54 protein-coding genes and 4 tRNA genes (1 of these 58 cut by a window edge) are annotated in these 56644 nt (G+C 62.1%); 46 read left to right on the top strand and 12 right to left on the bottom strand.

Going from position 1 to position 56644, the window contains the following annotated elements:
• The 6 genes in view from mnmG to YH64_RS02440 are tightly spaced (at most 44 nt apart) and all read left to right on the top strand, a layout consistent with a single transcriptional unit that may run on beyond the window.
• Positions 1-756 carry the end of a tRNA uridine-5-carboxymethylaminomethyl(34) synthesis enzyme MnmG gene (gene mnmG / locus YH64_RS02465; RefSeq protein WP_046806065.1) on the top strand. Its footprint begins 1164 nt before the window's first position, so only the last 756 of its 1920 coding nucleotides appear in the window; its start codon lies beyond the left edge, outside the window; it ends in the stop codon at positions 754-756.
• Entirely contained in the window at positions 753-1466 is a 714-nt protein-coding gene (rsmG, locus tag YH64_RS02460) for a 16S rRNA (guanine(527)-N(7))-methyltransferase RsmG (RefSeq protein WP_046806064.1), read from the top strand. The genes mnmG and rsmG overlap by 4 nt, the downstream gene beginning before the upstream one ends.
• Positions 1463-2263, top strand: coding sequence for a ParA family protein (locus YH64_RS02455; RefSeq protein ID WP_046806063.1), 801 nt, complete (start codon positions 1463-1465; stop codon positions 2261-2263). The genes rsmG and YH64_RS02455 overlap by 4 nt, the downstream gene beginning before the upstream one ends.
• Positions 2264-2273: 10 nt before the next feature.
• Positions 2274-3098: an N-acetyltransferase gene (locus YH64_RS02450; RefSeq protein WP_052946064.1), complete on the top strand. Its 825-nt coding sequence runs from the start codon at positions 2274-2276 to the stop codon at positions 3096-3098.
• A 44-nt stretch (positions 3099-3142) separates the two neighbouring features.
• A complete protein-coding gene (locus YH64_RS02445) occupies positions 3143-4066 on the top strand; it encodes a ParB/RepB/Spo0J family partition protein (RefSeq protein WP_046806062.1) in 924 nt (307 codons plus the stop codon).
• Positions 4059-5063, top strand: a complete 1005-nt coding sequence (locus YH64_RS02440; protein ID WP_046806061.1) for an asparaginase — start codon at positions 4059-4061, stop codon at positions 5061-5063. Before YH64_RS02445 ends, YH64_RS02440 begins: the two co-directional genes overlap by 8 nt.
• Before the next feature lie 11 nt (positions 5064-5074).
• Here YH64_RS02440 and YH64_RS02435 read toward each other — a convergent pair whose 3' ends face one another.
• Positions 5075-5968 carry a LysR substrate-binding domain-containing protein gene (locus YH64_RS02435; protein ID WP_046806060.1) on the bottom strand — a complete coding sequence of 298 codons (894 nt, stop codon included), beginning with the start codon at positions 5966-5968 and terminating at the stop codon, positions 5075-5077.
• 116 nt (positions 5969-6084) lie between these two features.
• Between YH64_RS02435 and YH64_RS02430 the strand changes: the two genes are divergently transcribed.
• From YH64_RS02430 to rpoC, 20 genes are all read left to right on the top strand, one after another.
• Positions 6085-6672, top strand: a complete 588-nt coding sequence (locus tag YH64_RS02430) for a cysteine dioxygenase family protein (protein ID WP_046806059.1) — start codon at positions 6085-6087, stop codon at positions 6670-6672.
• A gap of 2 nt (positions 6673-6674) precedes the next feature.
• The gene (metC, locus tag YH64_RS02425; protein ID WP_046806058.1) at positions 6675-7856 is read left to right on the top strand and encodes a cystathionine beta-lyase; all 1182 of its coding nucleotides are present in this window, start codon (positions 6675-6677) and stop codon (positions 7854-7856) included.
• 8 nt (positions 7857-7864) lie between these two features.
• Complete coding sequence (locus YH64_RS02420; RefSeq protein ID WP_046806057.1) at positions 7865-9460, top strand: rhodanese-like domain-containing protein; 1596 nt, start codon at positions 7865-7867, stop codon at positions 9458-9460.
• Between the two features lie 290 nt (positions 9461-9750).
• Positions 9751-10725: a tripartite tricarboxylate transporter substrate binding protein gene (locus YH64_RS02415; RefSeq protein WP_319307185.1), complete on the top strand. Its 975-nt coding sequence runs from the start codon at positions 9751-9753 to the stop codon at positions 10723-10725.
• Positions 10726-10919: 194 nt separating this feature from the next.
• Positions 10920-12305, top strand: a complete 1386-nt coding sequence (locus YH64_RS02410; RefSeq protein WP_046806055.1) for a glutamine synthetase family protein — start codon at positions 10920-10922, stop codon at positions 12303-12305.
• A 37-nt stretch (positions 12306-12342) separates the two neighbouring features.
• A complete protein-coding gene (locus YH64_RS02405; protein WP_046806054.1) occupies positions 12343-13731 on the top strand; it encodes an aldehyde dehydrogenase family protein in 1389 nt (462 codons plus the stop codon).
• A 55-nt stretch (positions 13732-13786) separates the two neighbouring features.
• Positions 13787-14950 (top strand): iron-containing alcohol dehydrogenase, encoded by a 1164-nt coding sequence (locus YH64_RS02400; RefSeq protein WP_046806053.1) that lies wholly within the window; start codon positions 13787-13789, stop codon positions 14948-14950.
• A 112-nt stretch (positions 14951-15062) separates the two neighbouring features.
• Positions 15063-15149, top strand: a tRNA-Tyr gene (locus YH64_RS02395).
• A 149-nt stretch (positions 15150-15298) separates the two neighbouring features.
• A tRNA-Gly gene (locus YH64_RS02390) sits at positions 15299-15372 on the top strand.
• Between the two features lie 12 nt (positions 15373-15384).
• Positions 15385-15459, top strand: a tRNA-Thr gene (locus YH64_RS02385).
• Between the two features lie 56 nt (positions 15460-15515).
• On the top strand, positions 15516-16706 hold the full coding sequence (gene tuf, locus YH64_RS02380; protein WP_006221899.1) for an elongation factor Tu: 1191 nt from the start codon (positions 15516-15518) through the stop codon (positions 16704-16706).
• Positions 16707-16848: 142 nt separating this feature from the next.
• Positions 16849-16924, top strand: a tRNA-Trp gene (locus YH64_RS02375).
• A 64-nt stretch (positions 16925-16988) separates the two neighbouring features.
• Entirely contained in the window at positions 16989-17369 is a 381-nt protein-coding gene (gene secE, locus YH64_RS02370; protein WP_046806052.1) for a preprotein translocase subunit SecE, read from the top strand.
• Between the two features lie 9 nt (positions 17370-17378).
• On the top strand, positions 17379-17912 hold the full coding sequence (gene nusG / locus YH64_RS02365) for a transcription termination/antitermination protein NusG (RefSeq protein ID WP_046806051.1): 534 nt from the start codon (positions 17379-17381) through the stop codon (positions 17910-17912).
• Positions 17913-17975: 63 nt separating this feature from the next.
• Positions 17976-18407: a 50S ribosomal protein L11 gene (gene rplK, locus YH64_RS02360; RefSeq protein WP_046806050.1), complete on the top strand. Its 432-nt coding sequence runs from the start codon at positions 17976-17978 to the stop codon at positions 18405-18407.
• Positions 18408-18409: 2 nt separating this feature from the next.
• Positions 18410-19111, top strand: a complete 702-nt coding sequence (gene rplA, locus YH64_RS02355; RefSeq protein ID WP_006392088.1) for a 50S ribosomal protein L1 — start codon at positions 18410-18412, stop codon at positions 19109-19111.
• Between the two features lie 255 nt (positions 19112-19366).
• Positions 19367-19891 (top strand): 50S ribosomal protein L10, encoded by a 525-nt coding sequence (gene rplJ / locus YH64_RS02350; RefSeq protein ID WP_006216572.1) that lies wholly within the window; start codon positions 19367-19369, stop codon positions 19889-19891.
• An 81-nt stretch (positions 19892-19972) separates the two neighbouring features.
• The gene (gene rplL / locus YH64_RS02345; RefSeq protein WP_006216571.1) at positions 19973-20353 is read left to right on the top strand and encodes a 50S ribosomal protein L7/L12; all 381 of its coding nucleotides are present in this window, start codon (positions 19973-19975) and stop codon (positions 20351-20353) included.
• A 161-nt stretch (positions 20354-20514) separates the two neighbouring features.
• Complete coding sequence (rpoB, locus tag YH64_RS02340; protein WP_046806049.1) at positions 20515-24627, top strand: DNA-directed RNA polymerase subunit beta; 4113 nt, start codon at positions 20515-20517, stop codon at positions 24625-24627.
• A complete protein-coding gene (gene rpoC, locus YH64_RS02335) occupies positions 24627-28871 on the top strand; it encodes a DNA-directed RNA polymerase subunit beta' (RefSeq protein WP_046806048.1) in 4245 nt (1414 codons plus the stop codon). Before rpoB ends, rpoC begins: the two co-directional genes overlap by 1 nt.
• 109 nt (positions 28872-28980) lie before the next feature.
• Here the strand turns inward: rpoC and YH64_RS02330 are convergent, their stop codons facing one another.
• Complete coding sequence (locus tag YH64_RS02330; RefSeq protein ID WP_046806047.1) at positions 28981-29376, bottom strand: TssQ family T6SS-associated lipoprotein; 396 nt, start codon at positions 29374-29376, stop codon at positions 28981-28983.
• 154 nt (positions 29377-29530) lie between these two features.
• Between YH64_RS02330 and YH64_RS02325 the strand changes: the two genes are divergently transcribed.
• Positions 29531-30829, top strand: coding sequence for a serine/threonine protein kinase (locus YH64_RS02325; RefSeq protein WP_046806046.1), 1299 nt, complete (start codon positions 29531-29533; stop codon positions 30827-30829).
• 30 nt (positions 30830-30859) lie between these two features.
• Here YH64_RS02325 and YH64_RS02320 read toward each other — a convergent pair whose 3' ends face one another.
• From YH64_RS02320 to YH64_RS02310, 3 genes are read right to left on the bottom strand one after another with little or no spacing between them, the layout of a single operon-like run.
• Entirely contained in the window at positions 30860-33208 is a 2349-nt protein-coding gene (locus YH64_RS02320) for a CHASE2 domain-containing protein (RefSeq protein ID WP_046806045.1), read from the bottom strand.
• 10 nt (positions 33209-33218) lie between these two features.
• The gene (locus YH64_RS02315; protein ID WP_046806044.1) at positions 33219-34328 is read right to left on the bottom strand and encodes a FecR domain-containing protein; all 1110 of its coding nucleotides are present in this window, start codon (positions 34326-34328) and stop codon (positions 33219-33221) included.
• Positions 34329-34361: 33 nt separating this feature from the next.
• The gene (locus YH64_RS02310) at positions 34362-35078 is read right to left on the bottom strand and encodes a response regulator transcription factor (protein ID WP_046806043.1); all 717 of its coding nucleotides are present in this window, start codon (positions 35076-35078) and stop codon (positions 34362-34364) included.
• A gap of 259 nt (positions 35079-35337) precedes the next feature.
• On the opposite strand from YH64_RS02310, the gene YH64_RS02305 reads away from it, so the two are divergent.
• The 18 genes from YH64_RS02305 (at position 35338) to YH64_RS02220 (ending at position 47681) form a co-directional block, all read left to right on the top strand.
• Positions 35338-36039, top strand: coding sequence for a response regulator transcription factor (locus tag YH64_RS02305; RefSeq protein WP_046806042.1), 702 nt, complete (start codon positions 35338-35340; stop codon positions 36037-36039).
• Between the two features lie 543 nt (positions 36040-36582).
• The gene (gene rpsL / locus YH64_RS02300) at positions 36583-36960 is read left to right on the top strand and encodes a 30S ribosomal protein S12 (protein WP_005017264.1); all 378 of its coding nucleotides are present in this window, start codon (positions 36583-36585) and stop codon (positions 36958-36960) included.
• Positions 36961-37126: 166 nt separating this feature from the next.
• Complete coding sequence (gene rpsG / locus YH64_RS02295; RefSeq protein WP_006216561.1) at positions 37127-37597, top strand: 30S ribosomal protein S7; 471 nt, start codon at positions 37127-37129, stop codon at positions 37595-37597.
• Positions 37598-37615: 18 nt separating this feature from the next.
• Positions 37616-39718 carry an elongation factor G gene (gene fusA / locus YH64_RS02290; RefSeq protein WP_046806041.1) on the top strand — a complete coding sequence of 701 codons (2103 nt, stop codon included), beginning with the start codon at positions 37616-37618 and terminating at the stop codon, positions 39716-39718.
• A gap of 75 nt (positions 39719-39793) precedes the next feature.
• Entirely contained in the window at positions 39794-40984 is a 1191-nt protein-coding gene (gene tuf, locus YH64_RS02285; protein WP_006221899.1) for an elongation factor Tu, read from the top strand.
• A 74-nt stretch (positions 40985-41058) separates the two neighbouring features.
• Positions 41059-41370 (top strand): 30S ribosomal protein S10, encoded by a 312-nt coding sequence (gene rpsJ / locus YH64_RS02280; RefSeq protein WP_003806903.1) that lies wholly within the window; start codon positions 41059-41061, stop codon positions 41368-41370.
• A gap of 357 nt (positions 41371-41727) precedes the next feature.
• Entirely contained in the window at positions 41728-42417 is a 690-nt protein-coding gene (gene rplC / locus YH64_RS02275) for a 50S ribosomal protein L3 (RefSeq protein ID WP_052946063.1), read from the top strand.
• A 4-nt stretch (positions 42418-42421) separates the two neighbouring features.
• Positions 42422-43042: a 50S ribosomal protein L4 gene (gene rplD / locus YH64_RS02270; RefSeq protein ID WP_006216558.1), complete on the top strand. Its 621-nt coding sequence runs from the start codon at positions 42422-42424 to the stop codon at positions 43040-43042.
• The gene (rplW, locus tag YH64_RS02265; protein ID WP_006216557.1) at positions 43039-43335 is read left to right on the top strand and encodes a 50S ribosomal protein L23; all 297 of its coding nucleotides are present in this window, start codon (positions 43039-43041) and stop codon (positions 43333-43335) included. Before rplD ends, rplW begins: the two co-directional genes overlap by 4 nt.
• Positions 43336-44163 (top strand): 50S ribosomal protein L2, encoded by an 828-nt coding sequence (gene rplB / locus YH64_RS02260; protein ID WP_006216556.1) that lies wholly within the window; start codon positions 43336-43338, stop codon positions 44161-44163. It abuts the gene before it with no gap.
• 12 nt (positions 44164-44175) lie between these two features.
• Positions 44176-44451: a 30S ribosomal protein S19 gene (rpsS, locus tag YH64_RS02255; protein ID WP_006216555.1), complete on the top strand. Its 276-nt coding sequence runs from the start codon at positions 44176-44178 to the stop codon at positions 44449-44451.
• 3 nt (positions 44452-44454) lie between these two features.
• Positions 44455-44784, top strand: coding sequence for a 50S ribosomal protein L22 (gene rplV / locus YH64_RS02250; RefSeq protein WP_006227021.1), 330 nt, complete (start codon positions 44455-44457; stop codon positions 44782-44784).
• A 9-nt stretch (positions 44785-44793) separates the two neighbouring features.
• Positions 44794-45588 carry a 30S ribosomal protein S3 gene (rpsC, locus tag YH64_RS02245; RefSeq protein ID WP_006216553.1) on the top strand — a complete coding sequence of 265 codons (795 nt, stop codon included), beginning with the start codon at positions 44794-44796 and terminating at the stop codon, positions 45586-45588.
• Positions 45589-45590: 2 nt separating this feature from the next.
• Entirely contained in the window at positions 45591-46007 is a 417-nt protein-coding gene (gene rplP, locus YH64_RS02240; RefSeq protein ID WP_006216552.1) for a 50S ribosomal protein L16, read from the top strand.
• Between the two features lie 11 nt (positions 46008-46018).
• Complete coding sequence (gene rpmC, locus YH64_RS02235; RefSeq protein WP_003806912.1) at positions 46019-46210, top strand: 50S ribosomal protein L29; 192 nt, start codon at positions 46019-46021, stop codon at positions 46208-46210.
• Positions 46211-46212: 2 nt separating this feature from the next.
• Positions 46213-46494 (top strand): 30S ribosomal protein S17, encoded by a 282-nt coding sequence (gene rpsQ, locus YH64_RS02230; RefSeq protein ID WP_006216549.1) that lies wholly within the window; start codon positions 46213-46215, stop codon positions 46492-46494.
• 87 nt (positions 46495-46581) lie between these two features.
• Entirely contained in the window at positions 46582-47091 is a 510-nt protein-coding gene (locus YH64_RS02225; protein ID WP_046806039.1) for a hypothetical protein, read from the top strand.
• A gap of 143 nt (positions 47092-47234) precedes the next feature.
• A complete protein-coding gene (locus tag YH64_RS02220; protein WP_046806038.1) occupies positions 47235-47681 on the top strand; it encodes a hypothetical protein in 447 nt (148 codons plus the stop codon).
• 52 nt (positions 47682-47733) lie between these two features.
• Here YH64_RS02220 and YH64_RS02215 read toward each other — a convergent pair whose 3' ends face one another.
• The 6 genes from YH64_RS02215 to YH64_RS02190 are packed head-to-tail and all read right to left on the bottom strand — an operon-like array spanning position 47734 to position 53445.
• Entirely contained in the window at positions 47734-48801 is a 1068-nt protein-coding gene (locus YH64_RS02215; protein ID WP_046806037.1) for a branched-chain amino acid ABC transporter permease, read from the bottom strand.
• Positions 48802-48811: 10 nt separating this feature from the next.
• Complete coding sequence (locus YH64_RS02210) at positions 48812-49822, bottom strand: branched-chain amino acid ABC transporter permease (RefSeq protein ID WP_046806036.1); 1011 nt, start codon at positions 49820-49822, stop codon at positions 48812-48814.
• The gene (locus tag YH64_RS02205; RefSeq protein ID WP_046806035.1) at positions 49819-50571 is read right to left on the bottom strand and encodes an ABC transporter ATP-binding protein; all 753 of its coding nucleotides are present in this window, start codon (positions 50569-50571) and stop codon (positions 49819-49821) included. The genes YH64_RS02210 and YH64_RS02205 overlap by 4 nt, the downstream gene beginning before the upstream one ends.
• Positions 50568-51338 (bottom strand): ABC transporter ATP-binding protein, encoded by a 771-nt coding sequence (locus YH64_RS02200; RefSeq protein WP_046806034.1) that lies wholly within the window; start codon positions 51336-51338, stop codon positions 50568-50570. Before YH64_RS02200 ends, YH64_RS02205 begins: the two co-directional genes overlap by 4 nt.
• A 15-nt stretch (positions 51339-51353) precedes the next feature.
• Positions 51354-52526: a substrate-binding domain-containing protein gene (locus YH64_RS02195; RefSeq protein ID WP_046806033.1), complete on the bottom strand. Its 1173-nt coding sequence runs from the start codon at positions 52524-52526 to the stop codon at positions 51354-51356.
• A 22-nt stretch (positions 52527-52548) separates the two neighbouring features.
• Positions 52549-53445: an alpha/beta fold hydrolase gene (locus YH64_RS02190; protein WP_046806032.1), complete on the bottom strand. Its 897-nt coding sequence runs from the start codon at positions 53443-53445 to the stop codon at positions 52549-52551.
• Between the two features lie 159 nt (positions 53446-53604).
• Here YH64_RS02190 and YH64_RS02185 point away from each other — a divergent pair, with 159 nt between their 5' ends.
• Positions 53605-54564 (top strand): helix-turn-helix domain-containing protein, encoded by a 960-nt coding sequence (locus YH64_RS02185; RefSeq protein WP_046806031.1) that lies wholly within the window; start codon positions 53605-53607, stop codon positions 54562-54564.
• 63 nt (positions 54565-54627) lie between these two features.
• Here YH64_RS02185 and YH64_RS02180 read toward each other — a convergent pair.
• A partial coding sequence (locus YH64_RS02180; protein ID WP_143215223.1) for a metallophosphoesterase occupies positions 54628-56644 on the bottom strand: 2017 nt, incomplete at its 5' end.

The raw sequence follows: 56644 nt of genomic DNA, 5'->3' as shown, positions 1-56644 counted from the left end.
GGCGTCAACGCCGCGCTGCTTTCCCTTGGCCGGGACCAGTGGACGCCGCGCCGCGACGAAGCCTATCTGGGTGTGCTGGTGGATGACCTGGTCACGCGCGGCGTGACCGAGCCTTATCGCATGTTCACCTCGCGTGCGGAATACCGGCTAAGCCTGCGCGAAGACAACGCCGACCTGCGTCTGACCGAAATCGGCCGACAGCTGGGTATTGTTGACGACGCCCGTTGGGACGCCTTCAACCGCAAGCGGGACGCTGTGGCGGCGGAAGTGGAACGGCTAAAGTCCTCGTGGGTAAATCCGCGAGTCATGCCGGTAGAGATTGCCGAGCCGTTGTTGGGCAAGGCAATTGAACGTGAGTACTCACTAGCTGATCTGTTGAAGCGCCCGAATGTTTCCTATGAAGCATTGATGGCCGTGCAAAACGCCGACGGCTCATTGTTGGCCGGCCCCGGCGTGGTCGCTGACGACATCCTGGCCGAACAGGTCGAAATCCAGGTGAAGTACGCCGGCTACATCGCGCGGCAGCAAGATGAAGTCCAGAAGCAGATCTCGCACGAGCTGCAGCCCATTCCGGCGGACGTCGATTACGACGCCGTGACCAGCCTGTCGTTCGAAGTGCGCCAGAAGCTCAAGACGCATCGCCCCGAAACCGTCGGCCAGGCCGCGCGTATCTCGGGCGTGACCCCGGCCGCGATCTCGCTGCTGCTCATACACCTGAAGCGCCTGCACTACGGCTCGCGCAAGCAAGCCGCATGACCGCCCACACCGATCAGGCCGGCGCTGACATGGCCGGCCGCCTGTCTCGTGCGTGCGAGCAGCTGGGGCTGCCTGCCGATGCAGATCAGCAAGCCAAGCTGCTGAACTACATGGCGCAGATGCAGCGCTGGAACCGCACGTACAACCTCACCGCCATCCGCGATCCGCAACAGATGTTGATCCAGCATCTGTTCGATAGCTTGTCGGCCGTGGCGCCGTTCCACAAGGCGCTGGGCGACGCGGGCATATCGGCCAAGGTCTACGACGTGGGATCGGGCGGCGGCTTGCCAGGCGTCGTTCTGGCCATCATGCAGCCGGCATGGTCGGTGACCTGCATCGACGCCGTTGAAAAGAAAACCGCATTCGTGCGTCAGATGAGCGGCGCGCTCAGCCTGCCGAATCTGCACGCACTGCATGCACGCATCGAAACGCTGGAGCCCGCCGAGTGTCACATCGTGACCTCGCGGGCCTTTGCGTCGCTGGACGATTTTGCGCAGCTTGCAGGTCGCCACGTGCGCAACGATGGTACCCTCGTCGCGATGAAGGGCAAGGTCCCCGAAGAAGAAATTCTTGCGCTGCACGCGCGCGGGGACTGGCAGGTCGATCACATTGAGCCGCTTCGCGTGCCGGAGCTGCAAGCAGAACGCTGCCTGATCTGGATGCGCCGCAATGAAGGGCGCGGCGAAGGACGCAGTCAAGGAACCCTATGAAGAACTTACCCCCCAGCACAGCCGCCCGCGTCTTCTGCATCGCCAATCAAAAGGGCGGTGTGGGCAAGACGACGACCGCCATCAATCTGGCGGCGGGCCTTGCCACGCACAATCAGCGCGTGCTGCTGGTGGACCTGGACCCGCAGGGCAATGCCACGATGGGCAGCGGCATCGATAAGAATGCGCTGGAATCGAATCTGTACCAAGTGCTGATTGGCGAGGCCACCATTGAACAGGCCCGCGTGAAGTCCGAATCCGGCGGCTATGACGTGCTGCCGGCCAATCGCGAACTTTCCGGCGCCGAGATCGACCTGGTTCAGATGGAAGAGCGCGAGCGCCAGCTGAAAAGGGCGATCGATACTGTTTCGGGCCAGTACGATTTTGTATTGATCGATTGCCCGCCCACGTTGTCGCTGCTGACACTTAACGGCCTGGCCGCGGCGCACGGCGTCATCATCCCGATGCAGTGCGAATACTTCGCCCTTGAAGGCTTGTCCGATCTGGTCAACACCATCAAGCGCGTTCACCGCAACATCAACGATGATTTGCGCGTGATCGGATTGTTGCGCGTCATGTTCGATCCGCGCATGACGTTGCAACAGCAAGTGTCCGCGCAACTTGAAGCGCACTTTGGAGACAAGGTGTTCAAGACGGTCGTGCCCCGCAACGTGCGCTTGGCCGAAGCACCCAGTTACGGCATGCCGGGTGTCGTGTATGACCGCGCGTCACGCGGCGCGCAAGCCTATATCTCGTTCGGCGCCGAAATGATCGAGCGCGTCAGAAAGGATCTGGATTAAGCCTTTCGCCATGTCCGTCACCGCGCTCTTTTCCCGCCCCGTATCGCCCACGTTTCGCCCGCCGCCTGCCGACGAGCGCGACCGCCTGCGCGTGCGCCTGGAAGAGGCCGCGTTGAATGCCACGGCGGTGCGCGCGCAGCTGCTCTATGATGGCTGGCTCGTGCGTTTTGCAGCGTCGCCCGCCAAGCGGGTGCGCAGCGTCAACGTGCTGGGGTTATCCACACGTCCGCTGGACGAGCGGCTGGCGTATTGTTCTTCGTTGTATGCGCGCCAGGGCTTGCCCATGGTGCTGCGCATAACCTCCATCGGCCCCGATTTCTCGCTGGATGCCGAGCTGGAGGCCCGAGGCTATACCTACACCGGTGAGACCCGAGTCATGAGCATGTCGCTCGCCCCCAGACTCAGCGCCCGGGGCGGCCTGTCTTTCAGGAACGTCGACACCGATCGCTTCGCGCAAGCGGTCGGCGCCATGCGTGGGTCTACGCCGGAGCACATCGTCGAACACCAGGCGCGGCTGCAAGGACTGGCTGTGGATAAGCTGCCCGTGCTGGCATTCGATGCCGCCGGGCAATGCGTCGCCGCAGGCCTGGCAGTCCGCGACGACGACTTGGTGGGTCTGTTCGACATCGTCACCGATCCCGCGCAACGGCGTAAAGGCTATGCCGATGCCTTGATGGATCACCTACTGAGCCAGGGCGCCTGCGGCGGCGCCACGACGGCATATTTGCAAGTCGAGCCGGACAATACCGCCGCGCGCGCCCTGTATGGCCGCTACGGTTTCAAAGACTGTTACGCGTATTGGTACCGCTTGCCCGCCGAGCAGCGGCACGCCTGAGCTTCGGCCCAGGATACAAAAACAGAAGGAAAGAGGATTTAACTATGGCCACCAAGAAACCCAAGGGATTGGGTCGCGGACTGGACGCCTTGCTTGGCGCGGACGCGCCTGCGATCGACAACATCGGCAAGGCCGCCGCGGCCAAGCCCGAGGGTCCGCCATCCACCTTGCCCATCTCGAAGATGCGCGCCGGCAAGTATCAGCCGCGTACGCGCATGGACGAGGGCGCCCTGGGTGAGCTGGCCGAATCGATCCGCACGCAAGGCATCATGCAGCCCATTCTGGTACGCGGGCTGGGCGATTCCGCGCCTGGCCATTACGAGATCATCGCGGGCGAACGCCGTTTTCGCGCCGCGCAGCTGGCCGGCTTGAAGGAAGTGCCTGTGCTGGTGCGCGAGGTGGCCGACGAAAATGCGGCCGTCATGGCGCTGATCGAAAACATCCAGCGCGAAGACCTGAATCCGCTTGAAGAGGCGCATGGCGTGCGCCGTCTGCTGGACGAATTTGGTCTGACGCACGAGCAGGCCGCGCAGGCAATCGGGCGTTCGCGTTCGGCCACCAGCAACCTGCTGCGCCTGTTGAACCTGGCGGCGCCGGTGCAAACGATGCTGCTGGCCGGCGACGTAGACATGGGCCACGCGCGTGCGCTGCTGGCGGTGGATGCGGCCACGCAGATCCAGTTGGCCAACCAGATCATCGCGCGCCGCCTGTCGGTGCGCGAGGCCGAAAAGTTGGTCGCCAAGACCGCCAAGGACGCCGAGTCTGCCTCGTCGCCGCGCAAGAAGGCCAACGGCGCCTCGCGCGACCTGACGCGTCTTGAAGAAGCGCTGTCCGACCATCTGGGCACGCGCGTTGCCTTGAAGGTGGGCGCCAAGGAAAAAGGCCAGATCGTCATCGACTTCCATGGTTGGGAACACCTGAATTCGCTGCTGGAACGCCAGGGCTTGTCCGGGGTCGTGGATGCCTGAGCACGCGTTGCCGGTCATTGCCGTATTGGCCACGGGCGGCACCATCGCGGGCGCTCAATCCGACGCGACGTCGGCCGGCTACAAGGCCGGTTCGTTTTCGGTCAATGACCTGCTGGGCGCGGTGCCGCAGCTGGCCCGCATTGCGGATATCCGCGCGGAACAAATCGCCAACGTAGGCAGCCAGAACATGACGCACGCGGTCTGGCATGCGCTCGCTGCGCGCGTTGACGCGCTTTGCCAGGATGCCTCGGTGGCCGGCATCGTCATTACGCACGGCACCGATACGCTTGAAGAAACGGCTTACTTTCTCAGCCTGATCATTCAACACGACAAGCCCGTGGTGCTGGTCGGCGCCATGCGCCCGGCCACGGCCCTGGGCGCCGAAGGCCCGGCCAATCTCTACAACGCAGTGGCGCTGGCGCGCCACCCCGATGCGCGCGGCCGTGGGCCGCTGGTCGTCATGAATGAAGACGTGCATTACGCACGTGAAATCCAGAAGACCGCCAGTGCGGGACTGTGCGCCTTTGCGTCGCCCAATCGTGGTCTTGCCGGCGTGATGCATGGTGGCGAGCCATGTTTTTATTCTCGCAACACCACCGTTCATTCCGCACAAAGCGAGTTTTCACTCGCATTACTGGAAAAGTCCGGCTGGCCGCGCGTGGACGTGGTTTACGCCCATGCCGATATGCAAGGCGACGTGATCGACTTTGTTGCGCGAGCCGCCGACGGCATCGTGCTGGCCGGCGTGGGCGATGGCAATGCGACTGATCTGGCCATCGGTGCGCTGGGTCGTGCCGTGGCCGACGGCGTGGCGGTGGTGCGGTCCAGCCGCACCGGCAGCGGTTTCGTGGCCCGCGATGTCGAATTGGACGACGGGCTGCTGGGCTTCATCGCTGCACGCGACTTGAACCCGCAAAAGGCGCGCATCCTGTTGATGCTGGCCTTGTCCGTCACGCGCGACGCGACGCAGATCCAGACCATCTTCGACCGCTACTAAAAGCGCGATAGCTACGACGCGCGCGGCACTTGCGCCGCCGCGTCGGGCTGCTGCGCCAACCCCAGGTTGCTGCGCAACATGTCGTAGACCTGCCGCGTCAGCGGATTGATCAGATCGCGTCTTATCCACAGGAAATAGGTCACGTCCGGCAAGGGCGGCAAGCCTTCCTTTTCGCCCAGCACGCGCATTTCAGGCCCCAACAGCTCTACGCTGCGTGCCGTCACGCCCAGCCCGGCACGCAACGCCGCCTTGATCCCCACCAGATTCGGCGCCACGTAATTGGTATGCCAGCGTACGCGCGCCTGTTCCAACGCGTTCAAGGCCAAGCGGCGAAAAATGCTGGGCTCATCGGCCAGCACCAGCGGGACGGGCGCGTGCGGGTCATGCACATAGTCGGCGGACGCCAACCATACCGTGGGAGATGTACGCAGTGCGACGCCTTCGAAGTCCTGATCAAACCGCGTCGAAATCGTCAGGTCGATCTCGCCGGCGCGCAGTGCGTCCATCAGGAAAGGGCTGCGATCCACCCGAATCTCCAGCTTCACCCGCGGCGCCGACCGGGCGATGTGCGTCAACAGCGTCGGCAGGATGGTGTCCGCCACATCCAGCGGCGCCCCCAGGCGCAGGTCTCCTTCCAGTGGGCCGTCCTGCAACGCGCGCAGAGCCTCATCGTTGATGGCCAGCATGTGGCGCGCGTATTCCACCAGCCGCCGCCCATGCGATGACAGCACCTTGTTGCGCCCCTGCTTTTCAAACAACGGCAGCCCGATGGTGGATTCCAGCCGCTGCATCTGCTGTGTGATGGCCGACTGCGTCTTGTGCAGCCGGTTGGCCGCCTCAGAAAAGGTGCTGTGCTGGGCGATAGCAGTCAGTGTGCGAAGCAGATCCAGATCCAGATTGCGCATGGTGCCCTCAACGTATTAGCGATGCTAATGAGATGTTAAGGCAAGTTAAATTGTTGGTGCCCGTTCCCGACGATACAGTAATCCCAATAACTCATGCACCAAGAGGGAAAAGCAAGGTGAACAACGCACATCCAAATCAGGCGGGCATTGAGGCCGCTATTGAAAATATTAAAAAAACTGTAGGAAATAAAGGGCTGAACCGAGACAGCCTGGACGCGGTCCTGCAAGAGTTGATTGGCCTTGCCGCGCACACCGACTGGTGGACGGGTGAACGGTACGCGCCGCCCGAGGACGGCGAACGGCAGGCCCGCTACCTGATCGCCGAAGACGACGACAAAAGCTACGCGCTGTACCTGAACGTCATGCGCCCGGGCAACAAGATCGTGCCGCACAACCACACCACCTGGGCCTGTATCGCCGCCGTGGAAGGGGTGGAATACAACTACGTCTACGACCGCCTGGATGATGGATCCGTGCCGGGCGTGGGCCGCCTGGAAAAGAAGGGCACCGTGGTGGTGGGCCCGGGCGCCGGCATTGCGTTGATGCCCGACGATATCCACGCCGTGGAAATCCAGGGCGACAGCGTCATCCGCCACCTGCACATGTACGGCCGCGCGCTCGAAACCCTGGACCAGCGCCTGGGCTTCGACCTGGAGGCCGGCACCTGCAAGGTCATGCCGATCGGCGTGAAGACGCGCCGCTGATCATGAAAAAGCCCTACCAGTCGGCGACGCGGCTGTTGCGTGCCGGGCGCCCGCATCAGGGGTGGGTGAACACCCCCGTGACGCGCGCCAGCACTTACGTATTCGACAGCGTTGCCGCGTGGCGCGACACGCGCACGCGCCGCGAACAAGAGCGCTTGCCTTCGTACGGCGCGCGCGGCACCGACAGCACGCACGCGCTGGAAGATGCACTGGTTGAACTGGAGCAGGGCCACCGCGCCGCGCTGTATCCCACCGGGCAGGCTGCCATTGCGATGGTGCTGCTGGCATTTTTGCGCTCGGGCGATCACGTGTTGGTCACCGACGCCGTGTATGAACCCGTGCGCCGCTTCTGCGTCGAACACCTGAGCCGGTTGGGCATCGAGTACACGTTTTATCGGCCCGATGGCGTTGGTGTCGAAGCACTGATCCGGCCGAACACACGCATGATTTACGCCGAGGCCCCGGGTTCGTTGACGTACGACATGCCCGACCTTCGCGACTTATCCACAGCCGCGAAAAAACACGATTGCTGGCTGGCTGTGGATAACACGTGGGCGTCGGGTTTGATATACAAACCGCTGACCTTGGGCGCGGATATTTCCGTGATGGCGGCGACCAAATACCTGGGCGGCCATGCCGACGTGATGATGGGCGCCGTGGTCACGAATGCTCGCGCCTGGCGTGCGCTGGAACGCGCCAATATCGACTTCGGCCAGACCGTGGGCGCCGATGACGCCTTCCTGGTCTTGCGCGGCATGCGCTCTTTGCCGTTGCGCATGGCGCAGCACGCCGCCAATGCGGCGCGAGTCGCTACGTGGCTTCAAGGCCGCCCCGAAATAAAGCGCGTGCTGTGTCCGGCGCTGCCCGGCGACCCTTCGCATGCGATCTGGCGGCGGGACTGCACCGGCGCCAACGGGCTGCTGACCCTTGAACTGGATGGCGCGTATACCGCGGCGGACGCCGACCGCCTGATCGACAGCCTGGAGCTGTTTGGTATCGGTGCGTCGTGGGGCGGTTTTGAAAGCCTGGTGATTCCTGTGCGGCTGGACACGCGTGCGCTGCCCGACGCAACGCCGCGCGGCGCCATGTTGCGCCTGCATATCGGCCTTGAAGACCCCATAGACCTGATCGGCGACCTTGAACAAGGGCTGTCCGCCATGACCAAAATTTCTCGTTCCCTTTGAATTCCATGATGCACGCAACCTCCGCTTCCCCCGCCGCCGACATCGACGCGCATACGCTCAAGCAATGGCTGCACGATGGCCAGGAAATCGCCTTGCTGGACGTGCGCGAACACGGCCAATATGGTGAGTCGCACCTGTTTTACGCCGCGCCCGTGCCGTACAGCCGGCTTGAAGTGGACATCGTGCGTCTGGCCCCCCGACGCAATGCGCGGGTGGTGGTGTACGACGAGGGCGGCGATGACCAGACGGCCGCGCGCGCCGCCCGGGCGCTGAGCGACCTGGGCTATCAGCAGGTGCGTCGGCTGGCCGGCGGCATCGCCCAGTGGCAGCGCGACGGTTACGCCGCCTTCGCGGGCGTGAACGTGCCCAGCAAAACATTCGGCGAACTGGCTGAAGAAGTTTTCCACACCCCCCGTATCAGCGCGCGGGAATTGGCTGCGCGCCAAGAGCGAGGCGATGATCTGATCGTGCTTGACGGTCGGCCGTATGCGGAATACCAGAAGATGAGCATTCCCGGCGGCATCTGCTGCCCCAACGGTGAACTGGCATTGCGCGTACACACGCTGGCCAAGGATCCGAAGACCACGATCGTGATCAATTGCGCGGGCCGCACCCGCAGCATCGTCGGCGCGCAGACGCTGATCAACCTGGGCGTGCCTAACCCCGTCTATGCGTTGGAAAACGGCACGCAGGGTTGGTATCTGGAAGACCTGCAACTGGAACACGGGGCACGCCGCCGTTACGAAGACGGAATCGAAACGGAAGCCTTGCCTGCGCTTGCCGAGCGTTCATCGCGGTTGGCTGCGCGCCACGGCGTGCCGATCGTGGATGCCGCCACCGTGCGGCAATGGCTGCGCGACACGTCCCGCACCAGTTTCCTGTGCGACGTGCGCAGCGCGGAGGAATTCGCGCAGGGGTCGCTGCCTGGCGCGCAGCATGCGCCCGGCGGCCAGCTGGTGCAGGCCACCGACCAGTACCTGGCCGTGCGCGGCGCGCGCATCGTCGTGTTCGACGCCGAAGGCGTGCGCGCGCCCGTGACGGCAAGCTGGTTGCGGCAGATGGGTTGGGACGCCTGCGTGCTGAAAGAGGGCACCAGCGCGGTTCTTGATCCCGTCGAGCCACGGGCGGACACGCCGGCCGTCTCGATGCTGTCCGACGAGGCTCTGGCGGCGGCATTGCGCACCGGTGCACAAGCCATCGATATCCGCCCGGGCATGCGCTATCGCGCCGGGCACATCGCGGGGGCGCGTTGGTCCATTCGGCCGCGTCTTGATCGCCTGGACTTGCATGCCGGCCAACCCGTCATCCTGCTGGCCGAGGATGCCGCGTTGGCCGCATGGGCCGCCAAGGATCTGCGGGCGCTGGGCATCGCCGACATCAAGGTGAACATCGGTACGCCGGCAAGCTGGTCGGCGGCTGGCATCCCGCAGGAATCCACGCCCGACCGGCCCGCCGATAGCGAGTGCATCGACTATCTGTTCTTCGTGCATGACCGCCACGACGGCAACAAGGCGGCGGCGCGGCAATACCTGTCGTGGGAGACCAACCTGGTCAAGCAGATTGATGACCGCGAATTGGCGGGCTATCGCTTCGCGGCGGGCTGAGCCGCCGCGCTGACGCTGCCGTGACGGTCCGCAGAGACCGCGCGGTGCTTACAACGCATCAGATCGATCATTACGCCCCGGCGTTTGCCGCCGGGGTGCGGACGGTTCATGGCGAACCGACATGCAGGGGACGGCCGAGTATCCGGCTGCCGACACAAGGGGAAATCCAGATGAAGCATCAAGCACAACATGCAGGACATGCACAACAAGCAGGACAAGCACAACACGTACAACACGTACAACACGTACAACACGTACAACACGTACAACACGCACGCGGCTGGGCCGCATTGACTGCCGCCGGTTTGCTGCTGGCCGGCGCATTGCAAGTCCAGGTCCAGGCGCAGACGCTGAAGGCGCCGGCCGACTATCCCAAGCAGGCCATCACCGTCGTGTCGCCATTTCCCCCCGGGGGCGGCAACGACAACGTCGCCCGCCTGATTGCGCAGGAGCTGGGCGCCATCACGGGCCAGAGCGTGGTGGTCGAAAATCGTTCGGGCGCCGGCGGCAACGTGGGCACTGCGCAGGTGTCCCGCGCCAAGCCCGACGGCTACACGTTGGTGATGTCGCAAACCAGCGTCATGGCGGTCAACCCGCGCCTGTACAAGAACGTCGGCTTTGACCCGGTCAAGGATTTCACGCCGATCTCGCAGATCACGTCCGCGCCGCTGGTTTTGGTGGCTCGCACCGAAAGCCCCTACAAGACACTTTCCGACTACCTGGACGCCGCGCGCAAGCAACCGGGCATCATCACGTACGCGACACCCGGCAACGGCACCATGAGCCATCTGATGGGAGCGCTGGTGTCCAAGAAGGCGGGCGTGAATCTGGTGCACGTGCCATATCGTGGCGCCGCCCCGGCCATCACGGATCTCATGGGTGGCACGGTCGACATGCTGATTACGTCGCCAGCGTCCGCTGAACCGATGGTGGCCGCCGGCAAGCTGCGCATCCTGGCCCTGAGCCACGAGAACAGCATCGGCATTTTCAAGGGGGCGCCGACCCTCAAGCAAAGCGGCCTGGACGGCATTACGGCGGACGACTGGTATGGCCTGTTCGCACCGGCGGGCACGCCGCCCGAGCGCGTGGCGTACCTGGCGCAGGCCGTGGCGCAGGCAATGAAGTCGCCCAACGTGATTGCCAAGATCAACAGCGGCGGCAGCTGGCCGGTGGGCAGCCAGCCCGACGCCTTCAAGACGCGCCTGCAGGAAGACACCGTGTACTGGGCCGACATGGTGAAAACGGCTGGCGTGTCACTGGACTGAGGCCATGGCCCGGCTGCCCCCGACCCTGCAACCTAGGGAAAATACTGCACGCACAGGGCTGCAAATTCGCGGCAAGGTGTCTAGACTCGGAAAAACCCTGAGAGCACGCCGGTAGGTTTCCCTTGTCCCGCAAGCGGGGGCCGCGGCGTTTGTCCGCAGTCCCACGCAAGGCTTCAGCCACAAGGTGAACAAGCATGCATTCGCTAGGGGTAGCATCGGTGGAAGACGCGGAGCGGCTGGTGCAGGCCAGCGCGCTTTCGCACATCAAAGTGGGCTTGTCCGACGTCGACGGCGTCATGTTGGGCAAGTACCTGCGGCGTGACAAGTTCCTTGGCGCGCTGCGCTCCGGCCTGGCATTTTGCGACGTGGTGCTGGGCTGGGATCTGGACGATCAGCTCTACGACAACACGCAATACACGGGCTGGCACACCGCATACCCCGACGCGCAACTGCGTATCGTGCCGCAAACCGCGCGCCGCCTGCCGCTTGAGCAAGGCCCGAACGGCGAAGACATGTTGTTGTTTCTGGCGGAGTTCGAGGGCGACGCCGCCGCCATCTGCCCGCGTCGCCTGCTGCATCGCACGCTGGACCGTGCGGCGGACATGGGGTTCGACGTCTACGCCGCGCTGGAATATGAATTCTTCATGTTCCGTGAAACGCCGCACTCGGTGCGCGCCAAGCACTATCGCAACATGGAAAACTGGACGCCGGGCAACTTCGGCTATTCGGTGCTGCGCAGTACGGTCGAAGGGGACTTCTACCGCAAGCTGCTTGATTTATGCGAGCGCATGGACATGCCCATCGAAGGCCTGCACACCGAGACGGGGCCGGGCGTGCTGGAGGCGGCGTTGGCGGTGGACCAGGCGGCCCTGGCCGGCGACAAGGCATTTCTGTTCAAGACCTTCGCCAAGGCGCTGGCGCAACAGAACGGCTTGATGGCCACGTTCATGGCCAAGTGGTCGCACGAGCATCCGGGCCAAAGCGGCCACATCCACTTGTCTTTGCGCGACAAGAAAAGCGGGCAGTCGGCGTTCTACGATAAGTCCCAGCCGCATGGAATGAGCGCGACGCAGGTTGCGTTCATGGCGGGTGTGCAGCGTTACCTGCCCGAATTCATGGTGTTATACGCGCAGAACATCAACAGTTATTCGCGGCTGGTGCCCGGCTATTGGGCGCCGCTGGACGCCACGTGGGGCATGGAAAATCGCACCACGGCCCTGCGGCTTATCCCGGGCAGTGATAAATCGCAGCGGGTGGAAGTGCGCATCGGCTCGGCGGACGCCAATCCTTATCTGGCGCTGTCGGCCGCGCTGGCGTCCGGCCTGTACGGCATCGAACAGGGGTTGACCCCGGAACCCATGGTGCAGGGCAACGCCTACACACAACAATTTCCCGCGCATCTGCACCTGCCCACGACGTTGTGGGACGCCGCGCAGCGCCTGCGCGGGTCAGACGCGGCGCGCCATCTGTTCGGTGATGCGTTCGTCGAACATTACGCGGCAACGCGCGAATGGGAAGAACGGCAGTTCCGGCGCCACGTCACCGACTGGGAGCTGGCGCGTTATTTCGAGATCATCTGATATCTGAACGCAAAGCCAACGCTTGCATAGGGCGACCATGACTCAGGAACTCATCACCATCAGTCCCATCGACGGGCGCGAGGTTGTGCGCCGCGCCTACGCCGACGATGCGCAGGTCGCGCGAGCGTTGGAACAGGCCCGGCAGGCTCAGCGCCCGTGGCAAGCGTTGAGCATCGCCGAGCGGGGGCGCATTGTGTCGACGGCGGTCGACAGCTTTGTCGCGGCACGCGAGGAGATCGCACGGGCGATCACCATTCAGATGGGTCGGCCCTTGAGATACACGCCCGGCGAGGTGGGCGGATTCGAATCACGCGCGCGCCACATGATTGCGATCGCCGAGCAAGCGCTGGCGCCGATCCGCGTGCCCGAGCAATCGGGCTTTACCCGCTTCATCAGCCGCGAGCCCCTCGGCGTTGCGCTGACGATAGCCCCGTGGAACTATCCGCTGTTGACCGCCGTGAACAGCATCGTTCCGGCGTTGATGGCGGGTAACACCGTCATCCTTAAACACTCCGACCAGACGCCGCTGTGCGCTGAACTGATCGATCGCGCGTTTCGGGACGCCGGCGCGCCCACGGGCGTGTTCCAGTATCTCCATGCCAACCATGACACCGTGCAGCGGCTGGTTCGCGCACCCGAGATCGGCTATGTGTCGTTCACGGGCTCGGTGCGCGGGGGGCGCAGCATCGAGGAGAGCGCGGCCGGCCGGTTTATCGGCGTGGGGCTCGAATTGGGCGGCAACGACCCCGCCTACGTGCGCGAGGACGCCAAGCTGGATCACGCGGTGGAATCCCTGGTGGACGGTGCGTTCTTCAACTCGGGGCAATCCTGCTGCGGCATTCAGCGGATCTACGTGGCGCGGTCGCGGTACGACGAATTTGTCGAGCGCGCCGTTGTGCTGACGCAAGACTATGTACTGGGCAATCCGCTGCATGCCGACACGACGTTGGGGCCGGTGGTTCGCACGCGCGCGGCGGCAGAAATTCGCGACGTCATTGCAGAAGCAATATCGGCGGGTGCGCAGAACGCGATTGATCCCTCATATTTTCCTAATGCGAATGAAAGCTCGTGTTATGTCGCGCCTGCCATCCTTACGCGAGTAAACCATCGCATGCGCGTGATGAGCGACGAGTGTTTCGGTCCCGTCGTAGGCGTCATGCCGGTCGATGGTGATGACGATGCGGTCGTTCTGATGAATGACAGCCCCTACGGGCTCACGGCCGCCGTCTACACGCAGGATGAAGACGCCGCGTTATCGCTAGGCCGGCAAGTGCAGGCGGGCACGTTCTTCATGAACCGTTGCGACTACCTGGATCCGGCGCTGGCCTGGACCGGCGTGAAGCACTCGGGGCGGGGAGTATCCCTGTCCGTAGTCGGTTACGAGCAGCTGACCCAAGCCAAGTCCTTTCATCTACGCAGCGTCTGAGACAGCGCTCTGACACGACGTTAATCAGGAATCGAACCATGTCAGGAATCGAACCATGACTGTGCCCAGCGTTAACTGGAATTACCCGACCGCGATGAAGGTCGGACCCGGCCGAATCAAGGAGCTGCCCGAGTGGTGCCGGGAACTGGGCATGCGCCGGCCGTTGCTTGTCACGGATCCGGGCTTGGCGCCGTTGCCCATGGTGTCCGACGCCGCGCGCGCCTGCCGCCAGGCGGGGCTGGACTGCGACGTATTTCACGAGATCAAGGGCAATCCAACAGGGCGTAACGTGGAGGACGGCGTTCTCGCCTATCGGCAGGGCGGGCACGACGGCGTCATTGCATTTGGGGGCGGATCGGCATTGGATGCCGCCAAGGCGATTGCGTTGATGGTGGGACAAGACCGCCCGCTGTGGGATTTCGAAGATATCGGCGATAACTATCTGCGGGTGAACGTGGCGGGCATGGCGCCGGTGGTAGCGGTGCCCACCACGGCCGGCACGGGTTCGGAGGTGGGCCGTGCATCGGTCATCACCGACGAGGCCGCGCAGGTCAAGCGCATCATTTTTCACGCGCGCATGTTGCCGGCAGTCGTGATCCTGGACGCCGAACTCACCGTCGGCCTGCCCGCAAGAATCACCGCCGCCACCGGTATGGACGCGCTGTCGCACAACCTGGAAGCGTATTGTTCGCCGGTCTTTCATCCGATGGCGGCCGGCATCGCGGTTGAAGGCATGCGCATCATCAAGGAATACCTGCCGCAAGCGGTGGCCGATGGCACCGACTTGCAGGCACGCCAACAGATGTTGGTGGCCTCGACGATGGGCGCCACGGCATTCCAACGCGGCCTGGGCGCCATGCACGCGCTGGCGCATCCGTTGGGGGCGCTGTACGACGCCCATCACGGCATGCTCAACGCGATCCTGATGCCTTACGTGCTCAAAGCAAACCTGCATGCCGTCGCGCCAAGACTGGAGGCGCTGGCGCGTTATCTGGATTTGCCCGGGGATGGTCCGGGCGCGGTGCTGGACTGGGTGCTGAGGCTGCGCGAGGCGGTGGGCATCCCCCACACGCTGGCCGAGATCGGCATCGACGAAGGGCAGGTCGAGCGGGTAGGGCGCATGGCCAGCGAGGATCCCTCAGGGGGAACCAACCCCGTGAATTTCACCGCCGACGCTTATTCGCAACTTTTGCAAGCAGCAATTCGCGGAAACCTGTAAACTTCGGCCCCTCTGCGCGGAAACGCGAGTGGTTGAACAAAAGTTTTGAATATTTTCATCCGAAGCGTTTGACACCGGATTCGAAAGTGTTCATAATCTCAAGTTCTCCGCTGGAGGGGTGCCCGAGTGGTTAAAGGGGGCAGACTGTAAATCTGTTGGCCTTGCGCCTACATTGGTTCGAATCCAATCTCCTCCACCAGAGACCCAACTCTATAAATCCAGGCGATGTCTGCCTGGATTTTTAAAATTAGGCCTAGGGAACTGGGCGGCCTTCGCAAAGAAGGTTGTAAGGTTCCCCGGGCCTTGATTTTGAGGGTTTGGGATAAAGAGATGGTGAATGGGTATGCCGCGGGTGTAGCTCAATGGTAGAGCAGAAGCCTTCCAAGCTTACGACGAGGGTTCGATTCCCTTCACCCGCTCCAAGATTTTTAAATGCCCATGTGGCTCAGTGGTAGAGCACTCCCTTGGTAAGGGAGAGGTCGCGCGTTCGATCCGCGCCATGGGCACCACAAATTTCCAAGTTCTTTTCTTCAGTCTGAAGCGCAATCCAGGTCAGGAGTCAGCCATGGCAAAAGGCAAGTTTGAACGTACCAAGCCGCACGTGAACGTGGGTACGATTGGTCACGTTGACCACGGCAAAACGACGTTGACGGCAGCTATCACGACCGTTCTGTCGAACAAGTTCGGTGGCGAAGCCAAGGGCTACGACCAGATCGATGCGACTCCTGAAGAAAAGGCTCGCGGCATCACGATCAACACCGCCCACGTCGAGTACGAAACCGAAGCGCGTCACTACGCTCACGTTGACTGCCCGGGCCACGCTGACTATGTGAAGAACATGATCACGGGCGCGGCGCAAATGGACGGCGCGATTCTGGTTGTGTCGGCCGCTGACGGCCCGATGCCGCAAACGCGTGAACACATTCTGCTGAGCCGCCAGGTTGGCGTGCCGTACATCATCGTCTTCCTGAACAAGGCTGACATGGTTGACGACGCCGAGCTGCTCGAGCTGGTGGAAATGGAAGTTCGCGAACTTCTGTCCAAGTACGACTTCCCGGGTGATGACACCCCGATCGTCAAGGGTTCGGCCAAGCTGGCGCTGGAAGGCGACAAGGGCGAACTGGGCGAGCAAGCCATCATGGCTTTGGCCGCTGCACTGGATTCGTACATCCCGACGCCCGAGCGCGCCGTGGACGGCACGTTCCTGATGCCGGTTGAAGACGTGTTCTCGATCTCGGGTCGTGGCACGGTGGTGACCGGCCGTATCGAACGCGGCATCGTCAAGGTCGGCGAAGAAATCGAAATCGTGGGCCTGGTGCCGACGGTCAAGACGACTTGCACGGGCGTTGAAATGTTCCGCAAGCTGCTGGACCAAGGTCAAGCTGGCGACAACGTGGGCATCCTGCTGCGCGGCACCAAGCGTGAAGACGTCCAGCGCGGCCAAGTGTTGGCCAAGCCGGGCTCGATCACCCCGCACACGGACTTCACGTCCGAGGTGTACATCCTGTCCAAGGAAGAAGGCGGCCGTCACACTCCGTTCTTCCAAGGCTATCGTCCCCAGTTCTACTTCCGCACGACGGACGTGACGGGCACGATCGAGCTGCCGGCCGACAAGGAAATGGTTCTGCCGGGCGACAACGTGGCCATGACGGTCAAGCTGTTGGCTCCCATCGCCATGGAAGAAGGTCTGCGTTTCGCTATCCGTGAAGGCGGTCGTACCGTCGGCGCCGGCGTCGTCGCCAAGATCCTGAAGTAAGCAATACCCAGATGGGTAGAGTGGACTCTCAAGTCCCTCTATCCATCTTTGCTGTAAAAGTAGTATGATGTTCGGTTCCGTGACCCTGCGCGTAGGCGCTGAGCGGAAAGTCAGTGAATGTAGTGCAAGCCAGTAGTGTTTTAGGGGCATAGCTCAATTGGCAGAGCGTCGGTCTCCAAAACCGAAGGTTGTAGGTTCGATTCCTACTGCCCCTGCCACCGCCAGGATAAACCCGCGGGAGATCATCGCGAGTTACGCATTCACGGCGGCTCGCGTCGCAATATGTCTAATACCAGCGTAGAAACCGTAACTAGCACCGCCGACCGGGTCAAGCTCGGCCTGGCGGTTCTCGTCGTTATTGCTGGCATCGTCGGGTTTTCCGTGCTTAGCGCACAGCCGATGCCTGCACGTATCGGCGTGTTTGTCGGCGGCCTTGTGATTGCAGCCGCAATTGCCTGGTTCAGCGAGCCCGGCCGCCGCACCCTGAGCTTTGCCAGCGAGTCCTACAACGAAGTCAAGCGTGTCGCATGGCCCACCCGCAAGGAAACGACCCAAATGACGGGTATCGTTTTTGCGTTCGTGGCGGTCATGGGCATTTTCATGTGGGTGCTCGACAAGGGCATCGAATGGATTCTTTACGGCCTGTTGTTGGGCTGGAAATAAGGACGGCGAATGAGTAAGCGTTGGTATGTCGTCCATGTGTACTCCGGCATGGAAAAGAGCGTTCACAAGGCCCTGGTAGAGCGCATCGAGCGCGCGGCCTTGCAAACGTCCTTTGGTCGCATCCTTGTGCCCTCCGAGGAAGTCGTCGAGGTCAAGGGTGGTCAAAAGTCGATCACCGAACGCCGCATTTTCCCCGGTTATGTCCTGGTAGAAATGGACCTGACCGACGAAACGTGGCATCTGGTCAAGAACACGAACCGCGTCACCGGCTTTTTGGGTGGCTCGGGCAACCGTCCGACCCCGATTTCCGAAAAGGAAGTCGAAAAGATCCTCTCCCAGATGGAAGAGGGTGTCGAGAAGCCCCGCCCCAAGATTCTTTTCGAAGTGGGCGAGATGGTTCGGGTCAAGGAAGGTCCGTTTGCAGACTTCAACGGCAACGTCGAAGACGTCAATTACGAAAAGAGCAAGGTGCGCGTGTCGGTCACCATTTTTGGTCGCGCCACACCCGTCGAACTCGATTTCAGCCAGGTCGAAAAGACCTGATTTCAACCCCCGGGGAGCCCAGGCTGTTAACGCCGGGGCGATATAACCCGCAAGGAGCAAAGCATGGCGAAAAAGATCGTCGGCTTTATCAAGCTGCAAGTACCGGCTGGTAAAGCTAACCCCTCCCCCCCGATTGGCCCGGCACTGGGTCAACGCGGCCTGAACATCATGGAATTCTGCAAGGCGTTCAACGCCAAGACCCAAGGCATGGAGCCTGGTCTGCCGATTCCGGTGGTGATCACCGCCTTCGCGGACAAGAGCTTCACCTTCATCATGAAGACCCCGCCCGCGACGGTCCTCATCAAGAAGGCTGCCGGTGTGCAAAAGGGTTCGCCCAAGCCGCATACCGACAAGGTCGGCACGCTGACCCGCGCTCAAGCTGAAGAAATCGCCAAGGCCAAGGGCCCCGATCTGACCGCCGCTGATCTGGACGCCGCTGTGCGTACGATCGCTGGCAGCGCCCGCAGCATGGGCATCACGGTTGAGGGGATCTAATCATGGCAAAACTGTCTAAGCGCGCCGCCGCTATTGCACAAAAGATCGACCGCACCAAGCTGTACCCGGTCGCTGAAGCCCTGACCCTGGTCAAGGAAACCGCCGTCGCCAAGTTCAATGAGTCCATTGACGTGGCCGTGCAGCTCGGCATCGACCCGAAGAAGTCGGACCAACTGGTTCGCGGTTCGGTCGTGCTGCCCGCCGGTACCGGCAAGTCGGTTCGCGTTGCCGTGTTCGCCCAAGGCGACAAGGCTGAAGCCGCCAAGGCCGCCGGCGCCGACATCGTTGGCCTGGACGACCTGGCTGACCAGATCAAGGCCGGTCAAATGGACTTTGACGTGGTCATCGCTTCGCCCGACACGATGCGTGTCGTGGGTGCCCTGGGCCAGATCCTGGGTCCCCGTGGCCTGATGCCGAACCCGAAGGTCGGCACCGTGACGCCTGACGTCGCCACCGCTGTCAAGAACGCCAAGGCCGGTCAGGTTCAGTACCGTACCGACAAGGCTGGCATCATCCACGCAACGATCGGCCGTGCGTCGTTCGGCGTGGAACAGCTGCAAACCAACCTGGCTGCTCTGGTCGACGCCCTGCAAAAGGCCCGTCCCGCAGCTGCCAAGGGCATTTACCTGCGCAAGCTGGCCGTTTCGTCCACGATGGGCGGCGGTGCTCGCGTTGAAATTGCCTCGCTGTCGGCTTCCAACTAAGCCAACAGCAGTAAACGTACTTTGGGCTGCATCCGGATTCCTCCGGATGTTGCTGTCAAAGACCGCTGGAGCAGGGTAGTGGAACGGTGCTCGCACCCCCGCTGCCCCGCTTAATCCCGAAGCTCATCTAGTTCGGATCCAGCGTAGACGGCGTCCCCAGGAAGATTTCTTTACACGAAGAACTCGACCAGGCGCCGCATTCGGTTGACGCGCAAGGCTCCGGCCCCAGGCGTCTTTTGATGGAGTGTTCAAACCGTGAGTCTCAATCGTCAAGAGAAAGCGGTGGTAATCGAGGAAGTCTCGGCTGAAGTCGCCAAGGCACAATCGATTGTTATCGCTGAGTACCGTGGTCTGGACGTCGCCTCTGTCACCGTACTGCGCAAAACTGCGCGTGAATCGGGCGTGTATCTGCGAGTTCTGAAGAACTCGCTGGCCCGTCGTGCTGTTGCCGGCACGGCTTTCGAGCCGTTGGCTGAGCAACTGACCGGTCCGCTGATTTATGGCATCAGCACTGATCCGGTTTCGGCGGCCAAGGTTATCGCTGGTTTCGCGAAAAGCAACGACAAGCTGGTCATCAAGGCGGGCGCATTGCCCAACAGCCTGCTGACTCAAGATGGTGTGAAGGCCTTGGCCACCATGCCGTCCCGCGAAGAGTTGCTGTCGAAACTGCTTGGCACCATGCAAGCCCCGATCGCGCAATTCGTGCGTACGCTCAACGAAGTTCCGACCAAGTTCGCCCGTGGCCTCGCGGCTGTGCGCGACCAAAAGGCAGCGGCCTAATCGCCCTGCTGTCCGGAATTCGCTGAACGACGAAGCGACACCCAAACCCTGGCATTACCAAAATATTTGGAGTTCTTAAAAATGGCACTTAACAAAGCTGAAATCCTTGACGCCATCGCTGGCATGACCGTGCTCGAGCTGTCCGAGCTGATCAAGGAAATGGAAGAGAAGTTCGGCGTGTCGGCTGCTGCCGCCGCTGTCGCTGTTGCTGCTCCCGCCGCTGGTGGCGCTGCTGCCGCTGCTGAAGAGCAAACCGAGTTCAACGTCGTCCTGCTGGAAGCCGGCGCGAACAAGGTCAGCGTCATCAAGGCCGTGCGCGAGCTGACCGGTCTGGGTCTGAAGGAAGCCAAGGACCTGGTTGACGGCGCTCCGAAGCCCGTCAAGGAAGCTGTGGCCAAGGCTGACGCCGAAGCCGCCAAGAAGAAGCTGGAAGAAGCTGGCGCCAAGGTCGAAGTCAAGTAAGACCTGCGTCAACTGCCCGGGGACAGCACAGTTTGCAGTCCCCGGGCTTTTGCGTTTCCAGGAAACCCCTACTGGGGGTATGCCCTTTCAGGGGGGTTTCCTGGAGTCGTATCACCTAGGGCCGTGGTTGACGGCCCATGCAACCTCGAGTCGGAGTGCTCATGCCTTACTCGTACACCGAAAAAAAGCGCATCCGCAAAAGCTTCGCCAAGCGTGAAGACGTTCAAAACGTTCCTTTCCTTTTGGCGACACAGCTTCAATCCTACCTAACTTTCCTGCAGGCGGATACCGCCCCGTCCGATCGCGTAGCCGACGGTTTGCAGGCGGCGTTCTCGTCGATTTTCCCGATCGTTAGTCACAACGGTATGGCGCGCTTGGAGTTCGTGAGCTACGTGCTCGGCGAACCGGTGTTCGATGTCAAGGAATGTCAGCAACGTGGTCTGACCTATGCCTCGCCCCTGCGAGCCAAGGTCCGCCTGGTGCTGCTTGACCGCGAAGTCAGCAAGCCGACCGTGAAAGAAGTGAAGGAACAAGAAGTCTACATGGGCGAAATTCCGCTCATGACCAGCACGGGTTCCTTTGTCATCAATGGCACCGAGCGTGTCATCGTGTCGCAGCTGCACCGTTCGCCTGGCGTGTTCTTCGAACACGACCGCGGCAAAACGCACAGCTCCGGCAAGCTCTTGTTCTCGGCCCGCGTGATTCCTTACCGCGGCTCGTGGCTGGACTTCGAATTCGACCCGAAGGACGTCCTGTTCTTCCGCGTCGACCGTCGTCGCAAGATGCCTGTCACGATCCTGTGCAAGGCCATCGGCATGACGCCGGAATCCATCCTGGCCAACTTCTTTGACTTCGATAACTTCGAACTCAAGAGCGAAGGCGCCATGATGGAATTCGTGCCCGAGCGTTGGAAGGGCGAAATGGCCCGCTTCGACATCTCGGACCGCGATGGCAAGGTCATCGTCGAAAAAGACAAGCGCATCAATGCCAAGCATTTGCGCGACCTGGCTGCCGGCGGCATCCAGCGCATCTCCGTGCCGGAAGACTTCCTGTACGGCCGTGTGCTGGCCAAGAACATCGTTGACGAAGATACCGGCGAAGTCATCGCCAACGCCAACGACGAAATCACGGAAAGCGTGCTGGGCGCCTTGCGCGCCTCGAACGTCTACGACATCCAGACGCTCTACACGAACGATCTGGACCGTGGTCCGTACATTTCGCAAACCCTGCGCACTGATGAAACCGCCGACCAGATGGCCGCGCGTGTTGCCATCTACCGCATGATGCGTCCTGGCGAGCCCCCCACCGAAGAAGCGGTGGAAGCGCTGTTCCAACGTCTGTTCTACAGCGAAGAGACGTACGATCTGTCGCGCGTGGGCCGCATGAAGGTCAACAGCCGTCTGGGCCGTGGTGAAGACATCACCGGTCCGATGACGCTGACCAACGAAGACATCCTTGAAACCATCAAGGTGCTGGTTGAGCTGCGTAACGGCCGTGGCCAGATCGATGACATCGATCACTTGGGCAACCGTCGCGTGCGTTGCGTTGGCGAACTGGCCGAAAACCAGTTCCGCGCCGGCCTGGTGCGTGTCGAGCGTGCCGTCAAGGAACGTCTGGGCCAGGCCGAGACCGAAAACCTGATGCCGCACGACCTGATCAACTCCAAGCCGATCTCGGCTGCCATCAAGGAGTTCTTCGGTTCGAGCCAGTTGTCGCAGTTCATGGACCAAACCAACCCGTTGTCGGAAATCACGCACAAGCGTCGCGTTTCCGCACTGGGCCCGGGCGGTCTGACCCGCGAGCGCGCCGGCTTTGAAGTCCGCGACGTGCACCCGACCCACTACGGCCGCGTCTGCCCGATCGAAACGCCGGAAGGCCCGAACATCGGTCTGATCAACTCCATGGCGCTGTACGCTCGCTTGAACGAGTACGGCTTCCTGGAAACGCCTTACCGCAAGATTATCGACGGCCGCGTCAGCGAGCAGATCGATTACCTGTCGGCCATCGAAGAAAGCCACTACGTCATTGCACAGGCTAACGCCGCGCTGGACGAGCAAGGCGCCTTCGTCGACGACCTGGTCGCTTGCCGTGAAGCAGGCGAAACGATGCTGACCTCGCCGGCCAACGTGCACTACATGGACGTTGCCCCGTCGCAGATCGTGTCGGTTGCCGCTTCGCTGATTCCGTTCCTTGAGCACGACGACGCAAACCGCGCACTGATGGGCGCCAACATGCAACGTCAGGCCGTGCCTTGCCTGCGTCCGGAAAAGCCGGTCGTGGGTACGGGTATCGAACGCACCGTGGCCGTTGACTCGGGCACGACCGTGCAAGCACTGCGTGGCGGCCTGGTCGACCACGTTGATGCCGAGCGCGTCGTGATTCGCGTGAACGACGAAGAAAACGTCGCCGGCGAAGTCGGTGTCGATATCTACAACCTGATCAAGTACACCCGTTCCAACCAGAACACGAACATCAACCAGCGTCCTATCGTCAAGCGTGGCGACAAGGTCGCCAAGGGCGACGTGCTGGCTGACGGCGCATCGACCGACCTGGGCGAACTCGCCCTGGGTCAGAACATGCTGATCGCGTTCATGCCGTGGAACGGCTACAACTTCGAAGACTCGATTTTGATCTCCGAGAAGGTTGTTGCTGATGACCGCTATACCTCGGTGCACATCGAGGAACTGACGGTTGTTGCCCGCGACACGAAGCTGGGTCCGGAAGAAATCACGCGCGACATCAGCAACCTGGCTGAGACGCAACTGAACCGTCTGGACGATTCGGGCATCACGTACATTGGCGCCGAAGTCAGCGCCGACGACGTGCTGGTCGGCAAGGTCACGCCCAAGGGCGAAACCCAGCTGACGCCGGAAGAAAAGCTGCTGCGCGCCATCTTTGGTGAAAAGGCGTCCGACGTTAAGGACACCTCGCTGCGCGTGCCTTCGGGCATGACCGGCACCGTGATCGACGTGCAAGTGTTCACGCGTGAAGGCATCGTGCGCGACAAGCGCGCCCAGTCCATCATCGACGATGAACTGCGCCGCTATCGCCAAGACCTGAACGACCAGCTGCGCATCGTTGAAAACGACCAGTTCGACCGTATCGAAAAGATGCTGGTCAACAAGACCGTCAACGGCGGCCCGCGCAAGCTGGCCAAGGGCGCCACGATCACCAAGGCTTACCTGGCTGATCTGGACCGCTGGCAGTGGTTCGACATCCGTCTGGCCGATGAGCCGCACGCTGTCGTGCTGGAGCAAGCCAAGGAATCGCTGGAGCAGAAGCGTCACCAGTTCGATCTGGCCTTCGAAGAGAAGCGCAAGAAGCTGACGCAGGGCGACGAGCTGCCCCCGGGCGTGCTGAAGATGATCAAGGTCTACCTGGCCGTGAAGCGTCGTCTGCAACCTGGCGACAAGATGGCAGGCCGTCACGGTAACAAGGGCGTGGTCTCGCGTATCACCCCGGTGGAAGACATGCCGCACATGGCTGACGGCACGCCGGCCGACATCGTTCTGAACCCGCTGGGCGTGCCCTCGCGGATGAACGTCGGTCAGGTGCTGGAAGTGCACTTGGGCTGGGCTGCCAAGGGCGTGGGCCACCGCATTGCCGATCTGCTGCGCGACGAGCGCACTGCGCAGGTCAAGAACGTCCGTGCCTACCTGGACAAGGTCTACAACACGACCGGTTCCGGCGCCCGCATCGACGAGCTGACCGACGAAGAAGTCATGGAAATGGCCCAGAACCTCAAGAACGGCGTGCCGTTCGCGACGCCCGTCTTCGACGGCGCGACCGAAGAGGAAATCACCACGATGCTGGAGCTGGCCTATCCGGACGACGTCGCCGAGCGCATGGCACTGACGCCTTCGCGTACGCAGGCATGGCTGTTCGACGGCCGCACGGGCGAGAAATTCGAGCGCCCCGTGACGGTTGGCTACATGCACTACCTGAAGCTGCACCACTTGGTCGACGACAAGATGCACGCGCGTTCGACGGGTCCGTACTCGCTGGTCACGCAGCAGCCGCTGGGTGGTAAGGCGCAGTTCGGTGGTCAGCGTTTCGGGGAAATGGAAGTGTGGGCGCTGGAAGCATACGGCGCCGCGTACACCCTGCAAGAAATGCTGACGGTGAAGTCGGACGACATCACCGGCCGTACGAAGGTATACGAAAACATCGTCAAGGGCGACCACGTCATCGACGCCGGCATGCCGGAATCGTTCAACGTGCTGGTGAAGGAAATCCGCTCGTTGGCCCTGGACATGGATTTGGAGCGTAACTAATGAAAGCGCTACTCGACCTATTTAAGCAAGTCTCGCAAGACGAGCAATTCGATGCCATCAAGATCGGCATCGCCTCGCCCGAGAAGATCCGTTCGTGGTCTTACGGCGAAGTTCGCAAGCCCGAGACCATCAACTACCGCACGTTCAAGCCTGAACGTGACGGTCTGTTCTGCTCCAAGATCTTTGGCCCGATCAAAGACTACGAGTGCTTGTGCGGCAAGTACAAGCGCCTGAAGCATCGTGGCGTGATCTGCGAAAAGTGCGGCGTTGAAGTCACCGTTGCCAAGGTTCGCCGTGAACGCATGGGCCACATCGAGCTGGCCAGCCCCGTCGCGCACATCTGGTTCCTGAAGAGCCTGCCGTCGCGTCTGGGCATGGTGCTCGACATGACCCTGCGCGACATCGAACGCGTTCTGTACTTCGAAGCCTGGTGCGTGATCGAACCTGGCATGACGCCGCTCAAGCGCGGCCAGATCATGTCGGACGACGATTTCCTCGCCAAGACCGAAGAATACGGCGACGATTTCCGTGCCCTGATGGGCGCGGAAGCCGTGCGCGAACTGCTGCGCACCATCGACATCGATCGCGAAGTGGAAACGCTGCGCGGCGAGTTGAAGGCCACCAGCTCTGAAGCCAAGATCAAGAAGATTTCCAAGCGCCTGAAGGTGCTGGAAGGCTTCCAGAAGTCGGGCATCAAGGCCGAGTGGATGGTCATGGAAGTGCTGCCCGTGCTGCCGCCGGACCTGCGTCCGCTGGTGCCGCTGGACGGCGGCCGCTTCGCGACCTCCGACCTGAACGACCTGTACCGCCGCGTCATCAACCGCAACAACCGCTTGAAGCGCCTGCTGGAGCTCAAGGCGCCGGAAATCATCCTGCGCAACGAAAAGCGGATGCTGCAGGAAGCCGTTGACTCGCTGCTGGACAACGGTCGCCGTGGCAAGGCCATGACGGGCGCCAACAAGCGCCAGCTGAAGTCCCTGGCCGACATGATCAAGGGCAAGAGCGGTCGTTTCCGTCAGAACCTGCTGGGCAAGCGCGTCGACTACTCGGGCCGTTCGGTCATTGTGGTGGGCCCGCAGCTCAAGCTGCATCAGTGCGGTCTGCCCAAGCTGATGGCCCTGGAACTGTTCAAGCCGTTCATTTTCAATCGTCTGGAGATGATGGGCCTGGCCACGACCATCAAGGCTGCCAAGAAGCTGGTGGAAAGCCAGGAACCGGTGGTCTGGGACATCCTGGAAGAAGTCATCCGCGAACACCCGGTCATGCTGAACCGTGCGCCCACGCTGCACCGTTTGGGCATCCAGGCGTTCGAACCGGTCCTGATCGAAGGCAAGGCCATCCAGCTGCACCCGCTGGTTTGCGCGGCGTTCAACGCCGACTTCGACGGTGACCAGATGGCTGTCCACGTGCCGCTGTCGCTGGAAGCCCAGCTGGAAGCGCGCACGCTGATGCTGGCGTCCAACAACGTCTTGTTCCCGGCCAACGGCGAACCGTCGATCGTGCCGTCCCAAGACATCGTGTTGGGTCTGTACTACACGACGCGTGAGCGCATCAACGGCCGCGGCGAAGGCATTTTCTTCACCGACGTCGCTGAAGTGCAACGCGCCTATGACAACGGCGAAGTCGAACTGCAATCCCGCGTGACCGTGCGTCTGAAAGAGCACGAGCGCGACGAGGCAGGCGAATGGCAACCCGTGATCCGCCGTCATGAAACGACGGTCGGCCGCGCGCTGCTGTCCGAAATTCTGCCGAAGGGTCTGCCCTTCACGGTCCTGAACAAGGCCCTGAAGAAGAAGGAAATTTCGCGCCTGATCAACCAGTCGTTCCGCCGTTGCGGCTTGCGCGACACGGTGATCTTCGCCGACAAGCTGATGCAGTCCGGCTTCAAGCTGGCCACGCGCGGTGGTATCTCGATCGCCATGGGCGACATGCTGATCCCGACCGCCAAGGAAGGCATCCTGGCCGAAGCCAGCCGCGAAGTGAAGGAAATCGACAAGCAGTACTCGTCGGGTCTGGTCACGTCCCAGGAACGCTACAACAACGTGGTGGACATCTGGGGCAAGGCCGGCGACAAGGTCGGCAAGGCGATGATGGAACAACTGGCCACCGAGCCGGTTGTGAACCGTCACGGCGAAGAAGTGCGCCAGGAATCGTTCAATTCGATCTACATGATGGCTGACTCGGGCGCCCGCGGTTCGGCCGCCCAGATCCGCCAGCTGGCCGGTATGCGCGGCCTGATGGCCAAGCCGGACGGCTCGATTATCGAAACGCCCATTACCGCGAACTTCCGTGAAGGTCTGAACGTGCTTCAGTACTTCATCTCGACTCACGGCGCGCGTAAGGGTCTGGCTGATACGGCACTGAAGACCGCGAACTCGGGTTACCTGACTCGTCGTCTGGTCGACGTGACGCAAGACTTGGTGATCACCGAGGACGATTGCGGTACGTCGCTGGGCTACAACATGAAGGCCCTGGTGGAAGGTGGTGAAGTCATCGAACCGCTGCGCGACCGCATCCTGGGTCGTGTTGCCGCCGTGGACATCATCAACCCGGACACGCAGGAAACGGCCATCGTCGCCGGTACCCTGCTGGACGAAGACCTGGTCGACACCATCGACCGCATCGGCGTGGACGAAGTCAAGGTCCGCACCCCGCTGACGTGCGAAACGCGTCACGGTCTGTGCGCACACTGCTACGGCCGCGATCTGGGTCGCGGTTCGCCGGTCAACCAAGGCGAGGCAGTTGGCGTTATCGCTGCCCAGTCCATCGGTGAACCGGGCACGCAGCTCACGATGCGTACGTTCCACATCGGTGGCGCGGCGTCGCGTTCGGCTCTGGCCAGCGCGGTGGAAACGAAGTCCAGCGGTCTGGTCGGCTTTGCCAGCACGATGCGCTATGTCACGAACGCCAAGGGCGAACGCGTTGCGATTTCGCGCTCGGGCGAACTGGCGATCTTCGACGACAACGGCCGCGAACGCGAACGCCACAAGATCCCGTACGGCGCGACCGTGCTGGTTGGCGATGGCGAAGCTGTGAAGGCTGGCGCACGTCTGGCGACGTGGGACCCGCTGACCCGTCCGATCGTGTCGGAATACGGCGGCGCCGTCCGCTTCGAGAACATCGAAGAAGGCGTGACCGTTGCCAAGCAGGTGGACGAAGTCACCGGCCTGTCGACGCTCGTCGTCATCACGCCGAAGACCCGTGGCGGCAAGATCGTCATGCGTCCGCAGATCAAGCTGGTCAACGAAGCTGGCGAAGACGTCAAGATCGCCGGCACCGATCACTCGGTGAACATCTCGTTCCCGGTGGGCGCGCTGATTACCGTGCGTGACGGCCAGCAGGTTGCCGTGGGTGAAGTTCTGGCGCGTATTCCGCAAGAATCGCAAAAGACCCGCGACATTACCGGCGGTCTGCCGCGTGTGGCCGAACTGTTCGAAGCCCGTTCGCCCAAGGACGCCGGCATGCTCGCCGACGTTACCGGTACGGTGTCGTTCGGTAAGGACACCAAGGGCAAGCAGCGTCTGGTCATCACCGACCTGGAAGGCGTGAGCCACGAGTTCCTGATTCCGAAGGAAAAGCAGGTTCTGGTGCACGACGGCCAAGTGGTGAACAAGGGCGAAATGATTGTGGACGGCCCGGCCGATCCCCACGACATCCTGCGCCTGCAAGGCATCGAGAAGCTGGCGACGTACATCGTCGACGAAGTGCAGGACGTGTACCGTCTGCAAGGCGTGAAGATCAACGACAAGCACATCGAAGTGATTGTTCGTCAGATGCTGCGTCGTGTGAACATCGTTGACGCTGGTGATACCGAGTTCATCCCGGGCGAGCAAGTCGAGCGCTCCGAACTGCTGAACGCCAACGATCGCATGGCTGCCGAAGACCGTATCCCGGCGACCTACGACAACGTGCTGTTGGGTATCACGAAGGCCTCGCTGTCGACCGACTCGTTCATTTCGGCCGCTTCGTTCCAGGAAACCACGCGTGTCCTGACCGAAGCCGCCATCATGGGCAAGCGCGACGACCTGCGTGGCTTGAAGGAAAACGTCATCGTCGGCCGCCTCATCCCGGCGGGTACCGGCCTGGCTTACCACCACGCACGCCGCGACAAGGAAGAGCTGGAGGCAGCGGAACGCGAAGCCGCTCGCCAGCAGGCCAACCCGTTCGAAGACTCGCCGGTTACGGTGGGCGCGGACGATCAGGCCCCGGCTTCCGACGCCGGCACGGACGATTCCGCAGAATAAGCGGAATCCCGGACAGTTCCCCGCGCGCTGGGTTGGCGCGGGGGCTGCAAGCAAAAAGGCCGCTGATGCGAATCAGCGGCCTTTTTTTATTATCCCGACCAGGTAGCGGTTACTTGGCTGCCTGGCTGCGGGCGCGTTGGAAGACGGGCCCCCAGGACGGATGGCCGGCTTCGTTGGGAGCCAGTTCGAATGAGGGGTCCAGCGCCAGGATCCGGGCGAAGCTGTCTTCGCACAGTTGGGTGTAGCGGCTGACGCAATAGCTGAACGCCTGCAACTTGTAAGCTTCGATGCGGACGGCCTTGGTGGACGAGGCCAACGTGTCCGAGGTGGCAACCGTTCGGATGACTTCCCCGTAGCGGCCCGCGCCGTAGGTGTCCCGGACTTGTTGCAATTGCGCCAGGGCGTCGGCGGTGGGGGGGCTTTCCGGTTTCTGGGACGAGATCCCGGCGCAGCCCGCCAGCATCACTGTCGCGCCGAGCAGACTGCTCAGAAGGCGATTTTTCATAGCTTATAAGGGGGGTAGGAAGAATGAGTGAAACGCCATCGTGCCACAGCCTGATGCGCTCGGACATTTTCGGCAATGTCCTGGTGTTGCGAATTGGATAATATTCACGCTATTCCATCTTCGCACCAGTCCGCGCATGAGCGCAATTCCCATCATGTCCACGTCCACCGGCCTGCTGACGCCGCGTGGCCCTTTCTCCGGCGCCGCGCCTCTGGCTTTGCGTCCTCTTAGCGCTATTGCCGCCAGCATGGCGGGCGGTGTGCCGGAATCGCGTATCAAGCGGCTGGTCTCGGACCTGCTGCCGTCCCTGATCTCCTTGCATGCACAGGGTGAAATCTGCGGCGATATCACGCTGGATACGGTAGGCATGGACGAAAACGCGCGGGCGCATCTGTTGCCCGAGCTTGTCGTGGCGCGCTCGCGCCGAGCCAGCCGAAGCCCGACCCCCGGGTTTGCGCCGTTTGAACTCTATACGGATTCGATGGAATGGCCGCGTGGCTCGTGGAGCGACATCTATGCGCTGTGCGCCGTGATGCATGCATTGGTAACAGGCCACCGGCCGCCGCCTGCGCCCGAGCGCCGGGCGACTGATGCATACGAGCCCCTGGCGTCCTTGGGCCTGTCGAAATACAACCCGGATTTTCTGGCCGTGATTGATCGCGGCCTGGCCATGTCGCCGGCCGACCGGCCGCAGACGCTGGCCGAATTCGCAGCCTTGCTGGGCGTGGCCGCTTACATAGAACCGGCGACAAGCGACGACGAGCCCACGGCCGAGGCCGGCCATTCCGCGCCACCGGCCGCCGCCTCGGCGATGCGCAAGCCGGCACGCAACCGTCGTCCGCTGCTTGCCTTGCTTGCCCTTCTGGCGTTGATCGGCCTGGCGGTGTATGGCTGGTTTCATTGGGGGGCAGGCGCGCCGAACGCGCTGATCACAAGTTCGGAAGTTGTCATGCCGAACCCGCCTGCCGTGCATCCCATGCCGCCGCCGGCGGCACCCCCCGCCGCTTCCACCGTGCCACCTGCTGCCGTCCCGCAAGCGGCGTCGACACCGCCGCCCGTTGTGTCGGGCGCTGGGGCAGAGTCCGGCACGCAGCCGTCCACCCAGAACAGCGCCGCGACGGCAAACGCTCCGGCAGAACCGTCCGTTTTGCCTGCCGCTGGCACGCCGGCTTCTACGCAAGGCGCCGCCACTTCAACCGCGGTGACGCCGGCCGAAGACGCGCCCAAGCCGAAGCCGCTGGCAGTACCGGTCACCGTGCGCCTGGATATACGCCCTTGGGGCGAAGTCTGGGTAAATGGAGTGGCACGCGGGATCAGCCCGCCCGTCAAGGAAATCCGCCTGATTCCGGGCAAGTACCAAGTGGTCCTGCGCAACGCAGACCTGCCACCGTATCGCGCAACGATCGAAATCAAGGCCGGCAAGCCCGCAGTGATTTCGCACGTTTTCCAGTAGGCGCGGGTGGGCGCATCTGCGCCGGGCCGGTCAGGCCGATGGCTCGGTCGGTGCGGCGGCGTCTGAAGCCGCGTCCGGCGCGACGGGCAGGCAGAAGGTAAACACCGACCCGACGCCGATCTTGCTGCTGACCTGCACGGAGCCCCCGTGGCGCTCGGCCACGGTACGCACAAACGCCAAGCCCAGGCCGGCGCCGCCCACGTCATTCCGGTTCTCTACTCCCACACGCGAAAACGGTTCGAACAGGCGTGCAAGATCCGACTCGGCGATGCCCTGGCCTTGATCTCGAATGGTCACGCACCAGAACCCCGGCGATGCGTCGATCGCGCACTCGATGCACGTGTGGGGGGCGCTGTATTTGATGGCGTTGTCGATCAAATTGCACAGCGCGCGCATTAACAACGTCTGGTCGCCGCGTATGTAGGCTACGGGCAACGGCGTACGCAGTCGCAGCGTAATGCCGCGCTTGTGCGCCGACGCCCAGAATTCGTCCACGGCGTCTTGGAGCAGGCTGCCCACATCAAGCTCGACGGCGCTGATCGTCATGGATTCCGCCCGCGTCAGGTGCACGAAGTCGTCCACCAGATGCAGCGTGCGGTTGGCTAGTGTGGCGATCCGCGCAAGCGTTTCGCCCTGGCCCTCTTGGACACCGCTTTCCTGCTTCATCTCGACCAGCGCCAGGATGGAACTTTGCGGCGCGCGCATATCGTGCGAAATGAATCGCAGTGTCTCTTCGCGCTGGCGCTCGGCCTGGCGAATGCGCGAAATATCGGTCAGGGTGGCCACCGTGCCCGCAAAATCGCCTTCGGCGGTATGGATGGGGGCGCACTTCAGGATAAGGTCACGACCGGCGTAGTCGCGTACCTCCAGATCGGCGGTCCAGCGAGTCGAATCATCCGTCGGCAGTTGGCCGCGCAAGGCGTCGGCCACGCGCTGTCGCGTCGAGGCGTCGGAAATGGTCTTTTCCAGCAAGTGCGTAGCCGGGTGGCCCACGCGCGGCGGCCGCATGCCAAGCCGCTGGAAATACATGACCGCCGCCTGGTTGCGAAATTGCATGCGCCCGTCCTGGTCGAATACCAGCGTGGCATCGGGCATGCCATCCAGCCCGTCTGCCAGAAAGCGCCGCAGGTTGCGCACGCGTTCCAATGCGCGTTGAAGTTCGCCCACGCGGCTTTCCAACGACGCGTTCGGGCCGGTCAGCTGGGCCCGCGCTTCGTTAAGAACGGGCGGGTACTCACGTTGAAGCCGGCGCAGTTCGTAGTCCATGTAGCGCAAGGCGGCTTCCTGGCTGCGCCAGCTCCACAGCGGATAGCAAAGCGCAACGCCGACGAGCGCGGCGGTAGGCGCGAACCATAGGCTCGCGTACGCCAGCAGCAACCACGACGCGATCAGTATGCAGGCGATCAGTGCAATGCTCACCAGCAGGGCGCGCTTGGGCGACAGGCGCCACAGCGCCAGGCAGGCGAGCAACACCGGAAGGACGGAAAACAGTGCGTTCCAGGCGGCTGCCGGCCGCTGGTAGAACAGCCCGTCGCGCCCCGCCTGCATCAGGTTGGCGATGATTTCCACGCCCGACATTCCGCTAAGGTCGTGCGACACCGGCGTCGGATATGCGTCACCCAGGCCCGTCGCCCAGGCACCCACCAGCACGTACTTGCCTCGTATTTCTTCGGGCGGGATATCGCCGCGCAACACCGCCAGGTACGAGACGGTGCGCATGTGACCCGCCGGGCCAGCGTAGGGAATCAGGATGTCGCTGCTGGGGGCGGCGCGTTGCAGAAGGCGTTCCACCTGATCTGCCTGCCCGCCGATGTCCAGCATGGACAGGGCCATGTGCATGTAGGGCGCGCCGGCGAACTGGGCAGTCAGCGAGGCTTCACGCACCACGCCGTCCGGATCCACGCGCGCGTTGATGAAGCCGCTGGCGGCCGCGGCATTGCCCGCCACCGCAATGGGTGAGGACATGGCCAAAGGATTGTTCAAACGGTCCAGCACCACCGGCAAGACGGTTCGTCCGTTACGCAAGATGCTCTGGGCCAGGATGGCATCGTCGTTGGGATTGACCGTGTCGCTTTCCGCGAAGATCAAGTCCAGACCGACCGCGCGGGCGCCTTGCAGGCGGTCCATCAAGGCGGCGTGGATCGCGCGCCGCCAGGGCCATCGGCCCAGCGTCTCTATGCTGGCGTCGTCAATGGCGACGATCAGAATGTCGGGGTCGGCGGGGCGCCCCGTCAGGGTCAGGGCGCGGTCGTAAAGGATCTGGTCGACGCGGCCCAAGCCATTCAATAAGCCCAGCAGCGCCGCCAGGATCCCCAGAATCACCGTCAGCCACAGCCCTGAGCGCGAGGTCCGGTCGAGGGCGTCGGTGGCATCGGCCATGGATTCGGCCCTAGTACTCGGTCAGCGTGATGAATCCGCCGCTGCCGCTGCTGACCCCAAGGCCGGACGACGTCATCAATTGATTCGCGCCTTCGAACGTTGCAACCGCGTCCTGGCCGCGCAAGCCCAGCTCGTCGACCGCGCGCACGGATACGTAGTACGTACCGGGGCCAGGGGCCCGGAACTGAATGTCGTTTGCGGCGAAACTTTCGGATGACACGGGCAGGGCGCCTTCCGCATCGCGCGAAACACGCACGAGGTAGCTTTGGGCACCCGGCACCGGTGCAAACGCGCTGGTCCATGCACCGCCGCCCCGGCGCGTGGGCTGGCCCAGTTCTGGCGCGGCCAGCAGCTGGCGCACGCCCGACATGCTGCCGTCGTTGCGCACCGCGGCGCCATAGCCGCGTGCCACCGCGACGGGCTTGGTCAGTTCGGTGCCGGGTGCGTGCGCTTGCAAGCGCACGCTGCCTTCCAACACTTCGCTTTGCACGCCACCCGCGCCGCTTTGCACGCGAAACCGCGTGCCGCGCACGCCGGTCACGGCGACCGGCGTCCGGATCTCGAAACGGCCCACGCCTTGTCCGGTGGGGGCGACAGTGGATTCAACACCGCCGCGCTGAACGTTGATGACCGAGTCGGTCAGCGCGGTGCCTTCAAACTGGCGCAGCCGGGACAATTCAACGGCCCCGCCGGCAGGTAACGTCAGCTTGGATCCGTCAGCCAACTCCAACGTGACAAAGCCGTTCGCCGAGGTCACGACCGTGCTGCCTTCGGAGACGCTCGCGCCGGCTTGCAGTGCCTTGCCGTCCATATTCGCTTGGCCGCTAACGTGCACGACGCGCGCCGGCGCGGGCCGCACCGGGATCATCGATAGCGGGATCCGCAGTTCAAGGCCGATCGGCAGTTGCTCGGGCTTGTCGACCTTGTTTACGGTTTGCAGCTGCGTCCAGTTGGCTTGGTTGCGGGTGTATTGCGTAGCCAGCTCGATCAGGGTGTCGCCCTGGCGGATGCGGTAGATGAAGTCGTCGCCCAATGCACCCGCGGGCTGGCTGTGCGCCACGCCGGACACGGTCAGGCAGCAGAGCAGGGCAAGCGAAGAAAGCGCGCGGCAGCGGCTCATAAATCGTGTTCTCCAGGAAAGCGCGCGTAGCGTCTATGACGGGTTGGTGGCGCTGTCGTCAGCGGCGCTTATCAATTCCAACCGGTAGCCAAGCGCGTACGACGAGCTCAGGCGCACGCCGTGCTCGGGGCGGATCTGGAGCTTTTGACGGATGTTGGACAAATGCGTGTCCAACGTGCGGGACGTGGCGGGAATTTCGCGGTTCCAGACGCATTCGGCGAGCACGTCGCGCGACATCAGCCGGCCCAGATTGCGAAAGAAAAGCAGCGCCAGCTCGAATTCCTTGGGCGCCAGTGACACGGGGGCGCCGTGCAACGAAATGACGCGCGCCGCAGGCTCGATGCGGTAATGCGCAACTTCGAACGCATCGTTGGCCGGCTCGGCGATCTGACTGCGCCGCAGCAGCGCGGCCACGCGCGCCAGCAACTCCAGCGGGCGCAGGGGCTTGACGATGTAATCGTCGGCGCCCGCGCGCAGCCCTTCGACCAAATCATCTTCCGACGAGCGATTGGTCAAGAAGATAACCGGTACGCGCGGACCGATATTGGCGCGCAACCAGCGCACCACATCGTCACCGTCAATGTCTGGCAGGTGCCAATCCAGCAGCACTAGATCAAAATTTTCGGTGCGCAACGCGGCCAACAGATCCCGGCTCTGGTGATAACTGAGGCACGTATATCCCGCAGCGGTCAGCACTTGGTGTATGCGCCGGGCTTGGTCAAGATCGTCTTCCAGCGACGCGATTTTCATCGGAATTTCTCGCGGAGTTTTGCCACTTCTGCGCGCTCGTTGGCGGCCTGATGCAAAGGTGAGCGAATTTGTGTAAACGAATGATAACTCGGGCAAGTGAGAGTCTGGCTACGTTGTGGCAAGAACTGTCAAACATTGCAAAGTTAACGAATATTGACTGGAGTTGTTGCGTAACACCACGCCACACTGTCTCAACCGTCCCCTTCGCCGACGTCACAAACGGTCGGCAGCGGGGCTCGGGTCAGAGGTGGAATTAGCTATGAATCAATTGCGCATACTTATGATGTCGCCGGACGAGGTCGCTCGAAACGCCGCCGTGTCCGCGTTGCTGCAAGCCGGAATTTCCGCGCGCGGGTGCTCGACATCCCTTGAGCTGTTCGGATTACTCAATAGCGGCACCTACGATGCCGTGATCCTCGATGTGGGGGCGATGGGCGAAATCGGCTATGCCCTGGTTGCGCGCCTGCACGGATCTTCGTCGATGGGAATCGTGGTTACCGGACGGGGCATGTCGGTGGACAGCCGCCTGCGCTGCCTGCAAAGCGGCGCCGACGCCTGTCTGCCCGAACCGCAGGATCCGCGCGAACTCTCCTGCATCCTGCTGGCGCTGGCGCGCCGCCTGCCCGCGACACCCGACAACAAGGCGGACGAGGAGCCGGTCAACGGCCAATGGGAGTTGCGAGACCAGGGCTGGACGCTGGCTGCCCCATCGGGCGCCACGATCTCGCTGTCGGCCAACGAACGCCTCATCGTCCGTTCATTGCTGGAAGTCGCGGGCAGGGCGGTGGGCCGGTCGGAGCTGGGCGACGAGCTTCGAGTGGAAGGCGGCGGCGTGCGATCTAGCGGATCGCGCAGCATCGACGTGATCGTCAGCCGCTTGCGGCGCAAAGCGGAATTGGCGGGCGTGATGTTGCCCATCCGCACGGTGTACGGCAGCGGTTACTTGTTCGCCGACCATTAACGCCCGCCCGGAGCTACACTGCGCCGTAGGCCAAAAATACTCATGGTTTACCCCAGCACCGCAACGTCCGACGAGTGCGGCGCGGCGCGTTTCAAAGGGTTGGATCCGTCCTGCTACGTGACCCTATTTTGCGCCAGCCGGCGCTAAGTTCCTGCCTTTTTGCCGCCAACGCGCGGCGTCCGGGGGCTTACAAAATACTTTGACAGTACGCCTTGATCTCAGTTATGCTAAAGGGCTTACTGCTTTATTTCGCGCGCAAAATCTGTACGCAAAAGGCAAACAGTTCAAGAACTTAGTCCAGGATCTAAAACCAGGTGCGTCACGAGCCTTCGGTTTTGGGTCCATCTGTTGCGACTTCGTCCTTGAATGCCGGCCGCTATCAGTTTTGTGCGTTTGTCATGGTTTGTTGGCAAGCCCGCTCTTTTACGTATATGAACGTTTGAGGCGGTTTTGCGCGAACTGCCTTCTCCGAGAGAATTCACTGCTTGAGGAGACGAGTACGTAAGTACTTACCAGTGGTACGTAAAAGGGATTTCAAAGGTCATGCCTACCATTAGCCAACTCGTGCGCAAGCCGCGCGAAGTCAGCATCATCAAAAGCAAGAGCCCCGCGCTCGAAAATTGCCCGCAACGCCGCGGCGTGTGCACTCGCGTGTACACCACCACCCCCAAGAAGCCGAACTCCGCTCTGCGCAAGGTTGCCAAAGTGCGTCTGACCAACGGTTACGAAGTCATTTCGTACATCGGCGGTGAAGGCCACAACCTGCAAGAGCACTCGGTGGTTCTGGTGCGTGGCGGTCGTGTGAAGGACTTGCCCGGTGTGCGTTATCACATCGTGCGCGGTTCCCTCGACCTGCAAGGCGTCAAGGATCGTAAGCAAGCCCGCTCGAAGTACGGCGCCAAGCGCCCGAAGAAGGCTTAATAACGAGTCAGCAGTAACCCCGCGTGGCGGAAGCCCGTCACTAGGGAAGTGCGACCGCGCCCTCCGGCTTTTGGGAAGGAGCGCGGCACGTAAGGGGTCGTCCCAATGGGCGGCCATGGCCGTGTAATGAAACACGGTTCAACTGAACAGACACAAGGAAGCAACAATGCCCCGTCGTCGCGAAGTACCCAAGCGCGAGATTCTGCCCGATCCCAAGTTCGGCAGCGTCGAGCTCGCCAAGTTCATGAACGTCGTCATGCTGGACGGTAAGAAGGCCGTCGCCGAGCGCATCGTCTACGGTGCCCTCGAGCAAGTGCAAACCAAGACCGGCAAAGAGCCGATCGAAGTTTTCAGCCTGGCGATCAACAACATCAAGCCGATCGTCGAAGTGAAGAGCCGCCGCGTTGGCGGTGCCAACTACCAAGTGCCGGTTGAAGTGCGCCCCGTGCGCCGCCTGGCCCTGGCTATGCGTTGGCTCCGTGAAGCCGCTAAGAAGCGTGGCGAGAAGTCGATGGATCTGCGTCTTGCTGGCGAACTGATCGACGCCTCCGAAGGTCGTGGCGCCGCGATGAAGAAGCGCGAAGACACGCACAAGATGGCAGAGGCCAACAAGGCCTTCAGCCATTTCCGCTGGTAATTTAAGGACTAATCCACCATGGCCCGCAAAACCCCGATCGAGCGCTATCGCAACATTGGTATCTCTGCGCACATCGATGCAGGGAAAACCACCACGACCGAACGTATCCTGTTCTACACCGGCGTCAATCACAAGATTGGCGAAGTGCATGATGGCGCAGCCACCATGGACTGGATGGAACAAGAGCAAGAGCGTGGCATCACCATTACGTCGGCAGCTACGACGGCGTTTTGGCGTGGCATGGCGAAGAACTATCCCGAACACCGCATCAACATCATCGACACCCCGGGTCACGTGGACTTCACCATTGAGGTGGAACGTTCCATGCGCGTCCTGGACGGTGCTTGCATGGTCTATTGCGCGGTGGGTGGCGTTCAGCCGCAGTCCGAAACCGTGTGGCGCCAAGCCAACAAGTACGGCGTGCCGCGTCTGGCCTTCGTCAACAAGATGGACCGCACCGGCGCCAACTTCTTCAAGGTCTATGACCAGCTGAAGAACCGCCTGCGCGCCAATCCCGTGCCGATCGTGATCCCGATCGGTGCCGAAGACACGTTCCAAGGCGTGGTCGACCTGGTCAAGATGAAGGCGATCATTTGGGACGAAGCCAGCCAAGGCATCAAGTTCGACTACCACGATATTCCCGCCGAGCTGGAAGGCCTGGCCAACGAATGGCGTGAAAAGCTGGTTGAAGCCGCCGCTGAGTCGTCGGAAGAGCTGATGAACAAGTACCTGGAAACGGGTTCCTTGGACGAAGCCGAAATCAACCTGGCCATCCGCCAACGCACCATCGCTGGCGAAATCCAGCCGATGCTGTGCGGCACCGCCTTCAAGAACAAGGGCGTGCAGCGCATGCTGGACGCGGTCATCGACTACCTGCCTTCGCCCGTGGACATTCCCGCGGTTGACGGCCAGGACGACGATGGCAATCCCGTCACGCGTGAAGCGGACGACGGCGAGAAGTTCTCGGCACTGGCATTCAAGCTGATGAGCGATCCGTTCGTGGGTCAATTGACCTTCGTGCGCGTTTACTCGGGCGTCCTGAAGTCGGGCGACACGGTCTACAACCCCATCAAGGGCAAGAAAGAACGTATCGGCCGCATTCTGCAGATGCACGCGAACAACCGCGAAGAAATCAAGGAAGTGTTGGCAGGCGACATCGCCGCCGTGGTGGGTCTGAAAGACGTGACCACCGGCGAAACGCTGTGCGACACCGACTCGCACATCTTGCTCGAACGCATGATTTTCCCCGAGCCCGTGATTTCGCAGGCCGTGGAACCGAAGTCGAAGGCTGACCAGGAAAAGATGGGTCTGGCGCTGTCGCGTCTGGCTCAGGAAGATCCGTCGTTCCGCGTGCGCAGCGACGAAGAATCCGGCCAAACCATCATTTCCGGCATGGGCGAGCTTCACCTGGAAATTCTGGTCGACCGCATGAAGCGTGAGTTCGGCGTTGAAGCCAACGTCGGCAAGCCGCAAGTGGCCTACCGTGAAACCATCCGCAAGACCTGCGACGAAGTTGAAGGCAAGTTCGTCAAGCAGTCGGGCGGCCGTGGCCAGTACGGTCACGTGGTGCTGAAGGTCGAGCCGTTGCCTCCTGGCGGTGGCTACGAATTCGTGGACGCCATCAAGGGCGGTGTGGTTCCTCGCGAATACATCCCCGCGGTGGACAAGGGCATTCAGGAAACGCTGCCTTCGGGCGTGTTGGCTGGCTACCCGATCGTCGACGTCAAGTGCACGCTGTTCTTCGGTTCGTACCACGATGTGGACTCGAACGAAAACGCGTTCAAGATGGCCGGCTCCATGGCATTCAAGGAAGGTCTGCGCAAGGCCAGCCCCGTGCTGCTGGAACCGATGATGGCCGTTGAAGTCGAAACGCCGGAAGACTACGCTGGTACCGTGATGGGCGATCTGTCCTCGCGTCGCGGCATGGTCCAAGGCATGGACGACATGGTCGGTGGCGGCAAGACCATCAAGGCTGAAGTTCCCCTGGCCGAGATGTTCGGTTACGCCACGAACCTGCGTTCGTTGACGCAAGGTCGTGCCACGTACACGATGGAATTCAAGCATTACTCCGAGGCTCCCAAGAACGTCGCTGACGAAGTCATCGCCGCTCGGGCCAAGTAAATAACCCTAGCCAGGTCCGCCCATCCGGGTGGCCTGGCAGATTCAAGTTTCCTTGAAAGTTAAAGGATAGAGATCATGGCAAAAGGCAAGTTTGAACGTACCAAGCCGCACGTGAACGTGGGTACGATTGGTCACGTTGACCACGGCAAAACGACGTTGACGGCAGCTATCACGACCGTTCTGTCGAACAAGTTCGGTGGCGAAGCCAAGGGCTACGACCAGATCGATGCGACTCCTGAAGAAAAGGCTCGCGGCATCACGATCAACACCGCCCACGTCGAGTACGAAACCGAAGCGCGTCACTACGCTCACGTTGACTGCCCGGGCCACGCTGACTATGTGAAGAACATGATCACGGGCGCGGCGCAAATGGACGGCGCGATTCTGGTTGTGTCGGCCGCTGACGGCCCGATGCCGCAAACGCGTGAACACATTCTGCTGAGCCGCCAGGTTGGCGTGCCGTACATCATCGTCTTCCTGAACAAGGCTGACATGGTTGACGACGCCGAGCTGCTCGAGCTGGTGGAGATGGAAGTTCGCGAACTGCTGTCCAAGTACGACTTCCCGGGTGATGACACCCCGATCGTCAAGGGTTCGGCCAAGCTGGCGCTGGAAGGCGACAAGGGCGAACTGGGCGAGCAAGCCATCATGGCTTTGGCCGCTGCACTGGATTCGTACATCCCGACGCCCGAGCGCGCCGTGGACGGCACGTTCCTGATGCCGGTTGAAGACGTGTTCTCGATCTCGGGTCGTGGCACGGTGGTGACTGGCCGTATCGAACGCGGCATCGTCAAGGTCGGCGAAGAAATCGAAATCGTGGGCCTGGTGCCCACGGTCAAGACGACTTGCACGGGCGTTGAAATGTTCCGCAAGCTGCTGGACCAAGGTCAAGCTGGCGACAACGTGGGCATCCTGCTGCGCGGCACCAAGCGTGAAGACGTCCAGCGCGGCCAAGTGTTGGCCAAGCCGGGCTCGATCACCCCGCACACGGACTTCACGTCCGAGGTGTACATCCTGTCCAAGGAAGAAGGCGGCCGTCACACGCCGTTCTTCCAAGGCTATCGTCCCCAGTTCTACTTCCGCACGACGGACGTGACGGGCACGATCGAGCTGCCGGCCGACAAGGAAATGGTTCTGCCGGGCGACAACGTGGCCATGACGGTCAAGCTGTTGGCTCCCATCGCCATGGAAGAAGGCCTGCGTTTCGCTATCCGTGAAGGCGGTCGTACCGTCGGCGCCGGCGTCGTCGCCAAGATCCTGAAGTAATTCGGATCACTTAAGCAGCACACAACCAGCGAGGGCGCCTCGTCGCCTTCGCCTCTCGTTCTTTAGGAAACGCCATGAAAAACCAAAAGATCCGTATCCGCTTGAAAGCATTCGATTACAAGCTGATCGATCAATCGGCCGCTGAAATCGTCGACACCGCCAAGCGTACCGGCGCCGTCGTCCGCGGCCCGGTGCCGCTGCCCACGCGTATCCGTCGCTACGACGTTCTGCGTTCGCCGCACGTCAACAAGACGTCGCGCGACCAGTTCGAAATCCGTACGCACCAGCGCCTGATGGACATCGTTGATCCCACCGACAAGACCGTTGACGCTCTGATGCGTCTGGACCTGCCGGCCGGCGTCGACGTCGAAATCGCGCTGCAGTAAGGCGATTCGGGCCTGCTACCTTCGCCGGTAGGCTCGATAAGAATGGCCGTGTTCCCAAGGGAATGCGGCCATTTTGTTTTGGTCGGGGCAACGCCGTCCAAAGTGTGGCAAATATGCGCGCTTGCGCATGCCTTTAAGCCGCTAAGTGCTTGTGCTGCCTGAAAAAATCATGCTAATATGCCAAGCTTGCCATTTTGTGGCAAGTCTAACTATGGGCGGATTGGCTTGAATCCCTTTGCTGCAAGGCAAGGCGGCCTATAAGGCAATACCAACCAGGTTGAACATAGTCGTAGGGCAAAGGCCGTTACCTTTTGCCTGATTAGCCCTGACCAATCGCAGTCAGGAATGGAGAAAACGATGTCGAATTCGACACCCACGCCCGCCGCTCACCGGCTGGGGCTGGTGGGTCGCAAGGTCGGCATGACCCGCATTTTTACCGAGGAAGGTGAATCCATCCCGGTAACCGTGCTGGACGTGTCTAACAACCGCGTGACCCAAGTTAAGTCGCTGGAAACCGACGGCTACGCCGCGATCCAGGTGGCTTATGGCACTCGTCGTGCCTCGCGTGTGGCTCAGCCGCAAACGGGCCACTACGCCAAAGCCGGCACTGAAGCCGGTAGCATCCTCAAAGAATTCCGCCTTGATCCCGCCCGCGCTGCTGAATTTGCAGCCGGTTCCGTGATCGCCGTGGAATCCGTGTTCGAAGCCGGCCAACAGGTCGACGTGACGGGCACGACCATTGGTAAAGGCTTCGCCGGTACCATCAAGCGTCACCACTTCGGTTCGCAACGCGCGTCGCACGGTAACTCCCGTTCGCACCGCGTCCCGGGCTCGATTGGCCAAGCTCAAGATCCGGGCCGCGTGTTCCCGGGTAAGAAGATGGCTGGTCACCTGGGTGATGTCACCCGCACCGTTCAAAACCTCGACGTCGTTCGCGTTGACGTTGAGCGTGGCCTGCTGTTGGTCAAGGGCGCTGTCCCCGGCCACGCTGGCGCCGACATCGTCGTGCGCCCGGCCATCAAGGCCCCGGCCAAGAAGGGAGCGTAAGTAAATGGATCTCAAGCTCCTGAACGACCAAGGTCAGGCCGCTGCTACGTTCAGCGCGCCCGATACGATCTTCGGCCGTGACTTCAACGAAGCGCTGATTCATCAGATCGTGGTGGCTTTCCAAGCCAATGCCCGTGCCGGCAACCGCGCTCAGAAGGATCGTGCCGAAGTTAAGCACTCGACCAAGAAGCCCTGGCGCCAGAAGGGTACCGGCCGCGCACGCGCTGGTATGACTTCGTCGCCGCTGTGGCGTGGCGGTGGTCGGATTTTCCCGAACTCGCCCGAAGAGAACTTCAGCCAGAAGGTCAACAAGAAGATGTACCGCGCCGGGATCCGTTCGATCTTGTCGCAACTGGCTCGTGAAGACCGTATCGCCGTTGTCGAATCGTTTGATCTGGAATCGCCCAAGACCAAGGCTGCTGCTGCAAAGCTGAAGAGCCTGGGCCTGGACTCGGTCCTGATCATCACCGACAGCGTTGATGAGAATGTTTACCTCGCCACCCGCAACCTGCCGCACGTTGCTGTTGTCGAGCCCCGTTATGCCGATCCGTTGTCGCTGGTCCACTACAAGAAAGTGCTGATCACCAAGCCGGCCATCGCTCAACTCGAGGAGATGCTGGGATGAACGCTGAACGCTTGATGCAAGTCATTCTGGCTCCGATCGTGACCGAAAAGGCCACGTTCGTCGCTGAGAAGAATCAGCAAGTCGCTTTCCGTGTCGTGGCTGACGCTACCAAGCCGGAAATCAAGGCTGCCGTCGAACTGCTCTTCAAAGTGCAGGTCGAGTCTGTGCAGGTCCTCAACCGTAAGGGCAAAGTCAAGCGCTTTGGCCGATTCGTTGGCCGTCGCCGTAATGAGCGCAAGGCTTACGTGTCGCTCAAGGACGGCCAGGAAATCGACTTTGCGGAGGTGAAGTAAATGGCCCTCGTAAAAGTTAAGCCGACATCGGCTGGCCGCCGTGGCATGGTGAAGGTTGTTAGCCCGAACCTGCACAAGGGTGAGCCCTACGCGCCGCTGCTGGAAAAGAAGACCCGTGGTTCTGGCCGTAACAACAACGGTCACATCACGATCCGCCACCGTGGTGGTGGTCACAAGCAACACTACCGTGTCGTCGACTTCCGTCGCGACAAGGACGGTATCCCGGCAAAGGTCGAGCGTCTGGAATATGACCCCAACCGTACGGCGCACATTGCTCTGCTGTGCTACGCCGACGGCGAACGTCGTTACATCATCGCTCCGCGTGGCCTGGAAGTGGGTGCTACCTTGCTGTCGGGCACCGATGCTCCGATCCGCGCTGGTAACACGCTGCCGATCCGCAACATCCCGGTGGGTACGACGATTCACTGCGTCGAAATGCTGCCTGGCAAGGGTGCTCAAATGGTCCGTTCGGCCGGCGCTTCCGCCGTCCTGCTGGCTCGCGAAGGCATCTACGCTCAGGTTCGTCTGCGCTCGGGTGAAGTTCGCCGTGTGCACATCGAATGCCGCGCCACCATTGGTGAAGTCGGTAACGAAGAACACAGCCTGCGCCAAATCGGCAAGGCCGGTGCAATGCGTTGGCGTGGTATCCGCCCGACGGTTCGTGGCGTTGCCATGAACCCGGTGGATCACCCGCACGGTGGCGGCGAAGGCCGTACCGGTGAGGCACGCGAGCCGGTCAGCCCGTGGGGCACCCCGGCGAAGGGTTTCAAGACCCGTCGCAACAAGCGGACGAACAATATGATCGTCCAACGGCGCAAGCGCAAGTAAGAGGCGAACACTATGTCACGTTCGATCAAGAAAGGCCCGTTTGTCGATGCTCACCTGATCAAAAAGGTGGACACGGCCGTCGCGGGCAAAGACAAGAAGCCGATCAAGACCTGGTCGCGTCGTTCCACGATCCTGCCCGAGTTCATCGGTCTGACGATCGCGGTCCACAACGGCAAGCAACATGTCCCCGTGTACATCAACGAGAACATGGTCGGTCACAAGCTGGGCGAGTTCGCGCTGACCCGTACGTTCAAGGGCCACGCTGCGGACAAGAAGGCGAAGAGGTAAGCGATGGAAACTACTGCCATTATCCGTGGGGTGCACATCTCGGCACAGAAGACCCGTTTGGTTGCGGACTTGATCCGTGGCCAGAAGGTCGGCCGTGCCCTGGAAATCCTCACCTTCTCGCCGAAGAAGGCTGCCGTCATCCTGAAGAAGGCTGTCGAGTCCGCCATCGCCAACGCCGAGCACAACGACGGCGCCGATATCGACGAACTGAAAGTCACCACGATTTTTGTGGACAAGGCTCAGTCGATGAAGCGCTTCTCCGCTCGCGCCAAGGGCCGCGGCAACCGTATCGAGAAGCAGACCTGCCATATCACGGTCAAGGTCGGAGCTTAAGGAGTCACGATGGGTCAGAAAATTCACCCCACTGGGTTCCGTCTCGCGGTCACCCGTAATTGGTCCTCGCGTTGGTTCGCCGACGACAAGGCCTTCGGCACGATGCTTGCCGAAGACATTCGCGTTCGCGAGTACCTGAAAAAGAAGCTCAAGAGCGCCTCCGTTGGTCGCGTGATCATCGAGCGTCCGGCCAAGAATGCCCGCATCACCGTCTACTCGGCTCGTCCGGGCGTGGTGATCGGCAAGCGCGGCGAAGACATCGAAAGCCTGAAGGCTGATCTGCAGCGTCTGATGGGCGTGCCTGTGCACGTCAACATCGAAGAAATCCGCAAGCCGGAAACCGATGCTCAACTGATCGCCGACTCGATCTCGCAACAGCTCGAGAAGCGCATCATGTTCCGTCGCGCAATGAAGCGCGCGATGCAAAACGCGATGCGTCTGGGTGCCCAAGGCATCAAGATCATGAGCTCGGGCCGTCTGAACGGTATCGAAATTGCTCGCACCGAGTGGTATCGCGAAGGCCGTGTGCCGCTGCACACCCTCAAGGCCAACATCGACTACGGCACCTCCGAAGCCCACACCACGTATGGCGTGATCGGCATCAAGGTCTGGGTCTACAAGGGCGACATGCTGGCTAACGGCGAATTGCCGCCGGAAACCGCTGCCCCGCGCGAAGAAGAACGTCGTCCGCGCCGCGCTCCGCGTGGTGATCGTCCGGACGGTGCTCGCACCGGTCGTCCGGGTGGTCGTGGTCGTGGTGGTCCCCGCAAGGCGGACGCTGCTCCGGCGCCTGAAGGAGAATAACCATGCTGCAACCCTCTCGCAGAAAGTATCGCAAAGAGCAGAAGGGCCGCAACACCGGTCTGGCGACTCGTGGTACCCACGTGTCGTTCGGCGAATTCGGTCTGAAGGCCACCGGCCGTGGCCGTCTGACCGCTCGCCAGATCGAAGCCGCTCGTCGTGCTATCAATCGTCACATCAAGCGTGGCGGCCGTATCTGGATTCGCATTTTCCCGGATAAGCCCATCTCGCAAAAGCCCGCCGAAGTCCGTATGGGTAACGGTAAGGGCAATCCTGAGTACTGGGTCGCTGAAATTCAGCCCGGCAAAGTGCTCTACGAAATGGAAGGTGTGAGCGAAGAGATCGCGCGTGAAGCTTTCCGCCTGGCCGCTGCCAAGCTGCCGATTTCGACCACGTTCGTCGCGCGTCATATCGGTGCTTAAGGAGTACTAACATGAAAGCTAGCGAACTCCGTTCGAAAGACGCCGCCGAGCTCGGCAAAGAGCTCGAAAGCCTGCTGAAGGCACAATTCGGTCTGCGTATGCAGAAGGCCACGCAGCAACTGGCCAACACCAGCCAGCTGCGCAACGTGCGTCGCGACATTGCGCGCGTTCGTACCTTGCTGACCGAGAAGGCAGGGAAATAAACATGAGCGAAACTCAAAACACCCAAGTGGCCAAGCGCCAGCGTACGCTGGTTGGCAAGGTCGTCAGCAACAAGATGGACAAGACTGTCGTTGTGCTCGTCGAGCGCCGCGTCAAGCACCCCATCTTCGGCAAGATCATCATGCGCTCCGCGAAGTACAAGGCGCACGATGAATCGAACCAATACAACGAAGGCGATACGGTTGAAATCGCTGAAGGCCGTCCCATCTCGCGCTCGAAGTCGTGGCGTGTGGTGCGTCTGGTTGAAGCCGCACGTATCATCTAAGTGATGCAGTCATCGGAACGGTTCGCCGTTCTGATATAAAACGGCAAGGGCTAAACCCCTTGCCGTTTTTTTTCGTCTTTGAAATCCATGCCGAATCGAGTCAGCAACATCGTGCGCAGTATCGTCACGGCCCATGCGCTTGGGGCCGCCTTGTGCCTGGCCGGCGCGGCAGCCGCGCAAGCCGTGAACGCGGGCCAAGCTGCCCCTTCGGCGCCGTCGCCCGATGACGCCAGGACCGGCAAGAACGTCTTGAATGCGGGACCCGAGCCTCGGGTCAAACCGCCTACCGGATCTCGCGACCACGCAGCCATCTTCGGCTCGGAAGACGAGGACGAACAGGCCTTGGTGTCGCAGGAGCAGACGCTTGAAAACCAGCGCAATCAGCTGCTGATGCTGGAACGCCTGTTCACTCAGAAGCCTGCGGGCGCCGGGACTGCGCCGCCGGCGATGATGCCGTTGAACTCCGGCTCGACGATGCGGCCTTTGCAGCCCACGCCCTCTGGCTCGCAGCTTGATAGAGGCAAGATCGACGAGATGCAGCGGCGCGTCGACGGTATGCGCCGCGACGCGGAATCGATGCGCCAGGGCGGAAAGTAAGCGCTGAAGCCGGCCGGTGCCGCTTTTGAAACGCAGCGTAGCCGTTATCGGCACCAGCGTTGTTACAACGGCCCATGGTTCTTGATATAAGTGCTGTCAGCGCACCTATTGCGCTGACAATTCTGACCACAGGAGTGGCATAGATGATCAAGTCTCCGGGCAAGCTTGGCGCTGCAGCTTTCATGGTGTGGGCGGGCGTGGGATTTTCTGCAGCTGCAAGCGCGCAAAGCATTGTTTTCAAGGATGTGGAAGTCTCTCGGCCCATCTACGACAGCGTTTTGGTCGTTGGTAGCGATAGCCGAGCGCGAACTGGCATGGAAGTCCGAGAGTTGCAGAGGACGATGGATCAGGTTCGTGATCAAACGCGTACTTTGGATGACCTGAAGAACCAGAACCGCGCGCTGCAACGCAAAGTGGACGATCAGGAGAAAAAGATTGCCGCATTGGAGCGAAAACAAAGCGACAGCAACCGTAGTAGCAGTAGCAGTAGCAGCAGCAACAGCGCGAACGAGCGGCAGTTCAGCGCGATGCAGCGCCAGATCGATCAGCTTAGCCGCGACCTGGATCGTGTACGTAGCAAGGTGAAATAACGCGAGGTGCCTGCGCGCGCGGCGAGGTCGTGCGCGCGGGCGCGTCCCCGCGTCAGCGCCGTCGCGCCAGTTCCCGCAGGCGCCCCGCGATCCCCGTTGGAAAGTAATACACCGACACGACGAACAGGATGCCCAGCCACAGCAGCCAGCGGTCCGGTTCGAACAGCAACGCCAACGGCGCCACGCCGGTCACCGCATCGTGGAGGACGTGCAGGCCATCTTGAAGATAGCTTTGCGCGAACACGAACAAGCTGGCGCCCACCACGGCGCCATACATCGTCCCCATGCCGCCGATCACCAGCATCAGCAGAATGTTCAGCATGATCTCGAACGACAGCGAAGTGTCCGGCCCGTTGTAGCGCAGCCATAGCGCGTACATCGCGCCGGCCAGCGTGGCGAAGGCGGCGGCAAGCAGGTTGGACAGGCTGCGATACAGCACGGTGCGATAGCCGATGGCTTCGGCGCGGAAGGGGTTTTCGCGGATCGCTTGCAGCACGCGGCCGAACGGGGAATTGACGATGCGCAGCAGCATCAGGAACAGCACGAGGCAGACGGCGGCGATCAAATAATACGTAATGATGCGGCCGTCGATCGTGACGCCCAGTACGGGTTCTGACAACGGTCGGAACGCGGGGCGAAGCAGTTGCGGCACCTTGAAGTTAAGGCCGTCTTCGCCGCCCGTCAGCGTGGACAGTTGCGAGACCAGCGTCTGGAAGGCGGCGGCCACCGCCAAGGTGATCATGGCGTAGAAGATTGCGCGCACACGCAGGCTTGCCAAGCCGATCAGCAATGCAAAGGCCAGCGACACAAGCAGGCCCGCGCCCACGCCGGCGAACACTGCCGTCCAACCGGGCTCCATGCGGATGCTGGCGATTGCCTCGCCATAGGCGCCGATGCCGAAGAACATGGTGTGCGCAAAGCTGACGATGCCGGTATAGCCCAGCAGCAGGTCATAGCTGGCCACAAGGATGACGAACACCAGGATCTTGGCCGCCACGGCCAGCGACTTGGGGCCGGGAAAGAGAAACGGCGTGGCAAGCAGCAGGACGACAATCGCAATCAGCGCCAGCGCCAGCAAAGGGCTGCGCGGCGGATCGCCGGAGAGCAGGCGGAATGACATGTCGCGATCCCTAGCGGTTGGTGACCGGATACACGCCTTGCGGCCGCCACAACAAAATGGCGACCATCAGGGCGATGTTCGAGAACAAGGCCGCCTTGGGGAGCAGGAAGCCGGTGTAGTTGGCCATCAAGCCAACCAGCAGCGCGCCGATCAGGCAGCCCACCGTCGAGCCCAATCCGCCAATCATGATGACGATGAAGATCAGCACGTTTACCTGCGCACCCAACTGCGGCACGATGGATTGCTGATACATGCCCCACAGCACGCCGCCCAGGCCGGCCAGCATGGACCCCGCCACGAACACGCCCACGAACAGGTGCCGGATTCGATAGCCCAGGCTTTCGACCATTTCCCGGTCTTCGACCCCGGCGCGGATCAGCAGCCCCAACTTGGTCCGGTTCAGCAGCCACAGCATGCCGCCCAGCACCAGCACGCCGACTGCCAGCGCGACGATGCGAAATTTCTCGATCGCGGCATCGCCCAGCAGGAACGCGCCGCGCAGCGCCTCGGGCAGCGGGAGCGACAGCGTCTGCGGACCCCAGATCATCTTGATGATCTCTTCGCCGATGATCATGCCGCCCATGGTGATCAGGATCTGCTTCAGATGCTGGCCGTACACCGGCCGCACAATGACGCGTTCAAAGGCCAAGCCCACCGCGCCGGCCACAAGCATGCCCACGATCATGGCCGGCAGTACCGCAACCATGTTCGTCCACAGGCTTGCCGTCTGCGTCCAGTCGGACATCGACCCCAGCACCGTGGCCGCCATGTACGCGCCGATGGCAATGAACAGGCCGTGGCCGAAGTTCAATACATCCATCAGCCCGAACACCAGCGTCATGCCCGAGGCGACGATGAAGATGATCATGCCCATGGCCAGACCGGCCAGCGTCAGAGTGATCCAGGTCGAAAACGACCCGACCAGCGGCAGCGCAAGCGCGGCCAATGCGACCACCAGCAGCACGGGGCGCAGGTCCGCGCGCACGCGTGGCAGTGGGGTATCGATATCCAAGGTGCTCATTGATGGCTTCCCAGCGATAGGCCCAGCAGGCGGGTCTGTAGCGCCTCGTCTTGCGCCAACGTCTGCATGGCGCCCGCGTGGACGATACGGCCGTCGTCCATGACGGCGACATGGTCGCCGACACGGCGCGCAAAGTTGAAGTTCTGCTCGACCAGCAAAATGGTGGTGGACGCCTGCTTGAGTTCGATGAAGGCGTCGATCATGTTCTGGATGATGGCGGGCGCCAGGCCCTTGCTGGGCTCGTCGATCAGCAGTAGCCGGCGCGGTTCGATGATGGCGCGCGCCACGGCAAGCATCTGTTTCTGGCCTCCGGACAGCTTGCCGGCGGGGTGTAGCCAGAACTTCTTCAGTGCCGGGAAGAATCCGAAGATCCATTCCAATCGCGCCGTGTCCAACTGCGCCTCGGTTCGGGCCTGGCGCGCGGCCAGCAAGATGTTTTCCTTGACGGAAAGGTCGGCAAAGATGCCCATGTTCTCCGGTACGTAGGCCATGCCCATGCGGGCCATGTCGGGCGGCGATGTGCGGGTGCCCGGCCCGCCGACGGGCGCGCCGTCAAACCGGACCTGGCCTTGCGAGGCGCGCCACAAGCCCATGATGGTGCGCAGCGTCGTGGTCTTGCCCGCGCCGTTGCGGCCCAGCAGCATGGTGACCGCCGACGCGGGCACCGCAAGATCGACGCCGTGCAGGATGTGATACGCACCGATGTGCGTGTGCACGTCCTTCAATTCAAGTAGCGGCGGCGCGCTCATGTGGGGTTCTCCACGGGCGCGATACCCAGGTATGCCTGTTGCACGATGGGCGAGGCGATGACAGCGGCGGGCTCGCCATCGGCCATCAATTGGCCGTTATGCAGTACGACGATGCGGTCGGCCAATTCGCGCACCACGTCCATCTTGTGCTCGACCAGCAGGATTGTTTTCGAGGGGTCGGTTTTCAGTTCGCGAATCAGCTCCAGCACCACGGGTACATCGTCCACGCTCATGCCGGCCGTGGGCTCGTCAAACATGAAAACCTGCGGCTCCAGTGCGATCAACATGGCGATTTCCAGCTTGCGCTGATCGCCATGCGGCAGGTCGGCCGCAGCCTGGTCGCGGCGTGCCGACAAGCGGGTACGTTCAAGCAGCGCATCGGCGCGCGCCAGCAGCTTGCGATCATCGTCCCAGGTTCGCCAGAAGCGAATCTGACGCCAGCTCAGACCTTGTTGGCGCGATTGCAGCGCCAGCCGCACGTTCTCGTGCACGGACAGGCGCGGGAACAGCTGCGTCAGCTGAAATGCACGGCCCAGCCCGGCGTGCATGCGCGCAGGGGCCGATAGCGACGTCAGGTCGCGCCCGTTCAGACTTACCGACCCTGCGCTGGCACGCAACTGGCCAGAGATCAAGTTGAAGTAGGTTGTCTTGCCCGCGCCGTTGGGGCCGACAATGGCCGTCAGCGTGCCCGGCTCGTAGCGGCAACTGACGTTGTTGACGGCCACGTGCCCGCCGAAGCGGATCGTAAGCGATTGGGTTTCCAGCATGGCGGCAACCGGCCTTCAACGCTTGTTCTGAATGGGCACATTCATCTGATCGGGCGTGATTTCCTTGACCAGATCCTGCACGGCCCACGGCACGGAAGGATCGTTCTTGATGCGGAAGTGGTACATCGACTGCATCGCCTGATGGTCTTCGGGGCGGAACGTCATCTTGCCCTTGGGCGTATCGAAACTCATGCCTTCCATTGCCTTGATGAGCGTGTCGGTGTCGGCGTTGCCCGCGGTCTTGTTCAGCGCCGCCACGATCGCGATGCCCGAAGACATGCCGCCGGCCGTGAAGAAGTCGGGCGGCTGCCCGAAGCGCTTCTGATGTTCGGCAACCAGCCATTCGTTGATGGGATTCTTCGGAATGCCGTAGTAGTAATACGTGGCACCTTCCATGCCGGCCAGGGACTTCAGCGGCGTCATCGCGGCCAGCGTGTTGCCGCCCGTGGCAATTTCAATGCCGAAGCGCTTGGGGTCCAGGTCGGCTATCTTGAACGGGTTGCCGGCGCCGGCCCACAGGATGAAGATGATCTTGCGGCCGGGCTTGTCTTTCAACGCATCAAACAGGCGCTGCGCGCCGGCGGTGAAGTCCGTGGCGCTGGCCGGCAGATATTCCTCGTGCACGATCTTGGCGTTTTTCAGCGCACCCTTGAAGGCCTTCACGCCGTCACGGCCAAATGCGTAGTCTTGCGCCAACATGGCGATGGATGTGCCCGCCTGGTCGAACGCGACCGCGTTGGCGATGGCGTCCTGCGACGAGTTGCGGCCGGTGCGGAAAATGTACTTGTTCCATTTTTCGCCGGTGATCGAATCCGCGACGGCGGGCTCGACCAGGAGGATCTTTTCGTATTCCTCGGCGATGGGCAGCATGGCCAACGCGACGCCTGACGACGTGGGGCCCACGGCGATGTCGGCGTTGTCGTCCGCATAGGCCGACGCCAGCTGCGCGCGGGCAACGTCGGGCTTGCCCTGGTTGTCCTTTTCAATGACGCGGATCTTGCGGCCAGCCACGGTCATCGTGCCTTGCGTGGCGTACTCCAGGCCCAGCATCAAGCCGTTCTGCGTCTGTTTGGCATAGGCCTCCAGCGGCCCGGTCTTGTCGTACACGTGGGCGACGACGAAATCCTTGGCGGCGACCGTCGAGGTCATGCAAAGCGCCGCGAGCGCGGCGAGCAGTATGCGATTCATGTGAAGTCTCCTGGTATCAGTATCAACGGGCGCAAGCGTTCGCCGTGTGATCCGGCGTGGCAAGAAATTGGCGGATGGCGTCGATCTGCGGCGCGACGTTCAAAGCGGGGGCGTGGCCGCAGTCGGGGAAGTCGATGCGCGTTGCGCGCGGACCGCGCTGCGTCATGGCATCGGCGACTTCCGGCAGCAACAGGTCGGATTGCGCGCCGCGCAGCAACAGCACCGGCATGCGCAGCGAGTCGTAGCCGCTCCAGCGGTCGTAGTCATTGGGATGATGGCGAAATTGGCCGACGATGGCGGGGTCGTAATGCGGCGTGACGCGGCCATCGGGAAGCCGGCGGACCGACGTCTCGGCCATGCGCCGCCATTGCGCATCGCTTTGCCACCCATAGGGTTGGTAGGCGACGCGCAGCCAGGCTTCGAGTTCTGTGACGGTATCAAAGGCGGGCGGGTTGCCCGCGTACGCCAGGATGCGTTCGATGGCCGGCTTGGGCAGCTCGGGTCCGATGTCATTGACCGCCAGATGTGAGATCCGGTCGCGCAAGGTGGTGGCGGCCGCGTGCATGCCGGTGGCGCCGCCCATCGATGTGCCGACCCATCGCATACGGGTAAGCGACAAGGCATCGGCCAGCGCGCGCGCCAGCCTTGCATAGAAATCCAGGCAGTATTCGGCCGCCGGGTCGGGGCTCCATTGCGACAGGCCGCGGCCGATCGTGTCGGGGCAGATGACGCGGTAGTCACCGGCCAGCGCTTCTGCCAGGTCGTCGAAGTCGCGGCCGGTTCGAGCCAGGCCATGCCACATGATGATGGGCGGCGCGTCGGGCGCGCCCCATTCCATGTAGTGCAGCTCGCGTCCTTCGCAACGCACATAGCGCGAAACCGGCGTGTGGCGGGCGGCCGTTGCGGGCTCGGTTGCCATGAGTCTCCTCCCGGGTTGTCCAGGTTGTGTGCTTATCGGGCTGAATATAGACTTGCGCCAGACGCATCGACAATGCGCCGCGCACCCCAGGGCAGGGTGAGTCAAGAGCTTGTAGACGCAAGATCAAATTGCGCTGGGCCGCGTACAGGAGACCGCGACATGTCGGACACGGAATTCGCCATATCGGCCACCGCAGGCGCCGACGGGCGCGAGCAATGGCGGGCGGCGCTGGCCGACGCGTTCGGTCCGTTCGAGGTGCACCGCGGCAAAGCCGACCATTTCGCCGGCCATGTGCGCTACGCGCGTCGCGCCAGCTTGCAGTTCAATGACCTGCACTATCAGGGACAGAAGCTGGAACGCACGGCCGGTAATGTGTCGCGGCTGGACCAGGAGTTCTATACGTTTGGCATGCCGCTGGCGGGGCCGTTGGCCGTGCGGCAGCAGGGGCGCGATTTTCAGGTGGAGCCGGGCTGCGTGTACCTGATGAACCAAAGCCTGCCGTATCAGGCGACGGCGTTGGGGGCGGCCGGCTACCGTAGTCTTAGCGTGTCGTTTCCTCGCAGTGCGCTGACGCAGCGCGATTCGCGCATCGGCGCGTTCCACAAGTTGCGCATCGATGACGGGTCGCCGCGCGGGGCGATGCTGGCCGGCTTCATGGACCACCTGTTCAAGGGCATGGGCAGCTGGTCCGATACCGAAGTGACCGAGCTTGGCGAAAGGTTGATCGACCTGATCGTGCTGTTCCTGGTGCAGGCGGGGCAGGGGCATGCGTCTGAAACGGACAGCAGCGTTACGTTGGCGCATCGCCAGCGCGTGTTGGCCTACATCCGCCAGCACCTGGCCGACCCTGGCTTGTCGCCGCAGCACGTTGCGCAAGGCTGCGGCGTGTCGGTGGCGTATCTGCACCGTATCCTGCGCGCGGGCGGCCTGTCGGTGGAGTCGTTCATCTTCGATCAGCGCCTGGATAAATGCCGCGAGCTGCTGCTGGACCCGCGGCATCGGCACCGCGGCATCGCCGAGCTGGCCTATCAGGTCGGCTTTTCACACCCGTCGCATTTCAGTCGGCTGTTCAAGAGCCGCTTCGGCATCACTGCGCGCGATATGCGCGCACGCTGCTGAGTCAAAACAAGACGGCTCACGAATGAGCCGTCTTGTTTTACCGGTCAGCCGTTCAGCGCTGGCTTAGAACGGTGACGGCCGATTCGACAGATCCACAATGCTGTTGCTGGTCAGGTCCAGCCGGATGTGTTCGGACGGCGCGCCTGCCGCCAGCTTCAGCATGATCGCCATCAGCGGCTTGAAGCGCGCCTTGAACAGGTCGGCAAGCGTATTGGCGTTGCTGACGCTATTGCCGCTCATTTGCACGGAAGCGTTCGTGTTGGCCAGCGCCTGGGCCAGCAGCTTGTACTGGCTGGCGCGTTGGGCCGGCATGTCGGCAAAGGCCAGGTCGCCGGCATTGGCAATGCGCACGAAGTCGCCCGCCATGTCCAGCGCCTTCCACTGCGCGAAGTCCGACAGCTGCATGCCGTTGGCTTGCGCCAGGGCTTGTGCACGCGCCTGCGCGTCAGCCAGGTTGCCGGCATACGCCGCGTTGCTGGCTCCGGTACCGCCGCCGTCCGACAGGCAGGCAAAGAAGGCCGGCGTCAGATTGTTCTGATTGCCGGTGTTCGCCAGTTCCTTGAGCGTGACGCTGGTTTGCAGTTGCGACAGCGTCAGCAGGTCGGCGCCGGTCAGCGGGCTTTTGACCAGTTCGCGCATCTCGCAACGCCAGTCGTCGTTAAGCAGGCGCAGGCGCACCAGCTCGCTCATGTAGCGATACGTGAAGTCGCCGTAGTCCTTGGCGTCAAGGATCGACACGTCCCAGCGGGGCGGCGTGGTGTAGGCGTTCTCGGCGCGATACAGGTCGAACAGTTCGTCAAAGCGCGGCACCTTGTCCAGGCGGATGGTCTGTACTTCGATCTTGTCGGCGCTTTGCAGCGTCATCAGCTTGTAGGCCGGCACGTACGCCGCCATGGACGGCGCCTGGATATTGAACAGCGCCGTGTCGCCGCCGTAGTTGCGGGCGGCCATGTCGTTGAAGTGCATATGTCCGCCCACGTGCACCTTCAGGCCGGTTTCGGCCAGGGCGCGCGTGGTGTTCTCCGCCGGACGCCGGATCATCTGCATCTTGTTCGCGCCCAGCAGCGCTTCGATGTCGTCGGAGGCGCCGTTGAAAAACTCGGACATCGGGAAGTGGCTGAACGCGATGACCTGCTTGCCCTGCGCCTTGCCGCGCGCGACGACGTCAGCCAACCATTTGATGACGTGGGCCTTGTGCGTCAGCATCTTGTTGTAGCCCTGGTCACCCGAGCCGGTGAAATCATTGGCGCCGATGCCCGTGGGCACGTAGACGTTGGCATCGATGCCGACCAGCCACACGCCCTTGACCGGCTCAACCACGTAGGACGTGTCTGGCACCATCTTGCACAGCGTGTAGTTCTGCGGCTTGTTCGGGCCGCCCGTGCCTTCGGCGCAAATCTCGTACTGGCGGTTGATCCAGTTGGCCTGATCCAATGCCGTGGTGTAGTCGTAGTCTTCGTACTTGTAGGTGCTGTACGGCGTTTCGTAATAGACGTTTTGCGGCTGCGGCATGAAGCCATGCTGCTTGAGCGCGTCCGTGATGCCGGCGTAGCCCATGTGCAGGACTTCTTCCGTGCAGTACGTGTTGCCGATGCGCGCCCAGTCGCCGCTGTAAGGCGTGCTGCACGCGGCGTTGCCGCCGCGGCTGTAGATCGGTTGCGAGAAGCCGATGGCGCCGGTCGTGGGGTCCAGGCCCAGGTAGTCGCTCTTGCCGGCCGCCTGGTTGAAGGGCCGGTTGGGGTCATGGTTGCCGGGGGCGGCAAAGAACTGGATGCCGTGCTTCTTGGAGTAGTCATCCATGATCTTCACCAGGCCGCGCATGTGCACGGGCTGGCCGTCGTCCGAGAAGTCGCCCGGCAATGCGATGTACTTCACGCCGCGCGCAACGGCGTCGTCCAGCGCGGCCAGGAAGGCGAAGTAGTTCTCGTTGAACAGGCGCGTCGACGTCAACTGCGCATACATCGTGCGGATCGTTGCGTTGTCGCCGTGCTTGGGATTCGGAATGCCCGGGAACGAACCGTCCTTGAAGTCGGCGTACACATCGTGGAAGTGGATGTCGGGCATGAACGCCACTTGCACG

The sequence above is a fragment of the Achromobacter sp. LC458 genome (assembly GCF_001005835.2).
GTDB classification, from domain to species: Bacteria; Pseudomonadota; Gammaproteobacteria; order Burkholderiales; family Burkholderiaceae_B; genus Achromobacter; species Achromobacter spanius_B.
The sequence above is the reverse complement of the archived record's forward strand: the minus strand, read 5'-3'. Positions and strand labels throughout refer to the sequence as shown.

Excerpts from the sequence above, each read along its gene's own strand:
- rplC (WP_052946063.1), top strand. The coding sequence starts at position 41,728 with ATGTCGAATTCGACACCCACGCCCGCCGCTCACCGGCTGGGGCTGGTG.
- YH64_RS02410 (WP_046806055.1), top strand. The coding sequence starts at position 10,920 with ATGCATTCGCTAGGGGTAGCATCGGTGGAAGACGCGGAGCGGCTGGTG.
- rplW (WP_006216557.1), top strand. The coding sequence starts at position 43,039 with ATGAACGCTGAACGCTTGATGCAAGTCATTCTGGCTCCGATCGTGACC.
- YH64_RS02330 (WP_046806047.1), bottom strand. The coding sequence starts at position 29,376 with ATGAAAAATCGCCTTCTGAGCAGTCTGCTCGGCGCGACAGTGATGCTG.
- rpsS (WP_006216555.1), top strand. The coding sequence starts at position 44,176 with ATGTCACGTTCGATCAAGAAAGGCCCGTTTGTCGATGCTCACCTGATC.
- tuf (WP_006221899.1), top strand. The coding sequence starts at position 15,516 with ATGGCAAAAGGCAAGTTTGAACGTACCAAGCCGCACGTGAACGTGGGT.
- YH64_RS02320 (WP_046806045.1), bottom strand. The coding sequence starts at position 33,208 with ATGGCCGATGCCACCGACGCCCTCGACCGGACCTCGCGCTCAGGGCTG.
- YH64_RS02405 (WP_046806054.1), top strand. The coding sequence starts at position 12,343 with ATGACTCAGGAACTCATCACCATCAGTCCCATCGACGGGCGCGAGGTT.
- rpoB (WP_046806049.1), top strand. The coding sequence starts at position 20,515 with ATGCCTTACTCGTACACCGAAAAAAAGCGCATCCGCAAAAGCTTCGCC.
- YH64_RS02450 (WP_052946064.1), top strand. The coding sequence starts at position 2,274 with ATGTCCGTCACCGCGCTCTTTTCCCGCCCCGTATCGCCCACGTTTCGC.
- rsmG (WP_046806064.1), top strand. The coding sequence starts at position 753 with ATGACCGCCCACACCGATCAGGCCGGCGCTGACATGGCCGGCCGCCTG.
- rpoC (WP_046806048.1), top strand. The coding sequence starts at position 24,627 with ATGAAAGCGCTACTCGACCTATTTAAGCAAGTCTCGCAAGACGAGCAA.
- YH64_RS02215 (WP_046806037.1), bottom strand. The coding sequence starts at position 48,801 with ATGTCATTCCGCCTGCTCTCCGGCGATCCGCCGCGCAGCCCTTTGCTG.
- YH64_RS02190 (WP_046806032.1), bottom strand. The coding sequence starts at position 53,445 with ATGGCAACCGAGCCCGCAACGGCCGCCCGCCACACGCCGGTTTCGCGC.
- YH64_RS02210 (WP_046806036.1), bottom strand. The coding sequence starts at position 49,822 with ATGAGCACCTTGGATATCGATACCCCACTGCCACGCGTGCGCGCGGAC.
- YH64_RS02445 (WP_046806062.1), top strand. The coding sequence starts at position 3,143 with ATGGCCACCAAGAAACCCAAGGGATTGGGTCGCGGACTGGACGCCTTG.
- rplL (WP_006216571.1), top strand. The coding sequence starts at position 19,973 with ATGGCACTTAACAAAGCTGAAATCCTTGACGCCATCGCTGGCATGACC.
- YH64_RS02205 (WP_046806035.1), bottom strand. The coding sequence starts at position 50,571 with ATGAGCGCGCCGCCGCTACTTGAATTGAAGGACGTGCACACGCACATC.
- YH64_RS02225 (WP_046806039.1), top strand. The coding sequence starts at position 46,582 with ATGCCGAATCGAGTCAGCAACATCGTGCGCAGTATCGTCACGGCCCAT.
- YH64_RS02440 (WP_046806061.1), top strand. The coding sequence starts at position 4,059 with ATGCCTGAGCACGCGTTGCCGGTCATTGCCGTATTGGCCACGGGCGGC.
- rpsL (WP_005017264.1), top strand. The coding sequence starts at position 36,583 with ATGCCTACCATTAGCCAACTCGTGCGCAAGCCGCGCGAAGTCAGCATC.
- metC (WP_046806058.1), top strand. The coding sequence starts at position 6,675 with ATGAAAAAGCCCTACCAGTCGGCGACGCGGCTGTTGCGTGCCGGGCGC.
- rplP (WP_006216552.1), top strand. The coding sequence starts at position 45,591 with ATGCTGCAACCCTCTCGCAGAAAGTATCGCAAAGAGCAGAAGGGCCGC.
- YH64_RS02220 (WP_046806038.1), top strand. The coding sequence starts at position 47,235 with ATGATCAAGTCTCCGGGCAAGCTTGGCGCTGCAGCTTTCATGGTGTGG.
- rpsJ (WP_003806903.1), top strand. The coding sequence starts at position 41,059 with ATGAAAAACCAAAAGATCCGTATCCGCTTGAAAGCATTCGATTACAAG.
- YH64_RS02435 (WP_046806060.1), bottom strand. The coding sequence starts at position 5,968 with ATGCGCAATCTGGATCTGGATCTGCTTCGCACACTGACTGCTATCGCC.
- fusA (WP_046806041.1), top strand. The coding sequence starts at position 37,616 with ATGGCCCGCAAAACCCCGATCGAGCGCTATCGCAACATTGGTATCTCT.
- rpsG (WP_006216561.1), top strand. The coding sequence starts at position 37,127 with ATGCCCCGTCGTCGCGAAGTACCCAAGCGCGAGATTCTGCCCGATCCC.
- rpsC (WP_006216553.1), top strand. The coding sequence starts at position 44,794 with ATGGGTCAGAAAATTCACCCCACTGGGTTCCGTCTCGCGGTCACCCGT.
- rpmC (WP_003806912.1), top strand. The coding sequence starts at position 46,019 with ATGAAAGCTAGCGAACTCCGTTCGAAAGACGCCGCCGAGCTCGGCAAA.
- rplD (WP_006216558.1), top strand. The coding sequence starts at position 42,422 with ATGGATCTCAAGCTCCTGAACGACCAAGGTCAGGCCGCTGCTACGTTC.
- YH64_RS02325 (WP_046806046.1), top strand. The coding sequence starts at position 29,531 with ATGTCCACGTCCACCGGCCTGCTGACGCCGCGTGGCCCTTTCTCCGGC.
- YH64_RS02455 (WP_046806063.1), top strand. The coding sequence starts at position 1,463 with ATGAAGAACTTACCCCCCAGCACAGCCGCCCGCGTCTTCTGCATCGCC.
- YH64_RS02305 (WP_046806042.1), top strand. The coding sequence starts at position 35,338 with ATGAATCAATTGCGCATACTTATGATGTCGCCGGACGAGGTCGCTCGA.
- rpsQ (WP_006216549.1), top strand. The coding sequence starts at position 46,213 with ATGAGCGAAACTCAAAACACCCAAGTGGCCAAGCGCCAGCGTACGCTG.
- YH64_RS02195 (WP_046806033.1), bottom strand. The coding sequence starts at position 52,526 with ATGAATCGCATACTGCTCGCCGCGCTCGCGGCGCTTTGCATGACCTCG.
- rplA (WP_006392088.1), top strand. The coding sequence starts at position 18,410 with ATGGCAAAACTGTCTAAGCGCGCCGCCGCTATTGCACAAAAGATCGAC.
- YH64_RS02185 (WP_046806031.1), top strand. The coding sequence starts at position 53,605 with ATGTCGGACACGGAATTCGCCATATCGGCCACCGCAGGCGCCGACGGG.
- rplV (WP_006227021.1), top strand. The coding sequence starts at position 44,455 with ATGGAAACTACTGCCATTATCCGTGGGGTGCACATCTCGGCACAGAAG.
- rplB (WP_006216556.1), top strand. The coding sequence starts at position 43,336 with ATGGCCCTCGTAAAAGTTAAGCCGACATCGGCTGGCCGCCGTGGCATG.
- YH64_RS02310 (WP_046806043.1), bottom strand. The coding sequence starts at position 35,078 with ATGAAAATCGCGTCGCTGGAAGACGATCTTGACCAAGCCCGGCGCATA.
- nusG (WP_046806051.1), top strand. The coding sequence starts at position 17,379 with ATGAGTAAGCGTTGGTATGTCGTCCATGTGTACTCCGGCATGGAAAAG.
- tuf (WP_006221899.1), top strand. The coding sequence starts at position 39,794 with ATGGCAAAAGGCAAGTTTGAACGTACCAAGCCGCACGTGAACGTGGGT.
- YH64_RS02420 (WP_046806057.1), top strand. The coding sequence starts at position 7,865 with ATGCACGCAACCTCCGCTTCCCCCGCCGCCGACATCGACGCGCATACG.
- YH64_RS02315 (WP_046806044.1), bottom strand. The coding sequence starts at position 34,328 with ATGAGCCGCTGCCGCGCGCTTTCTTCGCTTGCCCTGCTCTGCTGCCTG.
- secE (WP_046806052.1), top strand. The coding sequence starts at position 16,989 with ATGTCTAATACCAGCGTAGAAACCGTAACTAGCACCGCCGACCGGGTC.
- YH64_RS02400 (WP_046806053.1), top strand. The coding sequence starts at position 13,787 with ATGACTGTGCCCAGCGTTAACTGGAATTACCCGACCGCGATGAAGGTC.
- YH64_RS02200 (WP_046806034.1), bottom strand. The coding sequence starts at position 51,338 with ATGCTGGAAACCCAATCGCTTACGATCCGCTTCGGCGGGCACGTGGCC.
- rplK (WP_046806050.1), top strand. The coding sequence starts at position 17,976 with ATGGCGAAAAAGATCGTCGGCTTTATCAAGCTGCAAGTACCGGCTGGT.